This window comes from Microbispora sp. NPDC088329, assembly GCF_040685655.1.
Lineage (GTDB): Bacteria > Actinomycetota > Actinomycetes > Streptosporangiales > Streptosporangiaceae > Microbispora.
Map to the genome: position 1 here is coordinate 1 of NZ_JBFBIP010000018.1, position 55467 is coordinate 55467.

55 protein-coding genes and 2 riboswitches (1 of these 57 only partly in view) are annotated in these 55467 nt (G+C 71.1%); of the genes, 18 read left to right on the forward strand and 37 right to left on the reverse strand.

All coding sequences use genetic code 11. From position 1 onward, the window contains the following. From AB0O28_RS28245 to AB0O28_RS28260, 4 genes are all read right to left on the reverse strand, one after another. Nucleotides 1-248: Clp protease N-terminal domain-containing protein (locus AB0O28_RS28245; RefSeq protein WP_363645304.1), on the reverse strand; the 248-nt coding region annotated here is incomplete at its 3' end. 475 nt (nt 249-723) lie between these two features. Next, a complete protein-coding gene (locus tag AB0O28_RS28250) occupies nt 724-1068 on the reverse strand; it encodes an Lsr2 family protein (protein ID WP_363645306.1) in 345 nt (114 codons plus the stop codon). A 1296-nt stretch (nt 1069-2364) separates the two neighbouring features. Next, nucleotides 2365-3750 (reverse strand): RDD family protein, encoded by a 1386-nt coding sequence (locus tag AB0O28_RS28255; protein WP_363645308.1) that lies wholly within the window; start codon nt 3748-3750, stop codon nt 2365-2367. A 138-nt stretch (nt 3751-3888) separates the two neighbouring features. Further along, a complete protein-coding gene (locus AB0O28_RS28260) occupies nt 3889-4440 on the reverse strand; it encodes an amino-acid N-acetyltransferase (RefSeq protein ID WP_363645310.1) in 552 nt (183 codons plus the stop codon). Nucleotides 4441-4814: 374 nt separating this feature from the next. Next, nucleotides 4815-4984, forward strand: a riboswitch (cyclic di-AMP (ydaO/yuaA leader). 152 nt (nt 4985-5136) lie between these two features. Between AB0O28_RS28260 and AB0O28_RS28265 the strand changes: the two genes are divergently transcribed. After that, nucleotides 5137-6096 carry an NlpC/P60 family protein gene (locus tag AB0O28_RS28265; RefSeq protein WP_363645312.1) on the forward strand — a complete coding sequence of 320 codons (960 nt, stop codon included), beginning with the start codon at nt 5137-5139 and terminating at the stop codon, nt 6094-6096. 80 nt (nt 6097-6176) lie between these two features. On the opposite strand, the gene AB0O28_RS28270 is transcribed toward AB0O28_RS28265, so the two are convergent. Together AB0O28_RS28270 and AB0O28_RS28275 are read right to left on the reverse strand one after the other, a co-directional pair. Then, nucleotides 6177-6425 (reverse strand): LuxR C-terminal-related transcriptional regulator, encoded by a 249-nt coding sequence (locus AB0O28_RS28270; protein WP_363645314.1) that lies wholly within the window; start codon nt 6423-6425, stop codon nt 6177-6179. 73 nt (nt 6426-6498) lie between these two features. After that, a complete protein-coding gene (locus AB0O28_RS28275; RefSeq protein WP_363645316.1) occupies nt 6499-6909 on the reverse strand; it encodes a helix-turn-helix domain-containing protein in 411 nt (136 codons plus the stop codon). Between the two features lie 96 nt (nt 6910-7005). Here AB0O28_RS28275 and AB0O28_RS28280 point away from each other — a divergent pair, with 96 nt between their 5' ends. After that, on the forward strand, nt 7006-7929 hold the full coding sequence (locus AB0O28_RS28280) for an NADP-dependent oxidoreductase (RefSeq protein WP_363645318.1): 924 nt from the start codon (nt 7006-7008) through the stop codon (nt 7927-7929). 112 nt (nt 7930-8041) lie between these two features. Here AB0O28_RS28280 and lysS read toward each other — a convergent pair whose 3' ends face one another. From lysS to AB0O28_RS28300, 4 genes are read right to left on the reverse strand one after another with little or no spacing between them, the layout of a single operon-like run. Continuing rightward, complete coding sequence (gene lysS / locus AB0O28_RS28285) at nt 8042-9727, reverse strand: lysine--tRNA ligase (RefSeq protein WP_363645320.1); 1686 nt, start codon at nt 9725-9727, stop codon at nt 8042-8044. A 59-nt stretch (nt 9728-9786) separates the two neighbouring features. Next, nucleotides 9787-10569, reverse strand: a complete 783-nt coding sequence (locus tag AB0O28_RS28290; RefSeq protein ID WP_363645322.1) for a type III pantothenate kinase — start codon at nt 10567-10569, stop codon at nt 9787-9789. A gap of 7 nt (nt 10570-10576) precedes the next feature. Next, a complete protein-coding gene (locus AB0O28_RS28295; protein ID WP_363645324.1) occupies nt 10577-13099 on the reverse strand; it encodes an L-aspartate oxidase in 2523 nt (840 codons plus the stop codon). A 45-nt stretch (nt 13100-13144) separates the two neighbouring features. Continuing rightward, the gene (locus AB0O28_RS28300) at nt 13145-13807 is read right to left on the reverse strand and encodes a TetR/AcrR family transcriptional regulator (RefSeq protein ID WP_363645326.1); all 663 of its coding nucleotides are present in this window, start codon (nt 13805-13807) and stop codon (nt 13145-13147) included. Nucleotides 13808-13867: 60 nt separating this feature from the next. Here AB0O28_RS28300 and AB0O28_RS28305 point away from each other — a divergent pair, with 60 nt between their 5' ends. Next, nucleotides 13868-14545 carry a class I SAM-dependent methyltransferase gene (locus AB0O28_RS28305; RefSeq protein ID WP_363645328.1) on the forward strand — a complete coding sequence of 226 codons (678 nt, stop codon included), beginning with the start codon at nt 13868-13870 and terminating at the stop codon, nt 14543-14545. Nucleotides 14546-14678: 133 nt separating this feature from the next. On the opposite strand, the gene panC is transcribed toward AB0O28_RS28305, so the two are convergent. Beyond that, the gene (gene panC / locus AB0O28_RS28310) at nt 14679-15533 is read right to left on the reverse strand and encodes a pantoate--beta-alanine ligase (RefSeq protein WP_363645330.1); all 855 of its coding nucleotides are present in this window, start codon (nt 15531-15533) and stop codon (nt 14679-14681) included. Further along, nucleotides 15524-16414 carry a DUF2520 domain-containing protein gene (locus AB0O28_RS28315; RefSeq protein ID WP_363645332.1) on the reverse strand — a complete coding sequence of 297 codons (891 nt, stop codon included), beginning with the start codon at nt 16412-16414 and terminating at the stop codon, nt 15524-15526. Before AB0O28_RS28315 ends, panC begins: the two co-directional genes overlap by 10 nt. Before the next feature lie 160 nt (nt 16415-16574). Between AB0O28_RS28315 and AB0O28_RS28320 the strand changes: the two genes are divergently transcribed. Both AB0O28_RS28320 and AB0O28_RS28325 read left to right on the forward strand, forming a co-directional pair. Next, complete coding sequence (locus tag AB0O28_RS28320) at nt 16575-17555, forward strand: SAM-dependent methyltransferase (protein WP_363645334.1); 981 nt, start codon at nt 16575-16577, stop codon at nt 17553-17555. Beyond that, the gene (locus tag AB0O28_RS28325) at nt 17552-17872 is read left to right on the forward strand and encodes an antibiotic biosynthesis monooxygenase (protein WP_363645336.1); all 321 of its coding nucleotides are present in this window, start codon (nt 17552-17554) and stop codon (nt 17870-17872) included. The genes AB0O28_RS28320 and AB0O28_RS28325 overlap by 4 nt, the downstream gene beginning before the upstream one ends. Here the strand turns inward: AB0O28_RS28325 and AB0O28_RS28330 are convergent. Beyond that, nucleotides 17852-19051 carry a cytochrome P450 gene (locus AB0O28_RS28330; RefSeq protein WP_363645338.1) on the reverse strand — a complete coding sequence of 400 codons (1200 nt, stop codon included), beginning with the start codon at nt 19049-19051 and terminating at the stop codon, nt 17852-17854. The genes AB0O28_RS28325 and AB0O28_RS28330 overlap by 21 nt on opposite strands. 68 nt (nt 19052-19119) lie before the next feature. Here AB0O28_RS28330 and AB0O28_RS28335 point away from each other — a divergent pair, with 68 nt between their 5' ends. The 3 genes from AB0O28_RS28335 to AB0O28_RS28345 all read left to right on the forward strand — a co-directional run bounded on the left by AB0O28_RS28335 (nt 19120) and on the right by AB0O28_RS28345 (nt 22707). Then, nucleotides 19120-19797: a pentapeptide repeat-containing protein gene (locus AB0O28_RS28335; protein WP_363645340.1), complete on the forward strand. Its 678-nt coding sequence runs from the start codon at nt 19120-19122 to the stop codon at nt 19795-19797. 60 nt (nt 19798-19857) lie between these two features. Continuing rightward, a riboswitch (SAM riboswitch) is annotated at nt 19858-19973 on the forward strand. 43 nt (nt 19974-20016) lie between these two features. After that, nucleotides 20017-21321 carry an aminotransferase class V-fold PLP-dependent enzyme gene (locus AB0O28_RS28340; RefSeq protein ID WP_363645342.1) on the forward strand — a complete coding sequence of 435 codons (1305 nt, stop codon included), beginning with the start codon at nt 20017-20019 and terminating at the stop codon, nt 21319-21321. Between the two features lie 201 nt (nt 21322-21522). Next, a complete protein-coding gene (locus tag AB0O28_RS28345; protein ID WP_363645614.1) occupies nt 21523-22707 on the forward strand; it encodes an NADH-quinone oxidoreductase subunit D in 1185 nt (394 codons plus the stop codon). 149 nt (nt 22708-22856) lie between these two features. Here AB0O28_RS28345 and AB0O28_RS28350 read toward each other — a convergent pair whose 3' ends face one another. The 12 genes from AB0O28_RS28350 to dacB form a co-directional block, all read right to left on the reverse strand. Further along, nucleotides 22857-23543 (reverse strand): hypothetical protein, encoded by a 687-nt coding sequence (locus tag AB0O28_RS28350; RefSeq protein ID WP_363645344.1) that lies wholly within the window; start codon nt 23541-23543, stop codon nt 22857-22859. Between the two features lie 214 nt (nt 23544-23757). Next, entirely contained in the window at nt 23758-24207 is a 450-nt protein-coding gene (locus tag AB0O28_RS28355) for a DUF3180 domain-containing protein (RefSeq protein WP_363645346.1), read from the reverse strand. An 18-nt stretch (nt 24208-24225) separates the two neighbouring features. Then, nucleotides 24226-24726, reverse strand: a complete 501-nt coding sequence (folK, locus tag AB0O28_RS28360; protein WP_363645348.1) for a 2-amino-4-hydroxy-6-hydroxymethyldihydropteridine diphosphokinase — start codon at nt 24724-24726, stop codon at nt 24226-24228. Next, nucleotides 24723-25088, reverse strand: a complete 366-nt coding sequence (gene folB / locus AB0O28_RS28365; RefSeq protein ID WP_363645350.1) for a dihydroneopterin aldolase — start codon at nt 25086-25088, stop codon at nt 24723-24725. The genes folK and folB overlap by 4 nt, the downstream gene beginning before the upstream one ends. Next, complete coding sequence (locus AB0O28_RS28370; protein WP_363645352.1) at nt 25085-25531, reverse strand: nuclear transport factor 2 family protein; 447 nt, start codon at nt 25529-25531, stop codon at nt 25085-25087. Before AB0O28_RS28370 ends, folB begins: the two co-directional genes overlap by 4 nt. A gap of 4 nt (nt 25532-25535) precedes the next feature. Next, a complete protein-coding gene (gene folP, locus AB0O28_RS28375; RefSeq protein ID WP_363645354.1) occupies nt 25536-26408 on the reverse strand; it encodes a dihydropteroate synthase in 873 nt (290 codons plus the stop codon). A gap of 123 nt (nt 26409-26531) precedes the next feature. Continuing rightward, nucleotides 26532-27131 (reverse strand): GTP cyclohydrolase I FolE, encoded by a 600-nt coding sequence (gene folE, locus AB0O28_RS28380; protein WP_363645356.1) that lies wholly within the window; start codon nt 27129-27131, stop codon nt 26532-26534. 2 nt (nt 27132-27133) lie between these two features. Further along, entirely contained in the window at nt 27134-29140 is a 2007-nt protein-coding gene (gene ftsH / locus AB0O28_RS28385) for an ATP-dependent zinc metalloprotease FtsH (RefSeq protein ID WP_363645358.1), read from the reverse strand. A 268-nt stretch (nt 29141-29408) separates the two neighbouring features. Further along, nucleotides 29409-29966 (reverse strand): hypoxanthine phosphoribosyltransferase, encoded by a 558-nt coding sequence (hpt, locus tag AB0O28_RS28390; RefSeq protein WP_363645360.1) that lies wholly within the window; start codon nt 29964-29966, stop codon nt 29409-29411. Nucleotides 29967-29977: 11 nt separating this feature from the next. After that, nucleotides 29978-30970, reverse strand: coding sequence for a tRNA lysidine(34) synthetase TilS (gene tilS / locus AB0O28_RS28395; RefSeq protein ID WP_363645362.1), 993 nt, complete (start codon nt 30968-30970; stop codon nt 29978-29980). A gap of 45 nt (nt 30971-31015) precedes the next feature. Further along, on the reverse strand, nt 31016-32065 hold the full coding sequence (locus tag AB0O28_RS28400; RefSeq protein ID WP_363645364.1) for a zinc-dependent metalloprotease: 1050 nt from the start codon (nt 32063-32065) through the stop codon (nt 31016-31018). A 58-nt stretch (nt 32066-32123) separates the two neighbouring features. Next, on the reverse strand, nt 32124-33509 hold the full coding sequence (gene dacB / locus AB0O28_RS28405; RefSeq protein WP_363645366.1) for a D-alanyl-D-alanine carboxypeptidase/D-alanyl-D-alanine-endopeptidase: 1386 nt from the start codon (nt 33507-33509) through the stop codon (nt 32124-32126). Nucleotides 33510-33595: 86 nt separating this feature from the next. Between dacB and AB0O28_RS28410 the strand changes: the two genes are divergently transcribed. After that, the gene (locus AB0O28_RS28410; RefSeq protein WP_363645368.1) at nt 33596-34093 is read left to right on the forward strand and encodes an inorganic diphosphatase; all 498 of its coding nucleotides are present in this window, start codon (nt 33596-33598) and stop codon (nt 34091-34093) included. A gap of 13 nt (nt 34094-34106) precedes the next feature. Here the strand turns inward: AB0O28_RS28410 and AB0O28_RS28415 are convergent, their stop codons facing one another. The 5 genes from AB0O28_RS28415 to AB0O28_RS28435 form a co-directional block, all read right to left on the reverse strand. Further along, complete coding sequence (locus tag AB0O28_RS28415) at nt 34107-35261, reverse strand: NlpC/P60 family protein (protein WP_363645370.1); 1155 nt, start codon at nt 35259-35261, stop codon at nt 34107-34109. 82 nt (nt 35262-35343) lie between these two features. After that, a complete protein-coding gene (locus tag AB0O28_RS28420; protein WP_363645372.1) occupies nt 35344-37356 on the reverse strand; it encodes an RNA polymerase sigma factor in 2013 nt (670 codons plus the stop codon). 152 nt (nt 37357-37508) lie between these two features. After that, nucleotides 37509-38594 carry a saccharopine dehydrogenase gene (locus AB0O28_RS28425; protein ID WP_363645374.1) on the reverse strand — a complete coding sequence of 362 codons (1086 nt, stop codon included), beginning with the start codon at nt 38592-38594 and terminating at the stop codon, nt 37509-37511. 47 nt (nt 38595-38641) lie between these two features. Then, a complete protein-coding gene (locus tag AB0O28_RS28430; protein ID WP_363645376.1) occupies nt 38642-39415 on the reverse strand; it encodes an FxLYD domain-containing protein in 774 nt (257 codons plus the stop codon). A 92-nt stretch (nt 39416-39507) separates the two neighbouring features. Next, nucleotides 39508-41118, reverse strand: a complete 1611-nt coding sequence (locus AB0O28_RS28435; RefSeq protein WP_363645378.1) for an ATP-binding cassette domain-containing protein — start codon at nt 41116-41118, stop codon at nt 39508-39510. A 329-nt stretch (nt 41119-41447) separates the two neighbouring features. On the opposite strand from AB0O28_RS28435, the gene AB0O28_RS28440 reads away from it, so the two are divergent. The 6 genes from AB0O28_RS28440 (at nt 41448) to AB0O28_RS28465 (ending at nt 47404) form a co-directional block, all read left to right on the forward strand. Continuing rightward, the gene (locus tag AB0O28_RS28440) at nt 41448-42023 is read left to right on the forward strand and encodes an RNA polymerase sigma factor (protein WP_363645380.1); all 576 of its coding nucleotides are present in this window, start codon (nt 41448-41450) and stop codon (nt 42021-42023) included. Beyond that, complete coding sequence (locus AB0O28_RS28445; protein ID WP_363645382.1) at nt 42016-43194, forward strand: CU044_5270 family protein; 1179 nt, start codon at nt 42016-42018, stop codon at nt 43192-43194. The genes AB0O28_RS28440 and AB0O28_RS28445 overlap by 8 nt, the downstream gene beginning before the upstream one ends. A gap of 55 nt (nt 43195-43249) precedes the next feature. After that, nucleotides 43250-43540, forward strand: a complete 291-nt coding sequence (locus AB0O28_RS28450) for a hypothetical protein (protein ID WP_363645384.1) — start codon at nt 43250-43252, stop codon at nt 43538-43540. Between the two features lie 242 nt (nt 43541-43782). Continuing rightward, nucleotides 43783-44877 (forward strand): phenazine antibiotic biosynthesis protein, encoded by a 1095-nt coding sequence (locus AB0O28_RS28455; RefSeq protein WP_363645386.1) that lies wholly within the window; start codon nt 43783-43785, stop codon nt 44875-44877. Then, nucleotides 44877-46247, forward strand: a complete 1371-nt coding sequence (locus AB0O28_RS28460; RefSeq protein WP_363645388.1) for an aldehyde dehydrogenase family protein — start codon at nt 44877-44879, stop codon at nt 46245-46247. Before AB0O28_RS28455 ends, AB0O28_RS28460 begins: the two co-directional genes overlap by 1 nt. A gap of 32 nt (nt 46248-46279) precedes the next feature. Next, on the forward strand, nt 46280-47404 hold the full coding sequence (locus AB0O28_RS28465) for a prolyl oligopeptidase family serine peptidase (protein WP_363645390.1): 1125 nt from the start codon (nt 46280-46282) through the stop codon (nt 47402-47404). On the opposite strand, the gene AB0O28_RS28470 is transcribed toward AB0O28_RS28465, so the two are convergent. Continuing rightward, nucleotides 47382-48113: a GNAT family N-acetyltransferase gene (locus AB0O28_RS28470; RefSeq protein WP_363645392.1), complete on the reverse strand. Its 732-nt coding sequence runs from the start codon at nt 48111-48113 to the stop codon at nt 47382-47384. The genes AB0O28_RS28465 and AB0O28_RS28470 overlap by 23 nt on opposite strands. 92 nt (nt 48114-48205) lie before the next feature. On the opposite strand from AB0O28_RS28470, the gene AB0O28_RS28475 reads away from it, so the two are divergent. From AB0O28_RS28475 to AB0O28_RS28485, 3 genes are all read left to right on the forward strand, one after another. After that, nucleotides 48206-48406, forward strand: coding sequence for a hypothetical protein (locus tag AB0O28_RS28475; RefSeq protein WP_363645394.1), 201 nt, complete (start codon nt 48206-48208; stop codon nt 48404-48406). Between the two features lie 355 nt (nt 48407-48761). After that, nucleotides 48762-49418 (forward strand): class I SAM-dependent methyltransferase, encoded by a 657-nt coding sequence (locus AB0O28_RS28480; RefSeq protein ID WP_363645396.1) that lies wholly within the window; start codon nt 48762-48764, stop codon nt 49416-49418. Between the two features lie 272 nt (nt 49419-49690). Next, nucleotides 49691-50749 carry a hypothetical protein gene (locus AB0O28_RS28485; RefSeq protein ID WP_363645398.1) on the forward strand — a complete coding sequence of 353 codons (1059 nt, stop codon included), beginning with the start codon at nt 49691-49693 and terminating at the stop codon, nt 50747-50749. 86 nt (nt 50750-50835) lie between these two features. Here AB0O28_RS28485 and AB0O28_RS28490 read toward each other — a convergent pair whose 3' ends face one another. The 6 genes from AB0O28_RS28490 to AB0O28_RS28515 form a co-directional block, all read right to left on the reverse strand. Further along, entirely contained in the window at nt 50836-51480 is a 645-nt protein-coding gene (locus AB0O28_RS28490; RefSeq protein WP_363645400.1) for a permease-like cell division protein FtsX, read from the reverse strand. Nucleotides 51481-51583: 103 nt separating this feature from the next. Further along, entirely contained in the window at nt 51584-52108 is a 525-nt protein-coding gene (locus tag AB0O28_RS28495) for a sigma-70 family RNA polymerase sigma factor (RefSeq protein ID WP_363645402.1), read from the reverse strand. A 185-nt stretch (nt 52109-52293) separates the two neighbouring features. Further along, the gene (locus AB0O28_RS28500) at nt 52294-52677 is read right to left on the reverse strand and encodes a nuclear transport factor 2 family protein (protein ID WP_363645404.1); all 384 of its coding nucleotides are present in this window, start codon (nt 52675-52677) and stop codon (nt 52294-52296) included. Nucleotides 52678-52800: 123 nt separating this feature from the next. Then, entirely contained in the window at nt 52801-54336 is a 1536-nt protein-coding gene (locus tag AB0O28_RS28505) for a DUF11 domain-containing protein (protein ID WP_363645406.1), read from the reverse strand. A gap of 164 nt (nt 54337-54500) precedes the next feature. Continuing rightward, nucleotides 54501-54890, reverse strand: coding sequence for a hypothetical protein (locus AB0O28_RS28510; RefSeq protein WP_363645408.1), 390 nt, complete (start codon nt 54888-54890; stop codon nt 54501-54503). A 174-nt stretch (nt 54891-55064) separates the two neighbouring features. Continuing rightward, a protein-coding gene (locus AB0O28_RS28515; RefSeq protein WP_363645410.1) for a TIGR03767 family metallophosphoesterase crosses the window boundary here: on the reverse strand, nt 55065-55467 show its 3' end. The gene runs 1256 nt beyond the window's last position; the window shows 403 of its 1659 coding nt (coding positions 1257-1659); its start codon lies off the right edge, out of view — the gene reads right to left on this strand; the stop codon is at nt 55065-55067.

Below are 55467 nucleotides of genomic sequence, written 5' to 3' on the forward strand. Positions count from 1 at the left end.
CGCGGCGTGAAGGGGATGTGTCCCGACGGCGCCGACTGCCCCTGGCCGATGATCTCCTCGACCTGCTGGCGCACCCCCTCGAGACTGATCCCAAGACTCTCCAGAGCCTTGGCCGCCACACCCTCGCCCTCATGAATCAGACCAAGAAGAATGTGCTCAGTACCGATGTAGTTGTGGTTGAGCATCCGAGCCTCTTCCTGGGCCAGGACGACAACCCGCCGCGCACGGTCGGTGAACCTCTCGAACATCTCGTCGCTCCTCACAGAGCGGTCAGGCGAGCACGGGAGATCCGGCCCGTCGTTCCGCATGGTAGCCCCGGCCCAGCGACCCGCTCCTTGGCAGAAGGGTTCCCCAAGCGAAGGGCGTTCATGCTCTATCCAACCCCCTGCCGGGGGCGACATGTTCCCGATACGCCGCAAGCGAACGAGGTTTTAAGGGAGCGCAAACACAATCGCGCGGTTATGCGATCGTCAGGTCCTCCGACGACCGCATAACCGCGCGATCAAGGGTGAAGTCAGGAAGCGTCCAGCAGATCTCGCCGTAGCGGGGATCGTCCAGGTGGATGCGTCTCGCAAGGCTGGAGGAGGAGCCAATAGCGGACCTATTGGCGATCTTCCCGGACCCGCGGAGTTTGCGCGCCCGGGAGTAATCCCCACGGGCAGGCGACAACGCGGCGAGACACCGCCTGGACGACCGATAGGCGGAAGATCTGAGGAACACCGCCTAGTGCGCGTCCTCGTACGCTTGGACGATCGAGGCGGCAATACGACCGCGCTCACTCACGGGGTGTCCGTGAGCCTTCGCCCATGCGCGGATCTCCGCACTCTTCTCGCGGGTCATGGCTCGCTGCCCCCCGCCGCCCGCACCGCGACGGCGCCCACGGGCCTGCCCGCTGTCCGCGCGCCGAGCGCTGCTGACGAAAGGCGACAGGGCGTCGCGAAGCCGCTTCGCGTTGCCGTCGCTCAGGTCAATCTCATATGACGTGCCGTCAATCGCGAAGGTGACCGTCTCATTGGCCTCGCCGCCATCGAGATCGTCGATGAGAATCACCTGCGTGTGCTTGGCCATCCGGCAATCCTTTCGCAGCCCATAGTTTGATTCGTCAGCCAAACATATACCCGGTTTCCCCTGGCTGACAATTCAAGATTGCGGATTCTCAGGAACCTCTGAGTCCGGTGACTTCTCGCGTGGCTCCCGTGTCGTGCCGAGGCCGGCCGCGTCGGAACGTACCAACTTTACGATGCCGTAGACGACCGCACCGGCGACGACCACGGAAGGTATCAAGGCGGACAATACCTCTGTCATTCTGCCTCGCTCGTGCCGGGGGTGCCATTGGGTGCACCCGACGAAATTCCGAGGACGTGGCAAGGCTGCCGGCCTCTTGCGTGGGCCGGGCGCCCCGATACGACCATAGCGCCGGGAGGGACCAGACGTGCCTTCCGGGGTGCCCCTGGAGGGCCGGGGTAATCCTCGTCTCTCCAGCGGCCTTACCGGATGCACTCGAAATCGTACCCAAAATGCCGACCCGGGCGGTCACCGATCCCCGCCGCCCCGCCCTTTCCGCCGACCGCGCACTTCCGGCGCGACGGCGGCAGGCCGGACCGCGCATCCTCGGGTTCACGCAGGCCCATGCCGCAGCCGCAGGTGACCGGCTCGCCGACCAGGACGAACACGTACGGGCGAACGAGCGCGAAGCGGCAAACAGGTCCTCTGGAAAAGGCCGGACGGGGGACGTACGACCGTTGTAGAGCCCGGTGAAACGAGGAGCCCGCGTCACGACAGCCGGATCTTCACAAGGGGCACGAGACCCTTCTCGTACGGCACGCACGCCTTGTGAGGATATACGCGCAAGCAGATCGCCATGGCCCGGAAGCCTCGTAAAAAGAGAGGACCGGCCGGTTCGATCAAGATCGACGAGCGGCGGCCTGAAGATCGAAAAAAGGAGCGGGACACAATCACGCGGACGTCCCCGGCGGCCCGGCGTCCGAGTTTCGCCCGGCCAAACGATGCCCCGCATTCCACGGACGCCGCCTGCGCCGCGTAGAGCGGGCGGGCATCCGGGAGCACCATAAGGGCTCGTGCGGCTCCATACGGCCCCATAAGCGTCCCTGGCGGTTCCTTAAGCCGCCCGTGGGCGGATATGGCCCGGACGGGGACGGGAAGGCGAACCTTAAGGATTGGCGCCGGGGGGCGGTCTCACGGTCATTGGGCACCTCTCGGGGACAGTGAACCCAAGCATGGCATGCCCGGGCGGCCCCGCATGGATTTTCCGTCACAGCCGGATGCCAGCGGCTGGAGGACGCCATAGCGATCGCATACAAAAACGGGGCCGATGGTCCGTTCCATCGGCCCCGTCCGCAGTCGTTACTTGACCTTGACCACCACGGTGCGGGCGACCTTGTCATGCAGCGCCTGGTGCAGCGGCTTGTCCCACAGCAGCCACAGCGCATTCACCAACGCGAAGACGCCCGCCAGATACTCGATGAGAGGAATCCAGCGCACCAACTGCGGCCCCCACATCACGCCGGCGCGCTTGGCGACGACGTCGGTGGGCAGGCCGCCGTCGAGAGTGCCGCCGATCTGGACGACCTTGATCCCCATCGCGATCTTTCCGAGCGTCTGCCCGCGCGAGCGCAGCATGAGGAACTCGTAGCCGACCATCACGAGCCCGCTCAGGATCGAGACGAGCAGTGTGGCGAGGAAAAGGCCGCTGGCCTCGGTGACGGCCCCGGTACTCAGGTTGATGCTGGCCGAGGAGTAGACGACCGCGAAGATCACACCGTTGAGGATCAGGAAGGGGATTCCCACGATGACGCCGTCGATCAGGCGGGCGACCAGGCGCTGCCACCACTCCGCGAGCGGAGCCGGGGCGCCGGGCGGAATCGGCCCCGCGGCCGCGTACGGGTGGCCGAAGCCGGGCTGGCCATAGCCCTGCTGGCCGTACTGCTGCCCGTAACCCTGCTGCGGATCCGGCTGCGCGTACTGCTGCTGGCCGTACCCCTGCTGGGCGTACTGCTGCTGCGCATAGCCCTGCTGCTGACCGTAGCCCTGCTGCTGGCCCTGCTGGGCGCCGTAGCCCTGCTGGCCGTACTGCTGCTGGCTGTAGTCCTGCTGCTGGGCCTGCTGGCCGTAGTCCTGCTGCTGGCCGTAACCGCCCTGGGACGACTGGCCGTACTGCTGCTGGGCCTGCTGGCCGTAGTCCTGCTGCTGGCCGTAGCCACCCTGGGACGACTGGCCGTACTGCTGCTGGCCCTGCTGGGCGCCGTAGCCCTGCTGACCGTAGTCCTGCTGGCCGTAACCGGGCTGCTGGCCGTAGTCCTGCTGGCCGTAGCCCTGCTGCTGGCTCTGCTGGGCGCCGTAGCCCTGCTGGCCGTACTGCTGCTGACCGTAGTCCTGCTGCTGGCCGTAGCCACCCTGGGACGACTGGCCGTACTGCTGCTGGCCCTGCTGGGCGCCGTAGCCCTGCTGACCGTACTGCTGCTGGCCGTAACCGGGCTGCTGACCGTAGTCCTGCTGGCCGTAGCCCTGCTGCTGGCCGTAGCCCTGCTGCTGGCCGTAACCGCCCTGGGCGGGGTCATAGCCGGGCTGCTGCTGCGGGCCCGTCTGCTGCCCGGGCTGGCGATAGCTGACGACCGTGACGTCGGGGTCGTAGTCCTGGGCTGGTCTGTCCGTGCCGTACCCGGGGCTCGATGACGGCGGTGGCGTTCCGTCCGACTCGTCCTGGGGGTACGGCGGCTGTCCGGTGCTCACCGTGTCACCTCGTTTCGAAGACGCATGCGCCGCACGTCTGTAGCACACGCTGATATTGCCAAAAGTAGCGACAGGTGTATCAACAGTCACCTTTGCGGCGGTCGACAATCAGCGTCAAAGATCACAAACCAGCCTTCATCAATGGCGATCGAGGTGCAGCAGCATTCGGGTGTTCCCCAGAGTGTTCGGCTTGACGTGCTCCAAGTCGAGGAACTCGGCGACGCCCTCGTCGTACGACGCGAGCAGTTCCGCGTACACCTCGGGGGAGACCGGGGTGCCCTGAATGGGCCTGAAACCGTGCCGGGCGAAGAACTCGACCGCGAAGGTGAGGCAGAAGACCCTCCGCACACCGAGGTCCCTGGCGGTCTCGATGAGCGCCGCGACGATTTGATGGCCGATTCCCCCGCGGCGCGCCGCGGGATCCACCGCCACGGTCCTGATCTCGGCCAGGTCCTCCCACAGCACGTGCAGCGCGCCGCACCCGACGACCTGACCGCCGATCTCGGCCACCCAGAACTCCTGGACGTCCTCGTACAGCGTCACCGTGCTCTTCTTGAGCAGACGGGGACCGACTCCCGAGTACGCGTCGACAAGGCGCCGGATGGCCCGGACGTCGGGCGTCCTGGCCCGGCGCACCGTCACGGCGGTGGCGCCCTCTCCGGTGGGCGTCTGCGCGGCGACCTGCTCCATGAGCGGCCAGCCTAGCCGGACCACGGGCGATCCCTCACCGTCGGCGTCCAGCGGCATCATGGATAACGGTCATGCCCAAACGCCACACTCGACATAGGGCCTGACTGTGCGTAGCCGCCAGGATACGGGCGAACGACCCGCCCGCCCGGCGGCAGCAGTTCCGGTTCGTCCCATTTTTCCCGAGAGTCCCAGCAGCCAATACAAAGACTCAGATCCGCTCAAACCCAGGTGAACGCGGACATACCAGTGCCGAACTCGTGACCCGGTTGTGATCAATCGGTTGTCAAACGTAGACGGGTTTCGGAGTTCTGGTTGAGCAAGAACTCGCCGTGCACTATCGTCCTGCGACGATGCCGGTCATCGTGCACGCTCACGGCGGCCGGGCGCCGAGTCTTCGAAGCACCGCGTGCGGAGGGGAGCCGGGGACCCAACTGCAGGATCAGGATCGGTTCGATCTCAGATCGTCAAGGGGTGAATCCGTCAAGGTAGGGCTACTCCGGCCCGAACCCGTCAGCTAACCCGGTAGGCGCTCAGTAGCGCCCCGCCGAGCGGTCCCGTCCCGATGACGCGGGCCCGCCCCGGGGCGCATGTGGGAGAGGAGCTCGGTTGCGCATGCGTGGAGGACGGTCGGCGGGCAGGCACGCCCGCGGCCGACAGTCCGGATCCGGCACGGCCGGTCCGGGTGCAATCCGCCGGTTGGCGTTCGTCGGCGTCGCGCTCACCGCGATCACGTTCGGCGCCCCGGTGGTCCGCGCCACCGCCGACCCGAAGCCGAGCCTCAAGGAGCTCACAGAGCAGGTCGAGAGCCTCTACACCGAGATCGAGAGCCTCACCGAGCAGTACAACGGCGAGCGCGTGCGTCTGAAGGCGGCCGAGCGGTCCGCCGAGCTCGCCAAGAAGAACCTCGCCAAGAGCGAGGCCGAGCTGGAGGTCCGCCGGCAGAAGGCGAGCGCTCTCGCACAGCACTCCTACATGACCAACGGGCTCAGCGGCGCGCTCGCGCTCATCGGCGGCGACGGCGACCCCAGGGAGTACCTGGACCAGGCCACCACGACGTACGCCCTGGAGCTGCAGGGAAGCCAGGAGGTCGCGGAGGTCACCAAGGCCATGGACGCCGCCGCGCGGGCCAGGCAGAGCGCCTCCGCCCGGCAGGCCGAGGTCAAGAAACTCCTCACCGGCCTCGACTCCCGGCGCGACAAGATCAATAAGTTGATCAAGAAGACCGAGAGCAGCCTCTACCGGCAGGTCTCCCGGACGGTCGGCAGCGAGACGCGCAGCAGGATGTCGTTCCCCATCGTGGGCGACGGCAAGGCGGCCCAGGCGGCACGCTGGGCGCTCAGGCAGCAGCTCAAGCCGTACGTGTGGGGCGCCGAGGGGCCCGGCTCCTTCGACTGCTCGGGTCTGGTCATGGCGGCCTACCAGGCCGTCGGCGTCAGCCTGCCGCACTACACCGGCGACCAGTGGACGGCGGGCACGCACATCTCCCGTGACCAGCTTCGCCCCGGCGACCTGGTGTTCTTCTACTCCGACCTGCACCACGTGGGCATCTACATCGGCGGCGGCTACATGATCCACGCGCCGCGCACGGGAGACGTCATCCACATCGCGAGGATCGCCGGGCGGCCGTTCGCGGGAGCGGTGCGGGTCGCCGACTGAGTCGTCCGAACCGAAGGCGTGGGGTGGAACCGGGTCGCCGACTGAGTCGTCCCGAACCGAGGGCGTGGGGCGGAACGCGGTCAGATGAGACGACGGCGTGCCGCCCAGGCGACGGCCTCGATCGCGGTCGCGACGCCGATCCGGTCGCAGATGCCCCGCAGCCGGCGCCGCACGGTGCGACCGCTGACATCGAGACTGCGGCCCACGCGATCGGCTGTCACGCCCTTGGCCAGCTCCGCGAGGAGAAGCAGGTCCTCTTCGGTGAGACCGGCACGGTCAAGGTCCGAGGCGGGATTGCCACCTCGGTAGACGACCTCGGGAACACCCATCGTCCGCCCTCCCCCACGACGATGATTCGTCGGCCCACCCTTCAGGGACGGTAAACGCCTGCCACGAAGGTCGTCAAGGTGCGGAGTCGGCCCGCCGGTCGTACGTCTCCCGGGCCGCCTCGACATCCTCCATGTGGACCTCGGCCCAGTTCTTGATCGCTTTCAGCAGCGGCATGAGACTTTCACCCAGGGGCGTGAGCCGGTAGTCGACCCGGACCGGCACCGCGGGAGTGACCGTTCGGGAGACGAGGCCGTCGCGTTCCATCGTCCGCAGCGTCTGCGTGAGCATCTTCTGGCTGACGCCCGCGATCGTCCTCGCCAGTTCGCTGAAGCGCCGCGGGCCGTCGGCGAGCGCGGTGAGCGCCAGGCTCACCCACTTGTCGCTGAGCGCGTCGAGCAGCTGCCGCGACGGGCAGGCCGCGACGTACGCGTTGTACCGCCGGCGCGCCTCTTCCCGCTGCTCGGCCGCCGTCTGCGTGGGCATGTCTTTCCTCCGCGTCACTTACGCACTTTGAGGTGCCTACTTACCAGAAGAGAGTAGGCCTCCCTACGCTCCTTGGCACACCGGAAGGAGGAACTCATGAGAGCACTGGTGGCACGGGACGGAGCCGTGGGGATCGTCGACGCGGCCGAGCCGGAGCCGGGGCCGGGACAGGTGCGGATCAGGGTCGAGGCGGCCGCCGTGAACCCCGTCGACCTGCTCACGGCCGCGGGCACCCTCGCCGACAACGGGCTCATGCCGCATCTGGAGACGTACGCCCTGGGATGGGACGTGGCGGGCGTGGTCGACCGGGTCGGTCCGGAAGTGACGGGCGTGCAGCCCGGCGAGCGGGTCATCGGCTTGTCGGACCGCCTGACGGACCGGTTCAAGGCCCAGGCGGACCTGGTCGTCCTGGACGAGACGGCCGTCGCGCCCGCGCCCGCGGGAGTGGCCGCGCCGGAGGCGTCGACGCTGCCGCTGAACGCGCTGACCGCCGTCCAGGCGCTCGACGCCACCGGGCTCGCCCCGGGCGAGACCCTGGTCGTCACGGGAGCGGCCGGGGGCGTCGGTGGCTATCTCGTGGAGCTGGCGGTCGCACGGGGGATCAGGGTCGCCGGGGTCGCCGCGCCCGGCGACGAGGCACTGGTCCGAGACTTCGGCGCGGAGTGGTTCGTGCCGAGGGGCACCGATCTGGCCGCGGCCGTCAGGGGCGTCGTTCCGGGCGGTGCGCACGGCCTGGTGGACGCGGCGGTCGTCGGCCTGCCCGCGCTGGACGCCGTACGCAACGGGGGCGCGTTCGTCGCCGTGGGCGCCGGGCTGGCCCCCATCCCGTTGCGCGGCATCCGGGTCTCGACGGTGTTCGTCCGCGCCGACGCGGCCCAGCTCGGCCACGTCGCGAAGCTGGCCGAGGCGGGACGGCTGAGCATGCGGGTCGCGGGCACCTATCCGCTGGAGCAGGCCGCCGAGGCGCACGAACGCCTGCGGAAGGGCGGCCTGCGCGGCCGGCTCGTCCTGCTGCCCTGAGTCCTCTGCCCTGACCCGCCTGCCCCGGCTTGTCGCGCTCTGTCGCGACAAGCGGGTCGCGGGCCGGACGGCCATGCCGTCCGGCCCGCTCCCAGGAGGTCAGGCGCCGGGATCAGGCACGGCCGAGCAGCTCGCGCACCCGGTCGCGGCCCACGGCCAGCAGCAGCGTGGGCAGGCGCGGGCCGGTGTCACGCCCGACGAGCAGCCGGTAGAGCAGGGCGAAGAACTCGCGCTGGGCCGCCTTCAGCTCGGGCGTGGCCGCCTTGGCGTCCATGTCGAGCCCGGCCTGCACCTTCGGCACGCCGTACACGAGGGTGGTCAGCCCGTCGAGCGACCAGTGCTCGTCGAGGCCCTCGGCCAGCAGGCGCAGCGACTCCCGCTCCTGCTCGCCGAGCGTGTCGAGCAGTTCCTTGTCGGGCGTCTCGCGCACCTGGGTGCGCTCCTCCGCGGGCACGTAGGTGTTCACCCAGTGCTGGGCGCGGTCGAGCCGCGGCCGCAACTCGTCCAGCCCGGCGATCTCCGGGTCGAACGCGCGCAGGATGCGCAGCGTCTGCTCCTCGTGCCCGGTGGCGATGTCCACGACGGAGGCGAGCGTCCGGTACGGCAGCCGCCGCGGCGTCTCGGGCAAGACCCGGGAGGCCGTGCTCGACGCCCGCCGGTAGGCCGCCTGGTCGGCCGGCAGCGCCGTGCCGTCCTGCACCTTCCTCGTCAGCGTGTCCCACTCGTCGTACATGCGCTGGATCTCCTGGTCGAAGGAGACCTTGAACGACTGGTTGGGACGGCGGCGCGCGTAGAGCCAGCGCAGCAGCGCGGGCTCCATGATCGACAAAGCGTCGGCCGGGGTCGGCACGCCGCCCTTGGAGCTGCTCATCTTGGCCATGCCGCTGATGCCGACGAAGGCGTACATCGGCCCGATCGGCTGCGGGGCGCCGAACACCTCGCGCACGATCTGGCCGCCGACCACGAACGACGAGCCCGGCGAGCTGTGGTCCACGCCCGACGGCTCGAAGACCACGCCCTCGAAGGCCCAGCGCATCGGCCAGTCGACCTTCCACACCAGCTTGCCGCGGGTGTGCTCGGACAGCAGCACGGTCTCACTGTGCCCGCACACGCAGGTGTAGGACATCGCGGTGGTCTCGTCGTCGTACGACGTGACCGTGGTCAGGTCGCGGTCGCAGGCCGAGCAGTAGGGCTTGTAGGGGTAGTAGCCCCCGGCGCCCGAACCGTCGTCCTCGCTCGCGGCACCCGAGCCCTCGAGGGCGGCGGCCTCGTCGGCGTCAGCGACCTCCTTGGCCTTGGCCTTCTTGGTGCGGTACTGGTCGAGGATCGCGTCGATCCGCCGCCGCTCGCGCATGGCGAGCAGCACCTGCTCCCGGTACGCCCCGGAGGTGTACATCTGCGTCTGGCTGATGCCGTGGAACTCCACGCCGAGCTCGTTCAGCGCGGCGATCATCGGCGCCTTGAAGTGTTCGGCCCAGTTCGGGTACTCGCTGCCGGGCGGGGCCGGGACGGTGGTGAGCGGCTTGCCGATGTGCTCGTTCCACGCGGGGTCGATGCCCACCGGAACCTTGCGGAAGCGGTCGAAGTCGTCCCACGAGATGATGTGCACGCACTCGTGGCCACGCCGCCTGATCTCGTCGGCCACCAGGTGCGGGGTCATGACCTCGCGCAGGTTGCCCAGGTGGATCGGGCCGGACGGGCTGAGGCCGGACGCGCAGACGATGGGTTTGCCCGGTGCGCGCCGTTCAGCCTCGGCGATGACCTCATCGGCGAAACGCGCCACCCAGTCGGCGTCCATCACGTCAGTCCTCTCTGAACGGGATCCTGCCTTCTATGGTCCCGTACGCGAGGGAGTCGTCAGGACGCGTTACGGGCGTAGACCAGCCGCAGGCCGATCAGCGTGAGCCAGGGCTCGTGGACGTCGATCGTACGGGCCTCGCCGATGACCAGAGGCGCACCGGTGCCCGTGGCGACCACGGTGACGTCGTCGGGGTCGGAGGCCAGCTCGGCCGTCATGCGGTCCACGATGCCGTCGACCAGGCCCGCGAACCCGTAGATGATGCCCGACTGGAGCGCCTCAACGGTGTTCTTGGCGATCACCGACCGCGGCCGGACCAGCTCGACCTTGTGGAGCTGGGCCCCGGCCGTGGCCAGCGCGTCCACCGAGATCTCCAGGCCGGGGGCGGTCACCGCGCCGACGTACTCGCCCCGGGCCGAGACGGCGTCGAACGACGTGGCCGTGCCGAAGTCCACGATCACGCACGGCCCGCCGTACAGGGTGGTGGCGGCGAGCGCGTTCACGATGCGGTCGCTGCCGACCTCCTTGGGGTTGTCCATCCGGACCGGGACGCCGGTGCGGACGCCGGGCTCGACGACCACCGCGTTGACGTCGCCGTAGTAGCGCCGGGACATCTCCCGCATCTCGTTGAGCACCGACGGGACCGTGGAGCAGATCGCGATGCCGCTGATGTCGGCGTCCTTGAGCAGCGGCGACTGCCCGAGCAGACCCTGGAGCACCACCGCGATCTCGTCCGCCGTGCGGCGGGGATCAGTGGCGATCCTCCAGTGTTCGATCACCTCTTCACCCTCGAACAGGCCCAGCACCGTGTGGGTGTTGCTGACGTCGATGGTGAGCAGCATTCCCTGATTATGCATCACGAAGATCTAGACCAAGGTCGAGTGCCGGGGCCGAGTGCGTGAGCGCGCCGACGGCCAGGTAGTCGACCCCGGTCTCGGCGACCGCGCGGGCCGCGTCCAGGGTCAGCCCGCCGCTCGACTCCAGCCGCGCGCGCCCGGCCACCAGCCGTACGGCCTCGGCGAGCTGGTCCACGGTGAAGTTGTCGAGCAGGATCTCGTCGGCGCCCTCGGCCAGGACCGGCTCGATCTGGTCGATCCTGTCCACCTCGACCTCGATGGGCAGACCGGGGAAGGCCTGCCGTACGGCGCGGAACGCCTCGGCGACGCCTCCGGCGGCGACGACGTGGTTGTCCTTGATCAGCGCGGCGTCGTGCAGGCCCATCCGGTGGTTGACCCCTCCGCCGGCCCGGACGGCGTACTTCTCCAGGGCGCGCAGCCCCGGCAGGGTCTTGCGGCTGTCGCGGACGCGGGCGCCGGTGCCCTCGACGGCGTCCACCCAGCGGCGGGTCTGGGTGGCGACGCCGGACAGGTGGGTGAGGAAGTTGAGCGCGGTGCGCTCCATCGTCAGCAGGTCCCTGGTGGCGCCCCGCACGGTCATCACCACGTCGCCGGGGCGCACCCGGTCGCCGTCGGCCGCGTGCCGCTCGACCTCGACCTCACCGGCGGCCTGGCGGAAGACGGCCTCGGCCACGGCCAGGCCGGCGACCACGCCCTCCTTGCGGGCCACCACGTCGGCGACGGCCCGCTGGCCGGCCGGGATGGTGGCGGCCGAGGTCACGTCCTGTCCCCCGGCCAGGTCCTCCTCGAGCGCGGCGCGGACGAGACCGAGCACGGTGTCCGGGTCGAGTCCGGCCTTGTCCAGTTCCGTCCGGAGCTCCTCGTGAGGCGTGTACGTCAAGGTCAGTCCCTCCGCGGTCAGAGTGATGTCGATGTGCGCCCGCCAGCGTGCGTCGTCGCGGTCGGGGTGGTCCTCCCGCCAGTGCGAGCCGCGGGTCTCCTCGCGTACGGCCGCCGCGGCGACCAGCGCGGAGGCCACCGTGAGGAGGTTGGTCGCCTCCCACGACTCGGTGCAGGGCTCGACCGCGACCGGCGTCCAGCGGGCGTCGGAGAGCGCGCGGGCGACCTCCGCGAGGCTGCGGTCGCTGCGCAGCACCCCGGCGCCCCGGCTCATGTGGCCCTGGATCCTCGGCCGCGTACGCGGGTCCACCAGGCCCTCGGGCCGGTCGTCCCGCGCGGGCTCGCGCGGGGTGGACTTCTTCGCGGCCAGATCGGCGGCGATGCGCTCGCCGTAGACGAGCCCTTCGAGGAGGGAGTTGGAGGCCAGCCGGTTGGCGCCGTGGACGCCCGTGCAGGCCGCCTCTCCGCAGGCGTACAGGCCGGGCACGCTGGTCCTGCCGTATAGGTCGGTGCGCACGCCACCGCTCGCGTAGTGGGCGGCGGGGGCGACGGGGATGGGCTCGGTGACCGGATCGATGCCGTGCTCGCGGCAGACGGCGAGGATCGTGGGGAACCTGGCCCGCCACTTCTCCTCGCCGAAGTGGGTGGCGTCGAGGTGGACGTGGTCGGCGCCGGTCCGCGCCATCTGGCGCATGATCGCCTTGGCGACCACGTCGCGGGGCGCGAGGTCGGCCAGCTCGTGCACGTCCCGCATGAAGCGCTCGCCGTTCGCGTCGATCAGCACCGCGCCCTCGCCGCGTACGGCCTCGGAGACGAGGGGCTGCTGGCCGGTCGAGCCCTCCCCCAACCACAGGACCGTGGGGTGGAACTGCACGAATTCGATGTCCCTGACCACCGCGCCGGCCCGCAGGGCGAGCGCCACGCCGTCTCCGGTGGACACGACGGGGTTCGTGGTGGCCGCGTAGACCTGGCCCATGCCGCCGCTGGCCAGCACCACGGCCCCGGCCCGTACGGCGCCGACGCCGTCGCGGGCGCCCTCGCCCATCACGTGGAGCGTGACCCCGCAGGCGTCGCCCTCGGCGTCGAGGAGGAGGTCGAGGGCGAGGGCGTGCTCGATGACCTCGATGCGGGGCTCGGCCAGTACGGCCTCGGCCAGGGCCCGCTGCACCTCGGCGCCGGTCGCGTCGCCGCCCGCGTGGACGATGCGGTTGCGGCGGTGGCCGCCCTCGCGGGTGAGCTGCAGCTCGCCGTCGGTGCCGCGGTCGAACTCGGCGCCGTGGCTCATCAGGCGCTTCAGCGCGTCGGGCCCCTCGGTGACCAGGACGCGTACGGCCTCCTCGTCGCACAGGCCGACCCCGGCGACGAGCGTGTCCCTCAGGTGCTCGTCGGGGGTGTCCTCGGGGTCGAGGACGGCGGCGATGCCGCCCTGGGCCCAGCGGGTCGACCCGGCCGACAGCACGTCCTTGGTGACCACGAGCACCCGCGCCCGGGGGTCGAGTTCGACGTGGCGCAGCGCCACGGTGAGGCCGGCGATGCCGGACCCGATCACGACCGCGTCGGCCTCGACGGTCCAGCCGGGTGCGGGGGCGGTGAGTCTGCGTGCGAGCGCCACCATGAGGGGATCCCCTTTCGTCATAATGACGATAACGCTCCCCCGGCGATGGTGACGCCCCGCCCCCTCCTACGAGGGGCACGCCGCGGGATCGGCGCAGAGCTGGGCGGCCAAAGTGGCGTAGGCCCATTCCTCCCACCGGTCCGGCGACCAGCCGCGGTCCCGCACGAAGAGCAGGTACAGCTCCGGACTGAGCAGGCAGAACAGCAGGTCCGCCGCCATCTCGACGGAGACGCCGGGGCGTACGCCGGGCTTGCCCACCAGCGCCTGGGCCGCCGCGTGCTGCACGGTGTAGCGCGGGTCGGGACCGTCGGGCCACTGCGCGGCGATCTGCGGGTCGGTGGCCGCGGCGGACGCGATCAGCGGCATGATCGGGGCGACCCGGCCGAGGATCTCGCAGGTGCCGCGAACGTGGGCGCGCAGCTGGCCGGCCGCGGTCGGCGCGGCGCACGCGGCCCGGAACCATTCACGGTCCATGGTGGCCACCGGCTCGGTGTCGCCGGCGATGGATGTGTCGACGACGTCCTTGAACAGCGTGCGCTTGTTGCCGAAGACGAAGTAGACCGTCTGGACGGCCACGCCCGCCCGGTCGGCGACCTCCTGGAGGCTCGTCGCCCCGTAGCCCTGCGCGACGAACAGCTCCCGCGCCGCCTGGATGACCTTCTCCCGGGTGCGGCGCGAGCGCTCCGCCCGTTTGTCAGCCCGTTTTTCCGGCCGCTTGACGGTGTCCATGGCGCGAGTATATCTCTAGAGTCAGTTACTAGAGTTTGACTCTAAAAATCTGGAGGGGTCATGGACAGGCCGATCACGGGCGTGGACGCGGATCAGGAGGAGGCCGTGCGCCGAGCGCTGGAGGAGTACTACCGGTCCGGCAAGCCGCCGTGGGACACCGGTGTGACGCCGCCCGAGCTGGTCGCCCTTATCGAGGGGCACAGTGGGGGACGCGCAGAAGGGGACGGCGAGGGACGCGCGGAGGGGCACGGCGAGGGGCGTGCGCTGCCGCCGGGCCGGGCTCTGGAGCTCGGTTGCGGCACCGGAACCAACGCCGTCTATCTGGCCCGGCACGGCTGGGAGGTCGTGGCCGTCGACCTGGTCGAGCGCGCGATCGAGCAGGCCCGGGAGAAGGCCGAGGCGGCGGGCGTGGCCGTGCGGCTGCTGCACGGAGACGCCACCCGGCTCGACGAGCTGGACGCGCCCGGCCCCTACGACCTGTTCTTCGACCTGAGCTGCTTCTGCGGCATCCCGCCGCACCGCCGCGACGCCTACGCCTCTGGGCTCACCCGCCGCGCCGCTCCCGGCGCACGACTGCTGATGTTCGGATACGGCCCCGGAACGCTCGGCGACACGTTCGCCGGCGTCACCGCCGACGAGCTGCGCGCCAGGTTCGCCGGCTGGGAGCTGGTGGACGTCACACCCGGGACGAACCCGTTCCCCACCTTCTGGTTCACCCTGCGGGCCGGGGGAGCCTGATCCGGGAAGCCTGATCCGGGAAGCCTGAGCCGGGAAGCCTGATCCGGGAAGCCTGAGCCGGGAAGCCTGATCCGGGCCCGGCGGTCCGCGAGGCCCCGGCCGCGCTCTCGCCCGCCGCACCCGGCCCGCGCTCCTACAACGTCAGAACCATGTTGTCGATGAGACGGGTGGTGCCGACCTTCGCGGCCACGGCCAGGATGGCCTCGCCGCGGTGGTCGTCGCCGACCGGCGCGAACGTCGCGGGATCGGCCAGGATCAGATAGTCGAGCAGCAGCGGCGGGTCGAAGCGGGCCGCCTCCTCCAGCACGGCCCTCGCGGCGTCGAGGATCCCGGCCGGTCCCGTTGTCCCGGCCCGCGCGGCGCCCGCCCGCAGCGCCCGCGACAGCGCGAGCGCGGTGCGGCGGTCGGCCTCGGACAGGTACCTGTTGCGGCTCGACAGCGCCAGGCCGTCGGCCTCCCGCACGGTCGGGGCGCCGACGATCGACACCGGGACGTCGAGGTCGGCCACCATGCGCCGGATCAGTGCGAGCTGCTGTGCGTCCTTCTGCCCGAATACCGCGACGTCCGGCTGCACCAGGTTGAACAGCTTGAGGACCACGGTCAGCACGCCGTCGAAGTGGCCGGGCCGGAAGGCGCCCTCGACCACCCCGCCCATGCCGCCCGCCGAGACCTCCACCTGGCGGTCCGGCAGGTACATGTCCTCCGCCGAGGGCGCGAAGACCACGCGCACGCCCTCCTCCTCGCATGCCCGGAGGTCGGCGTCGAACGTACGGGGATAGCGGGAGAAGTCCTCGCCGGGGCCGAACTGCAGGGGATTGACGAACACGCTCACGATCACGTGATCGGCGTGCTCGCGCGCCAGCCGCACCAGCGACCGGTGGCCCTCGTGGAGCGCCCCCATCGTGGGGACCAGGGCGATCCTCCCGGGGCCGAGCGCGTCCTTCGCCTTGACGAGGCCGGCACGGTCGGCGGCGACGGTCAGGTCCATATGTTTCCTCCCAGGGCGTCCAGCAGGCGTTCGGCCGTCTCCGGCTTGAGCAGCCCCGCCGCGAGCGCCCGGTCCGCGGTGAGCCTCGCGAGGGCGACGTACGCGTCCGCGGCCTCGGGGGCGGCCAGGATGAGCGCGTCGACGTGCTTGCGCACGGTGCCCGCGTCGCCGCGTACGACGGGTCCGGTGAGCCCGCTGATGCCGAGGCGCAGCACGTTGTCGAGCGCCGCGCCCAGCAGCGGGCCGAGCATCCGGCCCGGATGCTCCACGCCGATCTTCGCGAGCAGTTCCTGCGACTCGGCCACGAGCGTCACCATGTGGTTCGCGGCGCCGGCCAGAGCGGCGTGGTAGAGCGGCCGGTCCTGGTCGGCGATCCAGACCGGCTCGCCGCCCATCTCGATCACCAGCGCCTCGGCGACCGGCCGCAGCGTGTCCGGCGCGGTGACACCGAACGAGCAGCCGTTGAGCCGGGTCAGGTCGTCGCTCCTGCCGGTGAACGTCATCACCGGGTGCAGCGCGAGCGGCAGCGCCCCCGCCTCGGCCGCGGGGTCGAGCACGCCCAGGCCGTACGCGCCGCTGGCGTGCACGAGCAGCTTGCCGCGCAGGTCGGCGCCGGTGGCGGCGAGCCCGGACACGAGGCCGGGCAGCACGTCGTCCGGCACGGTCAGCAGCACGAGCTCGGACCGGGCGATGACCTCGTCCGGCCTGCTGAGCGTCAGGCCGAGACGGTCGGCGGCCCGCCGCGCCGACGCGTCGGACACGCCGCTGGCGGCCACCACCCGATGACCCGCGAGCATGAGCGCGGCTCCGAGCACGGAACCGACGCGTCCCGCGCCGAGCACTCCCACGGCGAGCCGCGCCGGGCGGTCACTTGTGTCCATGACGCCTCCCTCGGTTCAGCGTAGCGGCGGCGCTCCGGCCGGCCCGGGTGTGGCCCAACGGTCGAATTTTGTCCCGTTTCTCCCGGGCTTATGTTGAGCCATCAGTACGAAAGTGACTACTTTTCGTCACGACCCCGGCGTGTCGGTAACGTGAAGCCTCGTGGAGGTCACCTGGCGGGAGGCCATGCGGCGGGCGCTTTACGGCACCGGCGGTTTCTACCTGCGGGAGCGCCCCGACCGGCATTTCCGCACGTCGGTGCATGCCTCACCGGTCTTCGCCGAGGCGGTGTCGCGCCTGCTGCGGCGGGTCGACGCCGCCCTGAACCGGCCCGATCCCGTCGACTTCGTCGACATGGGCAGCGGCAACGGGCTGCTGGCCGCCCGGGTGCGGGCGGCCGTGCCGCCGGATCTCGCGCAGCGGCTGCGCGTCACGGCCGTCGACCTGTCCCCCAGGCCCGGCGATCTCGACCCTCACGTCGCCTGGGAGCCGGAGGTCCCGCACGGGGTCACCGGCCTGTTGATCGCCAACGAGTGGCTGGACAACGTGCCGCTCGACATCGCCGAGATGACCCCGGACGGCCCGCGCCTGCTGCTCGTGGACACCTCGACCGGCGGCGAACGGCCGGGGCCCGCTCCCGGCCCCGAGGATCTGGCCTGGCTGGAGCGCTGGTGGCCGCTGCGCGCACCGGGGGAACGCGCCGAGATCGGCCGTCCCCGCGACGAGGCGTGGGCCTCGGTGATCACGCGGCTGTCACGCGGCACCGCGGTCGCCGTCGACTACGCTCATCTGGCCGGGAGGCGGCCCCCGCTCGGCACGATCAGCGGATATCGCGACGGCTCGCCGGTGCCTGCCACACCGGACGGGTCGTGCGACGTCACCGCCCATGTCGCGCTGGACGCCTGCGCGGCGGCCGGCGAGCGTGCGGGAGCGCAGGTGTCCGCGCTCACCACGCAGCGGGAGGCGCTGCGGGAGCTTGGTGTCACCGGCGCCCGCCCGCCGATCGCGCAAGCGTCCGCCGATCCCGCCGGGTACGTACGGGCGCTCGGCCGGGCCTCACAGGAGGCCGAGCTCATCGACCCGGCCGGTCTCGGCGGCTTCGGCTGGCTCAGCCAGTCACGACTACGAGAGGAGAAGTTGTGATCGCGAGAATCTGGCGCGCGAGCGCGACCCCGGAGGGCGCGGACGGCTACGAGCGGCATTTCACCGGGGCGGTCCTGCCCTCCCTGCGCGACGTGGACGGGCACCGTGGCGCGTACCTGCTGCGGCGCGACGCCGGCGACGGCCGGGTAGAGCTCCAGGTCATGACGCTGTGGGAGTCGATGGACGCGATCGGCCGCTTCGCCGGGGCCGACCCCGCCACAGCCGTCGTCGAACCCGGGGCCCAGGCCGTCCTGCTCGGGTACGACACCACGGTCACCCATCACGTGGTGGCGGTGTCAGACGGTGACCTTCAGTGACTCCAGGCCGCGCATGATGTAGCTGGGCTTCCACGTGGGCTCCTCGGCGAGCTCCAGCCTGGGCGCCAGCCGCAGCAGGGCGCCGAACGACTCGGTCATCTCGACCCGCGCGAGCGGTGCGCCGAGGCAGAAGTGGATGCCCGCGCCGAACGAGATGTGCGGATTGTCCACCCGGCCGAGGTCGAGACGGTCCGGGTCGGCGAAGACCCCGGGGTCACGGTTGGCCGAGCCGAACAGCAGCGCGACCTCCACCCCCCGGGGGATCGTCACCCCGCCGACCTCGACGTCCTCCAGCACCCATCGCTCGAACATCTGCGCCGGGGTGTCGTAGCGCAGCAGCTCCTCGACCGCCGTCGGCATCAGGCCGGGGTCGGCGCGCAGCCGCTCCAGCTCGCCGGGGTTGCGGAACAGCGCCCACCATCCGCTGCCGGTGGCGTTGACCGTGGCCTCGTGCCCGGCGTTGAGCAGCAGCACGCAGGTGCCGATCAGCTCGTCCTCGGTGAGCCGGTCGCCGTCGTCCACCACCTGCGCGAGTGCCGAGATCATGTCGTCGCCCGGCCGCTGCCTGCGCGCCCTGGCCAGCTCGCGCAGATACTCCGCGAACTCCGTCGCCGCGCGAACGGCCGTGTGCTGGACCTCCAGTGAGGGGTTCAGCTCGTACATCCCGCAGATGTCGGCCGACCAGGGGCGCAGCAGGTGGCGATCGGCCTCGGGCACGCCCAGCATCTCCGCGATCACGGTGACGGGCAGCGGCTCGGCCACCTCCGCCAGCAGGTCGCCGCCGCCGCGCTCGACCAGTCCCTCGGTCAGCTGGGTCGCGATCTTCCGTACGCGGGGACGCAGCGACTCGACCATCCTGGGCGTGAACGCCTTGGACACCAGGCGGCGCAGCCGCGTGTGCACCGGGGGCTCCACGTCGAGCATGCCGGCCCGGATCACCCGCCAGAACGGCTCCTGGAACTCCGGCTCCGGCTCGCGACCGAACGCCTCGTGCGTGCCCACGTGCAGGTAGGACCGGCCGAGGCGCCGGTCGCGCAGCAGCGCGTTCACATCCGCGTGGCGGGCGATCAGCCACTGTCCCGTCGGCTCGAAGAAGCTGACCGGATCGTTGTCGCGCAGGTCGCGATAGACGTCATAGGGGTACGCCACGAACTCGGGATTCCAGGGATCAAACTTCACAATGGACAACAATAGGGATTGAAGACCTGAGCTGGGAGTACGGCCTCGTCATGTCCTAGGTTGAGACGATGCCGAAGCCCCGCGAACAGCACCGCAGAGAGCCCCGCGAACTCACCGAGTTGCCCTACGCCGATCACCTCGAGCCGTTCGAGGGCCGTCTCGCCCAGGGCGGCGACTACGACACGGTCCTGTTCGACGGGCAGGAGTTCGACGACGCCGACGCTTCCAATGCCCGATTCATCGAATCGGCGTTCACCTCGGTCACCTTCACCGGCGGCCGTTATCGGCGCACCCGGTTCTCCGACGTCTGGCTGAGCGGCGTGCGCTGGGTGGGCGGTGACCTGACCGAGTCCACCTGGACGGACGCGGAGATCATCTCGAGCTCCCCGGCCGGTACGGCGCTGCCCGGGGCCGCGATGAACCACGTGGCCTTCCATCGGTGCAAGCTCGACTCGGTCAACCTCCGCGCGGCCGAGCTCCGTGAGGTCTCGTTCGTCGAGTGCACGCTGCGCGACGTGGACTTCATGGGCGCCACGCTGACCGGTGTCTCCTTTCCCGGCTCCACGCTGGAACGGGTGCGGTTCGACAAGGCGCGCATGTCCCGGGTCGACCTGCGCGGCGCCGTGTCCCTGGGCATCTCCGACGGTTACGACGCGCTGCACGGCGCGACCATCAGCGGCGTCCAGCTGATGGAACTCGCGCCGATGTTCGCCCACATCCTCGGTGTCACGGTCGACAACGGCTGACTTCGCCTGAGTCGTCCGCACTTGCGGGCGGGGGGCGGTGCCGGGTTATAGTGCCGTCCAGGTCATGAGTGCCAGCGTCAAGCCCCGGCTTGCTGGCCGGCAACCCTCGCGCTCGCGGCGGGGTGCCCCGGGTGAGGACCGGGCCTGGCACGAGGTGTGCCGGGCAAGCGCGGGCTCCGCCTTCCGATGCCATGGCCGGGGTCCCCGACCCCAGGAGGCATGGCGTTGTCCGCACTCACCTTCGTCCAGCAGCCCGTCGACCGCATCTCCGAGCCCGATGTCGCCTCCGTGCGCCTGCCCGCCGTCGTGGGCGCCGACCTGGAGGTGCCCGTCAGGGGCGGCAGGCTCGTGCCGTACGCGAACCTCGACTACGCGGCGAGCGCGCCCTGTCTCGAGCCGGTGAACGCCGCCGTCGCGGCGGCGCTGCCGGCCTACTCCAGCGTCCACCGGGGTGCGGGCTACGCCTCGCAGCTCACGACGGCCAGGTATGAGCAGGCCAGGCACACCGTGCGGGCCTTCGTCGGCGCCCGCCCCGATGACGCGCTGGTCTTCGTGCGCAACACGACCGACGCCATGAACCTGCTGGCCCGCAGCCTCCCCGAGGGCACCACCGTCGTCGTGTTCGAGACCGAGCACCACGCCTCGCTGCTACCGTGGCCCGACGCCGTACGGCTCGCGCCGCCCGCCTTCCCCGGCGAGGCGATCCGGGCGGCCGACGAGGCGCTGGCCGCGATCGAGGGCCCGGCCCTGCTCGTCGTGACCGCCGCCTCCAACGTCACGGGCGAGCTGTGGCCGATCGCCGGGCTGGCCCACATCGCCCACCGGCACGGTGCGCGGATCGCCGTGGACGCGGCCCAGTTCGTCCCCCACCGCGGGCTCAACCTCGCCGCGCTCGACCTCGACTATGTGGCGTTCTCCGGCCACAAGCTCTACGCCCCGTTCGGCGCCGGGGTGCTCGTGGGCCGCTCCGACTGGCTCGCCGCGGCCGATCCGTATCTGCGCGGCGGCGGAGCCGTACGGGCCGTGGGCGAGACCACCGAGTGGAGCGACGACCCCGAGACACGGCACGAGGCCGGCACCCCCAACGTGCTCGGCGCGATCGCGCTCGCCGCCTCCTGCGACGCGCTGACCGCGACCGGCTGGGCCGCGCTGGTGCGGGAGGAGGAGCGGCTGCTCGCCCGCCTGCGCGCCGGGCTCGCCGCGATCCCCGGCGTACGCGAGCTGTCGCTGTGGGGTCAGGACCACCCGCGCGTCGGCATCGTGTCGTTCGCCGTCGAGGGCCGCACGGCCCGCGAGGTCGCCGAGGCGCTGTCGGCCGAGTGGGGCGTCGGCGTCAGGGACGGCAAGTTCTGCGCCCACCCGTTCGTCCGTCACCTCCTCGGCGGCGGAGAGCACGGTGGCGGGGAGGACGGCGGCTGCGCGGACGGCACGGTGAGCGCCGTACGCGCCTCGATCGGCATCGGCACGACCACGGAACACGTCGACCGCCTCGTCGAGGCGCTACGCGCGATCGCCGCCGCCTGAAGAAGCGAAGTCAGGTCGGGGGTCTCGCCCATGAGATCCCCGATCAAGCGGCATCCGTCGGCTTCTCGCTGACGGGAAGGCGCAGCGGAGGGGCCTGCCCAGCCGAGCAGCAGGCTGCCGTCGACACGAGACGGTGGTCGAGTTCGTCTGATGCCTTCGCCGTCTTCGCTCCCACGTGATGAGCGTGAAAGCATGGACGGCATGACGAGCGAGCAGGAGGGCGCGCACCGGGAACGCATCGTGGGGATCGGCGCGGGAGCCGACGCCGTCGAGCCGAGGGAGCTGGCCACCGAGGACATGATCCTCAACATCGGCCCGCAACACCCCTCCACCCACGGCGTGCTGCGGCTGCGGCTCGTCCTCGACGGCGAGCGCATCACGGCCGCCGAGCCGATCGTCGGCTACATGCACCGCGGCGCGGAGAAGCTGTTCGAGGTGCGCGACTACCGGCAGATCATCGTGCTCGCCAACCGGCACGACTGGCTGTCGGCGTTCGCCAACGAGCTGGGCGTCGTGCTCGCGGTCGAGCGCATGCTGGGCATGCAGCCCCCGCCCAGGGCGGTGTGGGCCAGGACGCTGCTGGCCGAGCTCAACCGCGTGCTCAGCCACCTGATGTTCCTCGGCAGCTATCCCCTGGAGCTCGGTGCGATCACGCCGGTCTTCTACGCCTTCCGCGAGCGGGAGACCCTGCAGCACGTCATGGAGGAGATCTCCGGCGGCCGCATGCATTACATGTTCAACCGGGTGGGCGGGCTGAAGGAGGAGCTGCCCCTGGGCTGGCTCGACCGCGTCACCGCCGCCGTGGCGGCCGTGCGGCGGCGGCTGCCCGACATCGAGGAGCTGATCGCCGGCAACGAGATCTTCCTGGCGCGCACCCGCGGCGTCGGGGTGCTCGACCGCGAGACGATCATGCAGTACGGCGTGAGCGGCCCGATCGCGCGGGCCTCGGGCGTCGACTTCGACCTGCGGCGCGACGAGCCCTACCTCGCGTACGGCGAGCTGCCGGTGAAGGTCGTCACCAGGTCGGCCGGGGACTGTCAGGCCCGGTTCCAGGTGCTGCTCGAACAGGTCAAGGTCTCCCTCGAACTGGCCGACGCCTGCGTCGAGCGCCTGCGGCACCTACCGCCGGGGCCGATCAACCAGCGGCTGCCGAAGGTGCTGAAGGCGCCCGAGGGGCACACGTACGCCTGGACGGAGAACCCGCTCGGCCTGAACGGCTACTACCTCGTGTCGCGGGGCGAGAAGACGCCGTGGCGGCTCAAGCTGCGCAGCGCCTCCTACAACAACATCCAGGTGCTGCGCGAGATGCTGCCGGGCACCCTGGTCGCCGACATGATCGCGATCCTCGGCTCGATGTTCTTCGTGGTCGGCGACATCGACAAGTGACCAGAGCACCGGTCATGCAACCGTCCCTGGCCACCCCCGCACCAGCGCGATCGTGCCGTCGCGCATGAACCACGGGCCTCTTCCTGACCCCGATCAACGCGATCAGGAAGAGGTATCACAAACCAGCCCCGGGTTACCTGACCGGCGCTTCAGTTGGCGGGCGAGACGGTCTGGGTGACGCTGGAGACGCGGGTCGCCGTCAGGTAGTGCCGGTCGAGGATCACCGTGAAGTCGCTGTCCCCGCCCCTGCGCTGCGCCGAGCACTTCAAGGAGACCGTGGTCGGGCTCTTGAGGGTGAACGCCCTGGTGAAGGACATCGGCTCCCGCCGGCCCGCGGTCACCTCGACGAAGACCGGGTGAGGAAGCGTGAGGCCGGAGGCAAGCTCCAGGGCGCATTCGGCATCGAACAAACTCTCCTGCTCCTCGGACGGCAGCTGGCTGACGCTCAGGTCGACATTGAACACGTATGCGCCCGCCGGCAGGTTGAGCACCGCAGCCGTAGCCGGTGCGGGACGCGTGTTACCACTGACGTCGATGCGGAGGGCCGATCGCGGCACGGATTGGTAGGTCTCGCCGGCTCCGGGACCGGGAGGGCCCGCCGGACCCTGCGGCCCGACGGCGTTCCAGGAGACCGGTTTCTCCCCTTCGGCGCAGGTGGCAGAGGGGGAAGGGCTCGGGGCCAGGCGCAGCACGTTGTCCGCGCCCGCACAGGCCATGATCTCCCCGCCGTCCACTGCGGCGGAGACGGCCGCCATCGTTCCACTGCCGACGAGCAGACCGGCCGCCACGCCGACCGACAACAACGCACCGCGCGCTGCTTTGCCGTTCTTCCTCATGTCACTCCAAATCCGTGCTCGTAACCGACGCGGCAATCCTGGCGGCGGCGGCTTACGTTCCTCTTGGAGTGTCTTGGAGCCTCTTGGGACAGGGCGCGATTCCAGCAGCGGTCGGTGCCGTGAAGTCGAACACCATCAAGCGCCCGGCTGTTCGCCCGCCGCGTGAACGGTGGACCACCATCGCCGCCGGCCGCGGCGTGACATGGCCGGTGCTCTAGCTCTCCCCGGACGGTTTGCCGGGCACCCGGCAGCAGTGCTCCAAGACCAGCGCCGCGCAGATCAGGATCACGCAGGCCACGAACGACCCGCCTCCGACCAACGCGTCCTGGCGGGGCTTCTCGAGATCGAGCAGGTCGAGCACGCGCACCACGAACCCGGCGAAGATGCCGCCGAACACCGCTCCGGCGTACGCGGTGGCCTTGGCCAGCGCGGCCAGGCGGGCGACGGCCAGCGGCTCGACGGGCTTGGTGCCCGGGCGGCGCAGGATCCTCGCCCGGGTCAGCCAGCCCGTGTACGCCTCGCCGATCGCCAGCAGCAGCGTGGTGGGGATGGCGGTCCACGGCAGGGTCGGCACCACGGAGTAGAACTGCCGCAGCAGGCCCCAGGTGAGCAGGGCGAACACGACCACCAGACCGACGATCACGCCGGGATTGCTGGGCTTCACGCGGGGACTCCTCGTCGATCAGACCGGGGGTTCGAGCACGAGGTCGGAGCGCAGCCGCACCCCGCTCTGGTCCATGTCGGCCAGCAGGGCCGCCACCGACCCGCGTCCGGGCAACACCGCCGCCGGGTCCGCCTGCGCCCACGGGACCAGGACGAACGCCCGCTCGTGCGCCCGGGGGTGCGGGAGCGTGAGCTCGGGGTTGTCGGACATGAGGGTGCCCACCGCGATGAGGTCCACGTCGAGCGTTCGCGGGCCCCACCGCTCCTTGCGCTCACGGCCGAAGGCGGTCTCGACGCTCTGCGCCCGGTCGAGCAGCGTGCGAGGGTCGAGCATGCTCTCGGCGATCACCACGGCGTTCAGGTACGGCCCCTGCTCCGGGCCGCCGACCGGATCGGTCTCATAGACCGGCGACACCGCCACGAAGGTGAGCCCGGGGGCGTCGAACAGCGAGTCGACGGCTCCCTGGAGGTTCTCGATACGGCGGCCGAGGTTGCTGCCGAGTGCGATCACGACCCTCATGCGCGCCCCCTTCTGATCGTCACCACCACGTCGTCGAACGGCAGCGGGATGGGCGCCGCCGGTTTGTGCACGCTGACCTCCGCCTCCTCGACCAGCCCGTGGGCCAGGCAGGCCTCCGCCAGCCGCTCGGCGAGGGTCTCGATGAGGTTGACCGGCTCGCCCTCCACGATGCGGACGAGTTCGGCCGCCAGGGCGCCGTAGTCCACGGTGAGGGTCAGATCGTCGGCCGCCGCCGCGGGTGCGGTGTCGAACCGCAGGGTCACGTCGACCACGAACTCCTGGCCCAGCTCACGCTCGGCGGGCAGGCAGCCGTGCCTGCCGCGGGCCCGCAGCCCGGTCAGTCGCACCGCGTCCCGGGTCAAGGCTCCTGCTCCTCCTCGTCGTCGTCGTCACTTTGGAGGACCGGTGAGCCGTGGTAGAGCCACAGCCGCCACCCGCTTCCGGTCCGCACGTACGTGCTGGAGGCGACGACCCGGCCGGCCGCGAAGCCCGGCTCGTCGGTGTCGGCCGCCGTGAGGATGTTCTCCGCGCAGGTGACCACGGCGACGTCCCCGAGCACGGTCGTCTGCACGTCGGTCAGCACGAACTGGATGTACGGCGTGTTGGCCATGATGAGCGCCCACGAGCGCAGCACCTCCGACCGCCCGGTCAGCATGGGCCAGCCGGGGTGCACGCACATGGCCGGGCGTCCCGGCACGTCCTCGATCCAGATCTCCGACATCATGTCGAGGTCGCCGCTCTCGATGGCGTTGTAGAACGCCTGATTGAGCTCCTCGATGTCCTTCATCGGCGTTCCCGTCGGCATGTCGTCACCGGCTCTCGTCAGCGTGTCGTACGGCTGCCGCCCTCCACGCGGCGGCCACTCGCACCGCGTCGGCGTTCGGCCCCACGCGGTGCACCCGCACGCACCACGCGCCGGCCCGTGCCGCGAGCGCGGTGACGGCGAGCGTGGCGTCTTCCCTGCCGTCCAACGGCCGGGGCTCGCCGTCCGGCCCCGCCAGCAGGCGGCCGAGGAAGCGCTTCCTCGACGCCGCGATCAGCAAGGGGCGGCCGAGGCGGCTCAGCTCGTCGATGCCGGCCAGCAGGGCCCAGTTGTGCTCGGCGTTCTTGGAGAACCCGAGGCCGGGGTCGAGCACGATCTGCTCCTCCCGCACGCCCTCGGCCAGCACGGAGTCGACCCGCTTGCGCAGTTCCTCCGCCACCTCGGTCACGACGTCGCCGTAGACGGCCCGGCTGTCCATGTCGCGGCTGTGCCCGCGCCAGTGCATCACGACGTACGGCACGCCGGTCGCCGCCACGACCCGCGGCATCGCCGGGTCGGCCAGCCCGCCGCTCACGTCGTTGACGAGCTTCGCCCCGGCCGCGACGGCCGCCTCCGCCACCTCCGCGCGCATGGTGTCGACGCTGACCGTCACGCCCTCCTGGCTGAGCGCGCGGATCACCGGCTCGACGCGGCGGAGCTCTTCCTCCAGCGGGACCCGCGCCGCGCCGGGACGGGTGGACTCGCCGCCCACGTCCACGATGTCGGCGCCCTCGGCCACCATGTCGAGGCCATGCCTGATCGCGACGTCGGCGTCGAACCACTGCCCGCCGTCGGAGAAGGAGTCGGGGGTCACGTTGACCACGCCCATGACCAGGCAGCGCCCAGACTCGGGCATACCGGGCACACTCGCTGCGGTCATGGGGTCAAGACTAGTGCCGTGACCGACAAGGTTCGCCCGCACGTCGCGGTGTCCGGAGCGGTGCATCGCGAGGCGGGAATGCCCTTCGGACAGGAGCGCCGTCCCAACCGCCGTCGCCCGCGCTCAGCCGCGCAGGATCAGCGACATGGCCTCGGCCCTGGTCGCCTCGCTGGTGCGGAAGTCGCCCCGGACGGCCGACGTGATCGTCTTGGCACCGGGCTTGCGCACGCCGCGCATGGTCATGCACATGTGCTCGGCCTCGATGACCACGATCACCCCGCGCGGCTCCAGCACCTGCATCAGGCCGTCGGCGATCTGAGAGGTCATCCGCTCCTGGACCTGCGGCCTGCGCGCGTAGACGTCCACCAGCCTGGCCAGCTTGGACAGGCCGGTGATGCGTCCCTTGTCGTTCGGGGTGTAGCCGATGTGGGCCACGCCGTGGAAGGGAAGCAGATGGTGCTCGCAGGTGGACATCACTTCGATGTCCTTGACGAGCACCATCTCGTCGTGGTCCGCGTCGAACATCGTGGTCAGCGCGTCCTCGGGCCGCTGGCCCAACCCCGCGAACTGCTCCGCGAACGCGCGGGCGACCCGAGCCGGGGTGTCCCGGAGCCCGTCGCGATCGGGGTCCTCCCCGATCGCGTACAGGATCTCCCGGACCGCCTTCTCGATCCGGTCGTGGTCGAAACCGGGATGCGAGGCCGCCACGTGAGGTTCGGCCACGGTCAGGCCTCGTCCCGCTGCGCCGACTGGTCGTTGGCCCAGGGCGTCGAGCCGGCACCGCCGGCGGGCAGCGCCTGGCCGTTGCCGTTGGCGCGCTCCTTGGGAGTGATGACCGGCGGGCGGTCGGACGGCAGGCGCTTGCCGTACCCGGCGTAGGAAGGACGCTTCTCCTTGGGCACGACCGGCGAGAAGATCTCGAGGACCTGCTCCCGCGAGAGCGTCTCCTTCTCCATCAGTTCGAGCACGAGGTTGTCGAGCACGTCGCGGTACTGGACGAGGATCTCCCACGCCTGGTCGTGCGCGCTCTCGATGAGGCGGCGGACCTCCTCGTCGATCGCCGAGGCGATCTGCTCGGAGTAGTCGCGCTCGTGGCCCATCTCACGGCCGAGGAAGACCTCGCCGTTGCCGCTGCCGAACTTGCGGGCGCCGAGCCGCTCGCTCATGCCGTACTCGGTGACCATCCGGCGGGCGATGGAGGTCGCCTTCTCGATGTCGTTGGACGCGCCGGTGGTGGGCTCGTGGAAGACGAGCTCCTCAGCCGTGCGGCCACCGAGCAGCATGGCGAGCTGGTCCATCATCTCGGACCGGGTCGCGAGGAACTTGTCCTCCATCGGCAGCGTCATCGTGTAACCGAGGGCGCGGCCGCGGGACAGAATCGTGATCTTGTGGACCGGGTCGGAGTTGGGCAGCGCGTGGGCCACCAGGGCGTGACCGCCCTCGTGGTAGGCGATGATCTTCTTCTCCTGGTCCGACATGACCCGGGACTTGCGCTCGGGGCCGGCCATCACGCGGTCGATCGACTCCTCCAGGATCGCCATCGTGATGAGCTTCTGGTCCTGCCGGGCGGTCAGCAGGGCCGCCTCGTTGATCACGTTGGCGAGGTCGGCGCCGGTGAAGCCGGGGGTCCTGCGGGCGATCACGTCGAGGTCGACGTCCTGCGCGAACGGCTTGCCGCGGCCGTGGACGCGCAGGATGCCCTTGCGGCCCTCGAGGTCGGGCCGGTCGATGACGACCTGCCGGTCGAAGCGGCCGGGACGCAGCAGGGCGGGGTCGAGGATGTCGGGGCGGTTGGTGGCGGCGATGAGGATCACGCCGCCCTTGACGTCGAAGCCGTCCATCTCGACGAGGAGCTGGTTCAGCGTCTGCTCACGCTCGTCGTGGCCGCCGCCCAGGCCCGCACCGCGGTGCCGGCCGACGGCGTCGATCTCGTCGATGAAGATGATCGCCGGAGCGTTCGCCTTGGCCTGCTCGAACAGGTCGCGGACGCGGGAGGCGCCGACGCCGACGAACATCTCGACGAAGTCGGAACCGGAGATCGAGTAGAACGGCACGCCCGCCTCACCCGCGACGGCGCGGGCGAGCAGGGTCTTGCCGGTGCCGGGCGGGCCGTACAGCAGAACGCCCTTGGGGATCTTGGCGCCGATGGCCTGGAACTTGGCCGGGGCCTGGAGGAACTCCTTGATCTCCTGGAGCTCCTCGATCGCCTCGTCGGCCCCCGCGACGTCGGCGAAGGTCGTCTTCGGGGTGTCCTTGGTGATCAGCTTCGCCCGCGACTTGCCGAAGTTCATGACGCGGGAGCCGCCGCCCTGCATCTGGTTCATGATGAACAGGAAGAACAGGACGACGACGATGATCGGCAGGAAGCTGACCAGCAGGCTGACGAGGAAGTTCTGCTGCGGCACCTCGACGGTCCAGCCCCCGGAGGGCTTGGCCTGCTGAAGCGCCTGGGTGAACTCGACGCCCTGGCCCTCGACCCAGGGGGCCTGTATCCGGGTGACCTGCTTGCCGTTGACGTCGATCGGCTTGTTCAGCGTCAGCTCGACGCGCTGGTCCTTGTCGACGACCACGCCGTTCTTGACATTGCCCTGCTGGATCTGCTGGACGACCGTTGAAGTGTCGGCGGTGGTGTAGTTGCCGTCCCCGCCGAACATCGTGGTGACGAGCAGGAGAAGCAATACGATGCCCAGGATCCACAGCAGTGGGCCACGTGTAAATCGCTTGAGATCCATCCGTTGCGGAACCCCGGCGGGCCCGTCCCTTCCTGACCAAGGCCTGCCCCGGGAAATCCCGGGGTCGCGGCATCCCTTACCGCTCCTTCTGACTACCGCGGGCCCGCCTCAGCGGCCTCCCACGGATATCCGAAGGTACACCCGGCGGCCGCGTCGGGTAACTGCCCGAGCGGCTCCGGCTTTGCCTTTCCAACGTACGTCAGCCAGCCCCGTGTTCCCCGACCTGGCGCCCAATAACGCACGATTCGAGGGTCACTTCGCTAAGGGCTTACTCTCCCCCGTACACATGAGGCGCAAGAGTCCCGATGAACGGCAGGTTGCGATACCTCTCCGCGTAATCGAGACCGAACCCGATGACGAACTCGTTGGGGATGTCGAAACCGACGTAGCGGACGTCCATCTCGACCTTGACCGCGTCCGGCTTGCGCAGCAGGGTGCAGATCTCCACGGACGCCGGGTTGCGCGACTTCAAGTTGTTCAGCAGCCACGAAAGGGTCAGCCCGGAGTCGATGATGTCCTCGACCACGAGCACGTGCCGGCCCGCGATGTCGGTGTCGAGATCTTTCAGCACCCGCACGACGCCGGAGGACTTGGTCCCCGCGCCGTACGAGGAAACGGCCATCCAATCCATCTGCACGGGCACGTGCAGCGCGCGTGCGAGGTCGGCCATGACCATGACCGCCCCCTTGAGCACGCCGACGATCAACAGTTCCTTGCCGGCGTAGTCGGCGTCGATCTGGCCCGCCAGTTCCTTGATCTTCTCCTGTAGCTCCTGCTCCGAGATGAGGACTGCGGAGAGATCCTTGCCCATGTCGGCTGCGTCCACCTGGGGTTTCCTTACGCGAGCGAGAGGTTGTCCACGGCGAAGACAAGGGTGCCACAGCGCCTGACCACCCCTACCCCCCCGGGTAGGCCCACCCCCTTCTGCCCATGCCAGCCGGTCACCAGCCGCTCGACCGCCTCGATGTGCACCGCCGCGAGCGCGGCGGCGTTCGCCCCCGCCTCGACGGCCGCCCGCTGGATGACCCGCCGCCGCACCGCCCCCGGCACGTCCGCCAGCACGGACACGTCCAACTCCCCGGCGGGGCCCCGCGACTTCGCGTGGACGGCGTCCGCCCACACGTCCAGAGCGTCGGCGTCGTCCCGGCACAGCCGCGCCGTACGGGCGAGCGCCTCGGCGATCCCCGGCCCCAGCGCGGCCTCCAGGGCCGGCAGTGCGTCGTGGCGCACCCGGACCCTGGTGTACGCCGGATCGTCGTTGTGCGGGTCGTCCCAGGGCCGCAGGCCGAGGGCCTCGCACGCCTGCCTGGTCCGCGGGCGGCCGAGCCCCAGGAGCGGCCGCCGATAGATCCCGGAGACCTCCGCCATGCCGGACAGGGACCGGGTGCCGCTGCCGCGGGCCAGGCGCAGCAGCACGGTCTCCGCCTGGTCGTCGCGGGTGTGGCCGAGCAGGACCGCCGCCGCGCCCAGCCGGCCGGCCGCGGTGGACAGCGCGGCGTAGCGGGCCTCCCGCGCCGCGGCCTCGGGACCCCCGGCCGTGCCGACCGTGACGGTCAGCGCCTCGGCCGGGTCGAGACCGAGGGCGGGCGCGAGCCGTACGACGTCGCGGGCCCGCTCGGCCGAGCCCTCCTGGAGGCCGTGGTCGACGGTCAGCAGCCCGGCGCGCAGGCCGAGGCGCGGGGCCGCGAAGCCGGTGGCCGCGGCCAGCGCCAGCGAGTCGGCGCCGCCGCTGCAGGCCACGAGGACGAGCGTTCCCTTTTTGGCGGCGAGATCCGCGAGCGACAGCCGTACGGCACGTCGGACGTCGGCGACGGCGGGATGCGGGCCCATGCGGCCATTGTGGCGGTGCCGCTCGTGGGCCGGGTAACGCCCCGGTCAGGTGGAGGTGAGGACGCGGGACATCCAGGCGTGCGGGTTGGTGATCTCCTCGCGGTCGGGCAGGGTTTCCGGCGAGGTCCAGACCTTGTTGAACGACTCCATGCCGGCCTCGTCCACGACGGTGCGCACGAAATGGGAGCCCTCGGCATACTGCTTCATCTTCAGCTCGATGCCGAGCAGGCGGCGGACGAGCTGGTCGAAGCGCGAACCGCCCTCGCGGCGGCGCTGGAACTTGGCCCGGATCTCGGCGACCGACGGCACCACGGACGGGCCCACCGCGTCCATGACGTAGTCGCCGTGTCCCTCCACCAGCGTCATCACGGCGGTCACGCGGTCGAGGACGGCCTTCTGCTCGGGCGTCTGGATGGCCTCGATGAGGTTGCCCTCGCCGCCCCTGAACGCGTCGGCCACGGCGTCGGAGGCGGCGCGCAGGCGCTCAAGCAGGGTCGCCAGGTCCATCTCGGACGCGAGGAGGAACTCGGTCATCTGGCTGCGGACGTACTCCCTGAGCCAGGGGACGCCCGTGAACTGCACCCGGTGCGTCTCCTCGTGCAGGCACACCCACAGGCGGAAGTCACGAGGATCCACGCCCAGCTCGCGCTCGGCGTGCACGATGTTGGGCGCCACCAGCGTCAGGCGGCCCGTCGGGGCGTTGCCCGAGGGGTCGGGCGGGAGGAACAGCTCGTACTGCCCCAGCACCCGGGAGGCGAGGAAGGCCAGCACCGCGCCGACCTCGAGCCCGGTGATACGCGAGCCGACCGCGCCGACGACCGCCGGCATGTTCGACATCTTCTGCGTCAGCGGCTCGAGCACCACACGGAAACCGTCGACGTTGGCGCGGATCCACCCGGGGCGATCGACCACGGTCGCCGCCTCGGGCGTCGCCGAGTCGATGCGGGTGAACTCCCGCACGTGCCCCTCGGCGTCCCGCGACAGCCGCCGCAGTTCGAGGACCGCCTGCCTGGCCTCCTCGCGGCTCACCTGAGGGCCGGGCCGCACGAGGCGCACTCCGGTCGCGACGGCCAGATCCCAGTCGATCACCTGCATACCCACCACCGTACGTTCTTCGCCCTCTCGCCGCGCATGCAGGCGTAATTCAGCACAGTCAGCTCTGGGAGACGATCGTGGCCATCTTGTCGAGGGCGGCGATCGCCTCGGGCGGATTGGCCACCTGGTCGGCCATGAACGCGAAGGTCAGCAACCGGCCGTCGGTCGTGTACGCGATGCCCGCCAGGGTGTTCACCCCGTTCAAAGTGCCCGTCTTCGCGCGTACCAATCCGGCGCCGGCCTTGGAATCGGACTTCGCGTAACGATTGTGCAGAGTTCCCGTGAAACCGGCGACCGGCAGGCCGCTGATCAGCGAGTGCAGCTCCGGGTGGGCGGGGGACGCCGCCACGGCCAGGATGCGGGCGAGGGCCGTCGGCGTGATCCGGTTCTTCGTGGACAGCCCACTGCCGTCGTGAACCTCCACGCCGTCGGCCGCGCCCAGGCGGGTGAGCGCACGCCGGACCGCCGCGGGCACGCCCTCGAAGGTGTGCGGCAGCCCCGCCTTGATGGCGGACTGGCGGGCGAGCGCCTCGGCGAGGTCGTTGTCGCTGTGCGTGAGCATCCGCTCCACGAGCGCGTAGATCGGGCCGGACTCCACCCGGGCCAGCTCCGGTGCGGTGGGCGCCGCCTTGGCCGAGCCGACCTCCTTGCCCACCTTTATTCCGTTCTTTCTGAGCAGCGTGGCGAACGCGTCGGCGGTGGCCCGCGCGGGGTCCGGGTAGCGGGCGCCGTTCCGCGCCCGGCCCTCGTCCATCATGAGCGCGGCCACCGGGGCGACGCTGCCCTCCGGGATGTACGTCGGCTTCCAGCCCGGCGCCGTACGCGGCCCTGTGAACAAAGAGGTGTCGTACGACAGGTCCACCGACGTGATCTTGGCTGCCTTGAGCGCCCCGGCCGTGCTCGACGCGAGCCGGGCGAGCGACGCGGGCCGCGGGTAGATCTCCTTCTGCTCCGCGGCGCTCGTGGCCGGGCCGGCCAGGGTCGGGTCGCCGCCCCCGACCAGGACGATCGATCCGGAGGTGCTCCCCCGTACGACCCGGGTGGCCAGGCGGGCGTCCGGCCCGACGGTGGCCAGCACCGTCATCGCGGTGACGACCTTGGTGGTCGAGGCCGGGGTGATGGGAGTGCCCGACCGGCCGTCGAATATCGGCGTTCCCGTCGAGACGTCGAGCACGATCCCGGCCACGCTGCCGCCGAGAGCCGGGTCACCCATCGCAGCGGTGAGCCGGGTGGCCAAAGTACCCTTGGCGGGAAGAGCCCCGTCCCCCGCCGCGGCCAGAACCGGACCCGCGGTCACCAGGGGGACCGGGGTCGGCTTCGGAGACGCGACCGGAGCCGGGGTCCTGTCGGCGTCATGGGCGATCACATAAGTGCCCGCGAGGACGACGAAGATCTGCAGCAGGGCGAGGGTGGCCACCACCATCCACCGCTCACGTCGCACCACTACGCCCTCATTTCGCGCCGACCTTGAACACGCCTACGAGACATTAACGCCAGCCCGGGAGACCGGGGACTCATGCGGAGGAACGAGTGGAGTTCGACGTTGTCGTTGAGATTCCCAAGGGGCAACGGAACAAGTACGAGGTTGACCACAAGACCGGCCGCATACGTCTGGATCGCCTGCTTTTCACGTCCACCCAGTACCCCGCCGACTACGGGTTCATCGAGAACACCCTCGGCGAGGACGGCGACCCGCTCGACGCGCTCGTACTGCTCCAGGAGCCGACTTTTCCCGGCTGTCTGATCAGCTGCCGTGCGGTCGGGATGTTCCGGATGACCGACGAGAAGGGCGGTGACGACAAGGTCCTGTGCGTCCCGGCGACCGATCCGCGGATGGAGCACATCCGTGACATCCACCACGTCGCGGAGTTCGACCGGCTGGAGATTCAGCACTTCTTCGAGGTCTACAAGGACCTGGAGCCCGGCAAGTCGGTCGAGGGCGCCAACTGGGTCGGGCGCGTCGAGGCCGAGGCCGAGATCGTCGCGAGCATCAAGCGATTCGAGGAGACCGAGCACCAGGAGCACTGATCACGAGCCCTGATCACCCGGGCCGGGTGGCGCCGACCAGATCGTGGCGCCAGATGGGCGAGATGCGCACCACGTCCCCCGTCTGGGGGGCGTGGACCATCATGCCGCGCCCGATGTAGATGCCCACATGATGGATGCTGCCGGGATTGCGGCTCAACTGGCCGTAGAAGATGAGGTCGCCGGTGCGCAGTTCCTTGAGCGGGACGTGCCGTCCCGAGGTCCACTGCGTGCCGGTCCAGTGATCGAGTGACACTCCGGCCCGCTGCCAGGCCCGCATCGTCAGCCCCGAGCAGTCGAACCCCGACGGGCCGGCGGCGGCCCACACGTATGGCTTGCCGATCTGTTTGAGCGCCCACTGGGCGGCCGTCTCACCCGGTCCCGACCCTAGCCGGCCGGTCCAGGCCGGCGCCGCGAGACCTCCGCGGGCGGGGAGGGCCGCCTGCCTGGCCTTGTGCCTCGCCTGTCTCAGCTCGTCGACGCGGTCGCGGGCGGCCTCAAGCCGTTTGGAGATATCCGCTTTCTCCTGCTCGATCCGCTTGGTCTGTTCGAGCTGTTCCTCGACGGCCCGCTGCGCCGCGTCCCTCGCCCCTCGCACCTCGTCGGCGCTGCGTGACTGGTCCGAATAGGCGCGGGCCGCCTGTTCTCGGAGGATTTCGAAGACCTGTTGCGCGTCTTTCAGTCGTTGCAGCGCGGCGGTCTGTTCGTCGCCGAGCTGCGTCAGCACGCTGGCTCTTCGCAGGAAGCCGTGCATGTCGCTTAGACCGCCGAGCATGGCCGCGGTGGACGGTGACAGCCGCAGCCCGCTGTAGCCTTCGGCCACCCTCGCCGCCACCTCTCCGCGCAGCCGGTCGACCTGACCGGCCGCCTGACGCGCCCGCCGCGCCGACTGCTCGTAGGCGGCGCGTGCCTGCTCAAGCTGGACGAGTTGCCCGTTGTAGGCCTCCACGAGCCGCTCCGCCTCGGTGCCGAGCGACTCCCTGCGAGCCTGCGCGGCCGCGAGATCGGCCTCGGCCCTGCCCAGTTCCCGTACGCGCTCCTGCACCTGCTGCCGCGCCTTGGCGACATCCTTGGCCGACGGCTTCGGATCGGCACCCGCCGGGGCTCCGAAGGTCAGGACGAGACTTGACCCGAGCCCGGCGACCAGCCCCGATGCTCTGAGGAGTGGCAATTCCTTCCCCTTCCCTGCTCCACTCCCCTCACTTCCCGCCGACTACTCTCCGTACACATTTAAGCTACGCCCAGTAATCAACCTATGTGGTGGGTCGTCCCGATAAGGCAGGGAAAGAGGCGGGCCGTTGTCCGAAAGGACCGCTATGCAGTCTTTCGGCCGGGGCAGGGCCGCCACCCACGGGGGCGTCTGAGCGGCCTTCCGGCCGGCCGGGGCGTTCGCGATCGACGCCGCCGGGCCGGGCGTACCGGGACCGGCCGCCAGCGGGACCGCCTTGTGCGCGTCGGTCGCTCTCGACGCCTTGCGCGTGCTCGCCGCCCTCGCCATGCCGGGCCTCGTGTCCGCCGCCGAGCCCGCGGCCCTGTCCGCCGCCGTGCTCGCCGCTGAGGCCGCGGCCCTGTCCGCCGCCGTGCTCGCCGCTGAGGCCGCGGCCCTGTCCGCCGCCGCGCCCGCCGCGCCCGGGCGGAACGGCCGAGGGTCCGCCGTGGTCGCGAGAAGGCCTGTGGGACGGCACGGGGAAGGGCCTGTGGGGAGGCACGGGAGCCGGCGGCCACTCCGGGTGGAAACGGGGGTGGTGCTGGTGGTCACGCCAGGGCGGACGGTGTCCCGGCCAGTGGGCCGGCGGCGGCCCGCCCCAGGGCGGCCGGCCCGAGCCGGGGCCGCCGGAACCCGGGCCACCGGAGCCCGGCTCCGTGCCGGGAGTGCCCGGAGTGCCCGGGGTGCCCGGAGTGCCGGGAGTCCCGGGGGTCGTGGTGGGCACGGGCGTCGGTCCTGACGGCGAGGCGCCCGGACCATGCGGGGAAGGGGACGACGCGCCGGTGGGGTGTCCGGACGGCCTGCCGTGCGGCGCGGGACGGTGCGGCCGCCAGGCGGAGGGGGGCACGGGAGCCGGCAGGGGCGCCGGACGCGGCAGGGCCACCGGCCTCGCGGTCAGCACCGGCGCGACCGGCTCGGCCGGCTCGGCCAGGTCCCCGGAGACCGGAGGCGCGGGCGAGCGCCCGGCGGCCGCGCCGGTCTCGTCCTCCGACCCCTCCGGCGACACGCCGCCCTCGGCCGAACCGGACGGACTGGCCGGGGCCTCCGCAGTGGGCAGCCGGAGCGGGGCGATGGTGTCCGCGGCCTGCTCACGCAGGTCCCCGGCGAACTGGGCGAACACGAGCGCGATCGTCGCCACCGCCGCCAGGGCGGCCACGGCGCCCGCCACCGCCTGCGCCAGCCTGCCCTCGCGGCGGCCCGCCCTCGGGAAACCCGCGGCGGTCAACCTGCCCACCCGCTTGGCGACGTACCGCCGGTAGGGGACGAGTTCGGGGTCGATGAAGCTGCTGAGCACCCGCACTCGCAGCGTCTCGGGCATGGCGACCTGGGGAAGCAGGCCGAACACCTTGGCCGGGGAGATCTGCCGGACGCGCTGGCGGCCACAGGTCTCGCACCTCACGATGTGCCGGGTGAGCTGGGCCCGCACCTGCGGCGTGAGCTCTCCGGCGAACCCCGCGAGGATGTGGGACGCCCGCTCGCAGTCGTGGGTGGCACGCCTGGCCATGATCTCGGCGGTCACCGTCTCCCGCAGACGCTCCGTGGCCGCGGCGAGAAGCGCCTCGGCGTACCGCTCGCCGGTGCCGAGCACGGCGGGCAGGTCCTGGCCGGCCATCCCGTGCCGGGCCGCCAGTTCGAGCACCTCCCGGTCCTCGGCCGACAGCGCCCCCACCGCGCTGCTCGCGACGAGGCGCAGGTCGGCCTCGGCGCCGTCGGCCGCGAGACCGGGGAAGGGCACGGTCGCGACGGGAGCCGGCCCGTTGCCGGGCCCGGCGTCGGGCCCGGCGTCGGGCCCGTCCTCCTGTCTGGGCGTACGGCGGCGCATGCACTCGCCCCGGGCCAGGGCGTAGAGCCAGGGGCGGAACCTGCCGGGATCGGCCAGCGAGCCGACGAGGGCCTCCGCGGCGATCAGCGTGTCCCGCAGCGCGACCTGGGCGGCGTCGGGCCCGGCCAGCAACGTGCGGCAGTATCGGTAAAGGCTCTCCGCGTAGGTGTCGTAAAGGGCGGCCAGCGCTCCCGGATCCCGGGCCCGCAACGCCTCGACCAGGACGCCATCATTCATATAACGGAGCGTAAATGCTCGGTAACTCCACGCTCCACCCATTCAGGCGAAGTCGCGTGACTATATGGCCGCCCTATCCAGTCGATTTGCCGGAATTAATCAAGCCATCACATAATTATTCGTGAAAATTCCGGCCCGCCGTACGGACACCGTCATTCCCGCATTCCCGCCTCGGCGCACCCTCGCGTGAGCGCGTCGAGCCCGAAGGCGTCCACAGGACCCAGGGCGCCGGTGCCGTGCACGCCCTCGGCCAGCGCCGTCGTCGCCGCCCAGGCCAGCACGCCCGCCGTGAACTCGTACGGGTCGCCTCCGGCGAGCCGTACGGTGGTCAGGCGGCGGCCTTCCCCGTCGTACGCCTCGGCGACGACGTGCGACGACACGCTCTCCCCCGCGGGCGCGCCGCCCGTACGGAGCACCCGGTCGGCCAGCGCCTCGGTGGCCCGCCGGACGCCGGGCAGCGCGGCGATGACGGGGGTCGCCTTGGCCAGCACGCCCGCGACCCTGGTCAGCGCGCCCAGCCAGCCGAGGTAGACGTTGACCTCGCGCAGGCCGGGGTGCGCGGGCGGCAGCGTGAAGTGCTCGGACGCGCCGATGGACAGGCCGTGCCGCACGTGGCCGTCCACGAGGAACTTGCGGGTGCGGCCGTGCTCGGGGACGATGCGGCCCTCGCGGAAGCCGTACATCGGGTCGAGGACCATGCCCAGCGCCGAGGCGCGGGTCCCTCCGCTGGCGCGCCGCGCCATCGCGCCGTCCACGAAGTAGCCGACGTCCACGCGGACGGCCCCCGGCCCGGCCTTGCCCAGCGCCAGGGCCGCGGCGAGGTTGCCGGGCACGTAGTCGTACCCGAAGGCGGTGATCAGGGCGGCGCCCCGGGCCGCCGCCGCGGGGCCGTACCGCTGGAAGATCCGCTTGATGAACGTGGGCTCTCCGGTGCTGTCGAGATAGACGGCGCCCGCCTCGGTCGCGGCGGCGACCGCGGCCTCCCCCCACCGGACGAACGGGCCGACGGTCGAGATCAGCACGTCGCCCGGCCCCACGATCTTCCGTACGGACTCGGGGCGGCCGACGTCGGCGACCGCGGTGGGCAGGTCACCGCCCAGCGCGTCGGCGAGGGCGGTGAGCCGCGTCTCGTCCCGGCCGGCCAGCAGCGGCCGGGCCCCGCGCGCGGCGAGCGCCTCGGCGGTGAGCCTGCCGGTGAAGCCGGTGGCTCCGAACAGCACGATCCTGGGGGTGGCCATCTCGCTACGGTAACCCGCCCGCCCTGTCAAGATCGGCAGTGGGCCGCTCACTGGCGCCGATCGTTAGGCGGTGGATATCCGCGGTCCTTGGCGAACGGCTCGGTCGTCGGTGCGACCGTGTGCAGCGGAACGGCTCCGGCCCGGGCCAGGTCCTCGTACGTCCTGGCGGTCGAGCCCCAGGTCGTGGCCTGCACGTCGGTCGCGCCGACCGGCTCGCGCACCCCCTCGACGGTGATGACGAACCTGCGCTTGGCGCCCGGCCGTACGTTGTCGACGTACGACGTGGCCCCGCCGACGAGTTTGCCGGCCGCGTCACGCAGCAGGGCCGTGACGGCGAGGCCGCCGACCGGCTTGCGGAACGGGTCCAGCACGTAGCCGGTGACGAGGTAGGACCCGTCCTTCAGCTTGTCGGTGCGGACGTCCGAGATCGGGAACTTGAGGAACGCCGACGGGATTCGCGGAATCGGCCGCCACGAGGCGGGACGGTAGTCGATCTTCACGCGAACCGGCTGTGCGGCGCTCGGAACCTGACCGCCGAAGGCCAGCGGACGTCCGGGCGGCACCGCGTCCAGCGGTTGCTCCAGGTGGACGACCTCCTTGCCGGCCGCGTCGACGGCCGTGACCACGGCGACGGCGTTCTCCCCGAAGTGCCAGCGATTGGGGTTGTTCAGGACCCCCGCCCAGGTCACCGCGTATCCGGCCCCCGAGCGCACGATCGAGGACACCTGCTCCTTGAGGGCCAGCGGCTGCGGTCCCTCCTGCTTGTCTTCCCTCGCGCACGACGCCATCGCCAGCGCGGCGAGGGCGAGTGCGACGGTCATGTGGCAACGTCGCGTCACTTAGCCGTCATAACCGCTGAATGGGACGCCACCTCCGGGACACGCGCGCTCCCGCCGGTATCTTTACCGGCCGTCTATCGCGGGCGGACCACGCGTGTCTCGTCCCAGACCGGCTCCGGCGACTCGTACACCCTGCCGTCGGAGCCGAAGACGAGGTAGCGGTCGAAGTCGGCCGCGAACCAGCGGTCGTGGGTCACCGCCAGCACGGTGCCGTCGAAGGCGTCCAGGCCCTGCTGCAGGGCCTCCGCGCTGGCCAGGTCGAGGTTGTCGGTCGGCTCGTCGAGCAGCAGCAGCGTGGCGCCCGACAGTTCGAGCAGCAGGATCTGCAGGCGGGCCTGCTGACCGCCCGACAGCGTCTCGAACCGTTGCTCGGCCACCCGGCCGGCGAGCTCGTAGCGGGCCAGCGCCTTCATCGCCTCGTTCTTCAGCCGGGCGTGCTCGGTCATGACGATCTCGCACGGCGTACGGCCGAGCAGTTCGGGCCGGGCGTGGGTCTGAGCGAAGTGCCCGGGGACGACCCGCGCGCCGAGCCTGACAAGCCCGGTGTGCCGCACGCCCTCCCCCGCGAGCAGCCGCAGGAAGTGCGACTTGCCGGAGCCGTTCGAGCCGAGCACGGCGACCCGCTCGCCGTACCAGACCTCGAGGTCGAAGGGCTTCATCAGGCCGGTCAGCTCCAGGCCCTCGCAGATCACCGCGCGCTTGCCCGTACGGCCGCCGCGCAGCCGCATGCTGATGACCTGGTCCTTCGCCGCGAGCTCGGGCGGCCCCGCCTCCTCGAACCGGCGCAGCCGGGTCTGCGCCGCGTGGTAGGCCGCGGCCATGCCGTCGTTGTAGGTGGCCTTCTGCCTGAGCATGACCACCAGGCGCTTGAGCTTGACGTGCTCCTCGTCCCAGCGCCTGCGCAGCTCGTCGAGCCGCTCGTTGCGCTCCCGCCGCGCATCGGCGTACGTCGCGAAGCCGCCGCCGTGGATCCAGACGTTGCCCGACTCGACCGTCACGATCCGGTCGGCGGCGTTGGCCAGGAGCTGGCGGTCGTGGGAGACCAGCAGCACCGTCTTGGGCGTCTCGCGCAGCGCCGTCTCCAGCCACACCTTGCCCGGCACGTCGAGGTAGTTGTCCGGCTCGTCGAGCAGCAGCACTTGGTCGGGGCCGCGCAGCAGCGCCTCCAGCACCAGCCTCTTCTGCTCGCCGCCGGACAGCGTGGCGACCTCGCGATACTTCACTGTGTCGTACGGCGCGCCGAGCGCGGCCATCGCGCAGGCGTCCCAGAGCACCTCGATGTCGTAGCCCCCGGCGTCGCCGTAGTCGGTGATCGCCTGGGCGTACCGCATCTGGGTCTTCTCGTCGTCCCGCTCCATCATCGCGAGCTCGGCGGCGTCGAGCCGTTCCGCCGCCGTCCTGACACGTTCCGGCGCGACGCTGAGCAGCAGGTCCTGGACCGTGCGGCCGTCCCTGATGTTGCCGACGAACTGCCGCATCACCCCGAGGCCGCCCGAATGGGCAACCGTGCCCTCGACCGGCTGGAGATCACCCGCGATCATCCGGAGCAGGGTCGTCTTGCCCGCGCCGTTCGGGCCGACCAGGGCCGCTTTGACCCCCTCCCCCACGCGGAACGACACGTCGTTCAGCAGCATCCTGCCGTCCGGCAGCACATGCGTCAGATGCCCGACCTCGACGTGTCCCACCGCGAATCTCCTGCTCGGATATGGTCTTGCGCTTCCCGCGCAGGCTACTCATCACTTTTGCGCACGGCATCTCGTTTTCCGCCGGCCGCCGGTCCCACCGAGGCGAGATCTTCCAGGCCGAGCCCGCAGGTGAGCCGGCCGGCCCCGAAGCGTTCCCATCCCCGAGCCACAGGAACGGTTAGTGGCTAAGTGTTCGTATGGAGCAGTCGCCACCGCCGATCCGGTCGGACGATCCGCGCAGCACCGTGAACCATTCCGGGAGTGGACGGTAATAACGGGCGACCCTACCCGCCGTCGCGAAAGGCGACCGATGAAGAGGCCCACGATCCATGCCCGATTCCGCCACGGCCGTTGACGCCGAAGACACGGCGCTGATCCAGCGGTCGTTGCGGGAGCCCGAGGTCTTCGCCGTGCTCTTCGACCGGCACGCGCCCTCCCTGCACCGGTACGCCGCCCGGCGCCTGGGGCCGGACAACGCCGAGGACGTGGTGTCCGAGACGTTCCTCGCCGCGTTCCAGAGCCGGCGTCGCTACGACGTCCGGCACGCCGACGCCCGTCCGTGGCTGTACGGCATCGCCTCCAACGTCATCGGCAAGCGGCGGCGCAGCGAGCTCACCGTCTACCGGGCGTACGTCCGCAGCGGCGTCCATCCGGCCACCGTCTCCGGCGGCCTGGTGGAGGACGGGGTGACGACGCTGGCGGTGAACCGGCCGCTCGCGGCGGCGCTCGCCGCGCTGAAACCGGGCGACCGACATGTGCTGCTGCTCGTCGCCTGGGCCGACCTGACCTATGAGGAGGTGTCGCGGGCGCTCGGCATCCCCCTCGGCACCGTCCGCTCACGACTCAACAGGGCCCGCAGGAAGATCCGCGAGGCGCTGACGAACAAGGAGGGCCACGATGGATGAGATCACCGCGGTCAGACGACTGTGGGCCGAGGCGCCCGAGGGTTCGCACGAGGACCTGCGCGACGCGCGCGGCGCGCTGCTGGCCGCGGCCCGGGCGCCGCAGCCGCGGGCCCGGCGGCTGCGAGTCCCCCGGGCAGGACTGAAGATCGCGCTTGCGGGCGGCGTGGCCGCCGCGCTCACCGCGGGCGTGCTTGTGGCCGGGATCCGGCCGGACGGTTCCGACTCCCGAGGCGTCGCCGGGCTGCCGGCCGCGCCCCCGGCGAACGCGCGTGAGCTCCTGGAACGCGCCGCACGGACCGCCGCGGCCGAGCCGGAGCTACGGCCTCGCCCCGGGGAGTACGTCCACCTCGAGATGCGCACGATGAGCTACGTGTCCATGGAGGGTGCCGGCATGCAGGTCACCGGCACCGAGGAGCGCTGGATCCCGGCCGGCGGCACCGGACCCTGGCTCAGCCGGGAACGCCAGATCAGTGCGGCTCCGGTTCCGGGCATCGCGCTGCCCAGCCCGCGGCCGCAGTTCGACAGGAAGCCCGCGGACACGCTGACCGAGACTCCCGCCTGCCCGTCGGCCGATCCTGTCACCGCCTCCCGGATGGCCACCTGGCCCCTCGACGAGGCCTATCTGCGGCGGCGGCTCGAGATCGAGGCGGCCAAGGCCATGGCCGTGCCGGATCATCTGCGGCTCTGGGGAGCCGTCGGAACCTTCGTCCGCGAGAGCGTCTTCCGCCCCTCTCTCACGGCGGCGCTGTTCCGGATCGCCGCCGGAGTCGACGGGATCACCTTGGTGCCGGACGCCGTGGACGCGGCGGGCAGGCACGGCGTCGGGGTCACGATGGAGGAGGAGCACACCAGGACCGAGCTCGTCTTCGACAAGAGCACCTACCGCTACCTGGGCGAGCGTACGGTGGCGACCCGCGACAGGACGAGTTCGTTCACGAGCCGGCCCCTGAGCGACGCGGACATCGATCGCCTCGTCCGGGGCGGGGTGTCCAAAGGGATCGACGCCGAGACGCTGCGCCGTGAGCTCGAACGGGACAGGAAGCCGAGAAAGGTGACGATGCGCACCCCGAAGGGGGCGGTGATCGGTTCCAGGGCGGTCCTGAAAGTGGACGTCGCGCGGGCCCTGCCCCCTCTCGCGCCCGGCGTTCCCCGCGTCAAGGTGCCCTGCTGACGATTCGCCCCGGCTCGTACGGGAACCATGCGGCGGAGACGTGAGGAGGCGGGCGATGCCGCGTGGGGAGCCCTCTGTGGCCGCTTCCGGCGAGTGGCGGGACGAGGACGGCGTGCGCAAGCCCGCGGGCGAGGCGCACGCCTGGTGGCCCGGCACCAACCAGACCGTGTGCGGGCTCGCGCTCAGCCGGTCGCGGCTGTACCGCTTCCACCACATCCCCTGGCCGGACTCCTTCCCAGAATCCGGCGGCGCGGCCGACGAGGTGCGGCGGGTGTGCCCGAAGTGCCGGGCGGGGACCGGCAAGGGCCACGGCCGGCTCTGGCAGCGCGCGTCGCCCCGCCCTTGAGACCCCGCCCTTGAGACCCCGCCCTTGAAACCCCGCGCAGTGAAACCCGGCCCTTGAGACCCCGCCCTGGCACCCGGCACTTGAGGCCCGGCCCCTGGGACTTCGCCCTGGCGCCCGCGCCCGGCGGCCCCCGGCCGGGTTCGCGCAACCTTTTCCGCAGTCCCGAAATCTCTTGACCTGGTAGCGAATCACCCGGAAATAGCCTGGCTTTTCAGGGGATTTCCAAGTCAAAGGGGCGGGATATGGCAGCAGATCCGATTCTCGACTGCCCGCTCGACCAGGTTCCGGAGGGCCCGGAGTTCATCGAGGCCGCGATGCGATGGCACTTCAGCCCGGAAACCGGCTCGCCGTTCTGGCTGGAGCGGGCGAAGACGCTTGGCTTCGACCCGCGCGAGGACGTGCGCACCTTCGACGATCTGCGCCGGTTCCCCAATGTGGCCAACGAGCTGCGCGACGTCCGGGTGGAGGACCTCATCCCCCGCGGGTACGGGCCGGACGCCGACGTGGTCGGCGTGTACGAGAGCGGGGGCACGACCGGGCCGCCCAAGCGTGTCGTGCTGCTGCGGGACTGGATGGAACGGCTCATGCACCGCACCGAGCAGGACCTGCGGGCGAGGGGCTATCCCGAGGGCGGTCACTGGCTGTCGCTCGGCCCGACCGGGCCGCACGTCTTCGGCGAGCTGGTCCGCTGGCAGGCCGTGCGACGCGGCGGCATCCGGTTCACCGTCGACATGGACCCGCGATGGGTGAAGAGGTGCATCGCCGAGGGCCGCGGCGAGGAGGCCGAGCGCTACGCCGAGCACCTGATCGACCAGAGCACCTACGTCCTGCGGACCCAGGACGTGCGGGTCCTGGTGACCACACCGCCGCTGCTGACCCGGCTGGCCCGCAGGAACGAGCTCGTCGACCTGATCAATTCGAAGATCGCCGCCATCGGCTGGGGCGGCGCGCACATGGACCCCGACACCCGCTACCTGCTCCGCACCGAGGTGTTCCCCGAGGTCAAGCTGTACGGCACGTACGGCAGCACGATGATCCTCGGCGGGCTGGGCGAGCGGGTCTCGCCACCGGAGGAGGACCTCGTCATCTTCGACACGTTCTCGCCCTACATCACGTTCTCGGTGGTGGACCAGGAGACCGGGGAGGTCGTCGGGTACGGCGACCGCGGTCAGGTGGTGATGCACCACGTCAGCAAGAGCTTCCTGCTGCCCAACAACCTCGAACGCGACCTGGCGACCCGCGTGGCGCCGCCGCCGGGACAGATGGGCGACTCCGTCGCCGACGTCGGCCCGCTCCCGGTCTTCGACAACGAGCAGGTCATCGAGGGGGTGTACTGATGGAAGAGCTCATCCGGCTCGACGCCCTGGGCGCGGGCGGGCCCTACCGCAGCCGCAGCCGGCTGACGATCACCGAGCTGACCGGGCCGCCGGTCGCCGAGCTGAGCCTGGTGCCGCGGCTGTTCGTCCAGCGGACGATGGCGGCCCTGCGCGAGGCGCGGACCCTGCCGACCCGCGAGCGGACGGCGGCCCTCACCCGCGCGGGACGGCTCTTCGCGACGGGCACGGTGAACGGCGTTCCGGCCGAGGAGTACCAGCACATCGTCAGCCGCGTCTCGGGAATGCCGATCACCGTGGTCCGCTCGGCGACCTCGGGCATCGGGCGGCGCGCCGGCGAGGCGTACCGCACCACCCGATACGCCCGGCCCGAGGGCGCGGTGGACGACTGGCGGGACCCGCTCACCTGCAACGGCCAGGCGGTCTGGACGCGGCGTGGCGACGTCTTCGCCGTACACGCGGCGGGCAACCACCCGGGCGTGCACACGCTGTGGCTGGAGGCCCTGGCGCTCGGCTACCGGGTCGCGGTGCGCCCCTCCCGGCGCGAGCCGTTCACCCCGCACCGCCTGATCACGGCGTTACGGGAATCGGGGTTCGGCGAGGACCAGGTGGTGCTCCTGCCGACCGACTACGCGGTGGCCGACGACATCATCCGCGACGCGGACCTCGCCATGGTGTACGGCGGCGAGGAGGTCGTGAACAAGTACGGCAACGACGTCAGGGTGCTGCCGCAGGGCCCGGGACGGTCCAAGATCCTGCTCACCGGGGACGACTGGGAGTCCCACCTCGGCACGATCGTGGAGTCGGTCAGCGCCTTCGGGGGAACGGCCTGCGTGAACACGACCGCCGTCTTCGTGGAGGGCGACCCCGCGCCGGTGGCCGAGGCCGTCGCGGAACGGCTCGCCGCGATCCCGAGCCTGCCGCCGGAGGACGACGGCGCGGTGCTGCCCGTGCAGCCGGTCGCGGACGCGCACGCGATCGAGAAGTACCTGCTCGACCACGTGAACGGCGCGACGCCGGTGCTCGGCGGCGACGGCGTGGTGGACGACCTGGGCGACGGCGCCGCGGTCCTGCGGCCGGCCGTCTTTTGGGTGGACCGGCCGGACGCGCCCCAGACGGGGATCGAGCTGTCGTTCCCCTGCGTGTGGTTCGCGCCCTGGAGCCCCGCGGACGGCATCGAGCCGCTGCGGAACACGCTGGTGCTGACCGCGATCACCGAGGACGACGAGCTGATCGACCGCCTGGTGGAGGACCCCACGATCAGGAACATCTACCTGGGCGACACCCCCACCTATCTGATGCCGGCGTGGGTCCCGCACGACGCCTACCTCGGTGAGTTCCTTATGCGCACGAAAGGCGTCATCCGCACTTAACCAACTGCAAAAGGCCCAGTAGATTCTGGGCCATGCGCAGGACGACACGGTGGCGCCGCCGCCTGCTGTGGACGCTCGCCGTCGTCGTGGTGCTCGCCGTGGCCGCCGTCGGCGGCGCGGGCTGGTACTACTCCGGCCTCGTGATCGACCCCGTCCACACCTCCGGCTATCCCCTTGAGGTGACGGCCGTCAGCGGCGACCAGGTCACGATCAAGGGCGGCGCCGACACGGACGCCCCCGGCACGTACGGTCTGACCTGGGCGGACGGCAACGCACTGGTGGGACAGGTGATCGCGACCGGGGCCGGCACGGTGACCAGGAAGGTCACCGAGGTCGTCCGCGGCGAGCTGCGTCCGGGGGTGCACGCCTACCTCGACCGCTGGCTGTGGGGCCACGCGACCCCGGCCGCCGCCGGCGTGCCGTACCAGGACGTGCGGATCCCCTCGCCGCTCGGCGACTTCCCCGGCTGGCGGACCGAGGGCACCTCGACGACCTGGGTCATCGCCGTGCACGGCCGCAACGGCGGCCCGGCGGAGGCGCTGCGCGTGCTGCCGGTTTTCCACAGCCTGGGGATGCCGGTGCTGGGCATCACCTACCGCAACGACGAGGACGCCCCGGCGAGCCCGGACGGCAGGTTCCACCTCGGCGCCACCGAGTGGCAGGACGTGGCCGCGGCGATCACGTACGCCAGGAGCCGGGGCGCGACCGGGATCGTCCTGTACGGCTGGTCGATGGGCGGGGGCATCGTGCCGATGGCCGTACGCCACCTGCCGGGCGAGCCGATCAAGGCCATGATCCTGGACAGCCCGGTCATCGACTGGCGGGCGCCGATCGCCCTCGGGGCCGAGCAGATGGGCGTGCCCGGCTTCCTCGTGTCGGTCGGCGAATGGGCCGTCGAGCGGCGCACCGGCCTGTCGTTCGACGACGTCGACCACCTGCGGCACGCCCGCGAGTTCCGGATCCCCACGCTGCTCTACGTGGACGACGACGACGCGACCGTGCCGACCGGCCCGGCGCTGCGGTTCGCCGAGGCCCGCCCCGACATCGTCAGGCTCGTACGGACGAGCGGAGGCGGGCACACGGGCTCCTGGAACGCCGATCCCGGGCGTTACGAACGGGAGTTGAAGGAGTTCGTCACATCGATCGGCCTGGGATGACGACCGTCATCGAGCTGGCGACCAGGGTGAACCCGAGCCGTTCGTACACGCGTCTGGCCGGATTGCCCTCGGAAACGACCAGGCCCAGCCGCTCCAGTCCGTCTGCCGCCGCCCTGTCCCGTACGGCGGCCAGCATGCGTGCGCCGAGGCCGGAGGGCGTTCGGGCGGGATGGCGGAAGACCTCGGCCACCCAGGGAAGGCCGTGGAAGAGGGTGACCACGACGCCGCCGGCGACGTCGCCGGCCTCGTCGAGGGCGAGCAGGCTGCAGGGCAGGACCTCGCCCGTCATCTTTCCCGCGAGCAACGGGGTGAGCTGGTCGCGCAGCGCGGCGGCGTCGTCCACGTCCCTGTGGTCCGGGTGGCCCGGCGGATAAGCCGCCCGCCACGCCGCGAACACCTCTTCCGCCGAGCGGTCGCAGGGCGCGAACCGGAAGCCGCCGGGGGCGCCGGTCTCGGCCGGCGGCGCCGTACGCAGCTCGCAGGTCATCTCGTGGGCGTGCCGCATGACGCGGGCGCCGCCCGCGACGAGCGCCTCGCCCAGGTCGACCGGCCCCGCCACCGCCCAGCCCGGCAGCTTCGTCATGATCGCGTCGATCGCCCCCGGGCCCACGACCTCGACCAGGTCGGCACACGGCAGGCCGTACCGCTCGTCCTCGACATAGCTGAAGGCCGGGGCGCCGTCCGCCCCGGCCAGAATCACTCGCTCCACAGGAGGGAGGCTCCCGGAGCACGGGGCGGCAGGGCAACCCCTTTTCAAGTGGTATGTCCACTTACCGACGTCGCGATCTTTGTCCGGACAGGGTGCCCCTGGTCTGTCCGGCGGACGGGGAGTCGGACGTCGTCCCCGGCCTCGCCGCCGCCGGACCCGGGCGTTACCGCGTGCGCGTCTACATGCGGAAACAGGAGGAGGCCGCGAAGTACGACACCGACTACCCGGTCGAGGAGCACCTGGTCGTCGTCTACCCCGGCAGGTCCGGAAAGACCCTCTTCCTCCGCGGTTGAGGACCGGACTCCGAAGATCGGACCGGAAAAAGATGGCGTGGCCCGGGAACAACAGGGGCGGGCACGTGGTTGGATGAAGCGTGGCCGGTGTGCAGGTGTCCCCGGGCCTCACCTAATTTGCCTTCGCGGACTACCGTTCGGCTGGAGCCGCGTTGTGCCTTTCGCCGAGAGGCGACCCGGCACCGGCACCACACGTGCGGGACCCCGGCAGGAGACTCTCCTGCCGGGGTCCTGACGTGTGCGGAGCCTCGTGGAAGTGAACCGTTCACCCCCGTGGGCCGTCTGACCCCTGCGGACATCACACGCGTTACTCTTGGCATCCACTTTTGTCGGCAGCGGGTGACAAGATGCGGTCGTGCCCGATCTGGATCCCCAGTCGATCGCCTCCTACTGGGACGCGGAGGCAGACACCTTCGACGACGAAGCCGACCACGGGCTTCGCGACCTCCGGGTCCGCGCGGCCTGGGCGGGACGGCTGCGGTCCTGGATGCCGCGGCCCCCGGCCGACGTCCTCGACCTGGGCTGTGGCACCGGCTCGCTGACGCTGCTGCTGGCCGAGCAGGGACACCGGCCGGTGGGCGTGGATCTGTCCCCCCGTATGGCCGAGGTGGCGCGGCGCAAACTCGCCGCGGCGGGCTTCACGGGACGCGTCCTCACCGGGGACGCGAGCGCCCCTCCGGCCGCCGCCGGCCTCTCCTTCGACGTCGTCCTGGCCCGGCACCTCCTGTGGACCCTGCCCGCGCCGGAACGCGCGTTGCGCACCTGGCTGAGCCTGCTGCGCCCGCACGGCCGGCTGATCCTCATCGAGGGCAACTGGCGGGCCTCCGGGGACGGCCCGCCGTACGTGCCGGGCGCGGGCTCCCTGCCCTGGCTCGGCGGAGTGAGCGCCGAGCCCCTCGTGGAGGTGCTGCGGCCGTACGCCGCGAGCGTGCGGGCGGAGCCGCTGACCGATCCCGTGCTGTGGGGCAAGCCGATCCACGACGAGCGGTACGCCGTCATCGCCCGTCGCTGACCCGCGGAAGCGAAAGTCCGACGCAGCCAACCGGGAAAATACGCAATGCGTAACAGGTAAACGTGTCGGCAACAAGTGCGACGGTATTACGCCCGGCAGCGGACGGCAAAACGGTTTCCGGTCATCCGGCACATATTCGAGGCACACGCCCATCGGAATACATGAAGTGGCGATGCGAAGGGCCTAGGACGGGTCAACTCGCCTGGACGGGCTCCGGCCCGGGTGCCAACGATTGAGATACACCCGATCGCTGATCGGAGAGGAGTATCTCTATGCACGGCACTCGATTCTCATTACTGCTGGGTCCGGCAGTCCTGTCCGCGATTACGCTCTGGCCGGCCATCGCATCGGCCTCCACCGCCGCCCACCCCTCCGGCCTCGCCGCCGCGCTGAGCGCGCCGCGGGCCGAGGAGCCGGGCGCCAGCCTCGGCGAAGAGTCGGAAGAGGCGGCCGAGCAGAGCGGACGCGCGTACGAGGAGGAGAGCGGGTACGGGCGGGAGAGCGCCCAGGAAGGTTCATCGAGCGAGGAGTCGAGCGGCAACCAGTCCCAGAGCAACCTCGCCTACCACCACTCACGGGCCTCGCTGCGCGAGTCGTCACTGCGCTCGTCGCTGAGCGAGTCGTCGCTGCCCGAGCGGTCGTCGTACAGCCGTCCGATCAGCTACACGCGGACGATCACCTACCAGCGGCCGGTCACGCAGACGCGCATGGTGACCGAGAGCCGCCCGGTCACGTTCACCCGGCAGGTCACCTTCCAGCGCCCGGTCACAGAGACGCGGCTCGTCACCCGGATGCGTCCGGTCACGGAAACGCGCCAGATGACCTACCAGCGCCCCGTGACCTACACGCGCATGGTCACCGAGAGCCGTCCGGTCACCCGCCAGGAGACCTTCCAGCGCCCGGTCACCCAGACGCGGTACGTCACCGAGTCGCGTCCGGTGACGCGGTACGTCACCTACCAGCGTCCGGTGGTGAGCTACGTCACCGAGAGCCGCCCGGTCACCCGCCAGGTGACCTACCAGCGGCCCGTCACCGAGACGCGGTACGTCACGGAGAGCCGGCCGGTCACCCACCAGGAGACCTTCCAGCGCCCGATCACGCAGACGCGGTACGTCACAGAGAGCCGTCCGATCAGCTACACCCGGATGGTGCCGGAGACGCACGCGGTGAAGTCCACGCACTTCGTCAGCGAAAGCCGTCCGGTCAGCTACACGCGCATGATGACCTACCAGCGCCCGATCACCGAGACGCGGTACGTCACCGAAAGCCGGCAGGTCAGTTTGAGCCGGCCCATGATGCACTCCTCCTCCAGCAGCGAGGCATGTGAGTGAGCCGGGCAACGAGGTCCTGACAGCCGGTGAGGGCCATGAGGGGCACGGGCGATCCCGCCCGTGCCCCTTCCGCGTGCCGGGCAGGCTCAGCGTCGCCTGCCGAGGAAGTCGCATCGTCCGGAGAGTTGCGCCGACCGGGCGATCTCCTCTCTCGAGCACTTCTCGTCGATGACGCTGGACACGCCGGGCAGGTCCTTGGCCGCCCTGGCCACGGCCAGGTGGTCGGCGCCGGGCGCGACTTTCAGACGGAAGGACTCGGGCATGTCCTCGGCCCTGACCACCTTCAGCAACGCGGCGTTCCGCTCCTGTCTGCGGAAGTTCTCGAGCGCCGTCCGCTGGTCCTCGAACACGATGGTCCGCACATCGGGGCGGGCCCGGAGAGCCTGCTCGATATGCCCCCTCTCCCTGTCGGTGACCGCGCGGCCCTTACAGCTCGCGAACGCCGGATGCTTCGTACAGAGGTAGACCGAGATGTCGACCATGTCGGACGAGGCCGCGGCGCCGCTCAGCGGAATCGCGGCGAGGCCGGCCTCCCGGGGGTCAGGAGAGGGCTGCGCGAGCCGTGCCACGCCCACGATCGTGCCCGCCACCGCGAGCGCCGCTGCGGCGATCGCGAGGCCGCGCGGCCGGGTGCGGTGTGGCGCGGGCAGCGCGTGGTCGAGGCCGTCGTCCGGCACCGTACGCGCGCGGGCCGCCATGGCGTCGCGGAGCCGATCCTCGATGGCGCTCATGCCCTCTCCTCGCCCTCGGCTCGGAGCCGGGCCGTGCCGGAGGAGCGCGATTCGGCGCCTCGCCGGGCTCGGTGTTCCCTGATTCGCTCGCTACGCTCGCTCATTAGTCCTCTCCCAGTTCGCGAAGGAGCCTGGCCAGGGCTCGTGCGGTCGTGGATCTGACGGTGCTCTGCCCCACCCCCATGACCAGGGCGATCTCGGAGTCCGCCAGGTCGAGGTAGTAACGCAGCACCAGCGCCTCCCGCTGGCGCCGGGGCAGCCGGGCCAGCGCCAGCAGCACCTGCCTGCGGGACTCGCCGATGAGGACGGCGGTCTCCGCCGAGTCGGCGAGGTCGGTGACCCGCTGCGTGCGGCGCAGCATGACCGCGCGGCGGCGCAGCACCGAGCGCGACCCGTTGAGCACGCAGGTCCTCAGGTAGGCGAGCGTCAGGTCCGGAGGCCGCCGCCGGCCGTGCAGCCGGGCGAAGACGTCCTGCACCACGTCCTCCGCCGTCTCCAGGTCGCCGACGAGCAGCACCGCGAGCCGCACCAGGCCGACCCGGTGCTCGCGGTACAGGCCCGCCAGATCGGCCTCGGGAGGCGGCTCGGGCGGCGCGAGCGCCGTCAGCCGTAGGGATTCACGGTCCATGCAGTGTGAACGCGCGCCCCCGCCGATCCGCTGCTCGCGGATTTCCCGCGATTCGCCGGTCTCGTGTTCCCGGCGACCCGTTGCTCGTGTATTTCCGGCGATCCCTTGCTCGCGTGTTTCCGGCCCGGTACGCGCGAAGGCCCCTCCGGGTGGTCCGGAAGGGCCTCGCGATTTCGGGCCTCGCGTCACGCCTCGCTGGCGTGGGCCGCCAGGACGCGCCAGCCGTGCTCGCCGGTGTGCACCCACGTGCGCGTGTAGCGCAGCCGCCCGGCGAACGGCTCGCCCGCGAAGGAGCCTTCGAGGGTGCCGAGGAAACACGTGACTCCGGTCGTCCCCGCGACGACGACGGTGAGGTCCTCCTCGGCCACCTTCGTCATCACCTGCGTACGCGAGCGGTGGTTGTGGAGATCGAGCTGCTTGGCCTCCGGGTGCAGCCGGCCGTCCGGCGGTCCCGTGAAGACGAGCCGCTCGTCGAGCAGCCGGTCGAGCTCCTCGACGTCACCGGTGAGCTGCGCGTTCTGCAACCGCCTCTCGGCCTCGTACAGCTCGTCCACAAGAGTGCCTGCCATGGGGGATCCTCTCCGTCGTAGCGTGTCCTCGGCACGACGGTAGTCCCGGCGGTCGCCACCCCGCCGTGGGACGCGGGCCACGGCGGGGCGGCTCCCGGTCTCAGCCGGTCACTCGCCGGTGCCCTACTTCCCGGGCGTGCAGTACGGGCAGAACGGCTCGCGCTGGACGCAGACCTTGACCGCGTCCCTGTTGTCGGCGGGGTCGAGGTCGAGCTCCTTACCACCGGCGGCCGCGGTGTTGACCGTCTCCCCGACCGCGGTGGCCTTCGCGTGGACGACCAGTGTGGCCGTCGCGCCGGCGGCGAGCGTCCCCACGGTCCACGTGCCCCCGGCGTACGTGCCGGTCGAGGGCGTGGCCGCCAGGAGAGCGAGGGTGGCCGGCAGGGCGTCCTTGACGACGACCCCGGTGGCGTCGCTGGGCCCGGCGTTGGCGACCGTGACGCGATAGGTGACGGTCTCGCCCACGGTGACCTCGGTCTTGTCCGCGGATTTGACCACGCTCAGGTCGACGGCCGGGTTGACCTCGGTGACGGCGTCACCGCTGGTGGAGGTCAGCGGCTCGGGCTCGGGTCCGAGCCGGTTCTCGTAGGCGACCGTGCCGCTGTTGACGACCTGCTTGCCCGCGACCGGCCTGCCTGCCTTGACCCGGAACTCCACGGTGATGCCGTCCGGCAAGGTGGTGTCGTTGGCCACTTTGCCTCCCGTCGTGCCCGTGGCGCCGTCTCCCAGCCTGAAAGTGACGGCACCGGTGGCGGCGTCGAACTCGGCCTGGTCGTCGCCTGCCTGGTCGGTCATGGCGCCGCTGTTGGGGCCGCTCACGACGCGCAGCGAGCCGGGCACGTAGGTGGTCCCGGCCGGGACCTTGTCGGTGAGCCGGACATTCTGCGCGACGTCGCCGCCCTTGTTGACCGCGGTCAGCCGGTAGGTGATCTCGTCGCCGACGTCGACCGGCCCCTGCGGGCTCGCGGACTTGGTGACGACCACGCACGGCGGGGTGCCGAAGAAGACGTCGTCGAGGAAGTTGCCGACCGACGCGTTGCCTCCGGCGGCGGAAATGGAACGGAAGGCGAACCTGGTGGTCGTCTGGCCGGCGGGCACGGTGTAGGTGCCGTAGTAGGTGCCCCACTTCCCGGTGCCGTCGGACATCGTCCCCTGCTGGGTGGGGCCCGAGGGGGCGCCGATGTCCAGCGCCATCTGGTCGGTGCCGAGACGCCCGCGGTGGGACAGCCGCCAGTACAGCTTCTGGCCCGGCGTGGTCGGACGGTCCTGGTAGAGGGTCGAGACCTGGTTGGCGTTCAGCTCCGCGAACTGCGCGCCCTCGACCGCCGGAACGTTCATCCGCGGGCTCCAGACCTCGATCATGTGATCGGTGGCGGTCGTCCGCCAGCCCGGCACCGCGTTCGAGGTGTTCTGCGAGGCGTCAGGGACCGAAGCCCACGTCCCGGTGACAACGGGCTTCTCGAAACCGCCGTTGACCAACGCCACCTGCTCCGGGCACGACGCGGGGTTCGGCGCCGCGGCCCGCTGCGCCGCCGTGGCCGCGACCTCGGGGCGGGTGGGCGCGGCGTCGGCCGGGACCGCTCCGGACAGCGTCAGCGGGACAGCCGCCGCCACCAGGGCGGCGAGGGGGTAACACATCCTGCGGATGTGCCTCATCATGAACGTCCTCTCGTCGTGGCGATTCACCAGACCGTGCGACCGGCGCTGGCACCGCAGGGAAGACTCGTCCGACGGGGACGACAGGCGCGGCATGACACGTGCGGTCGTGCCAACAGTTGGCCGGATCTTGTTGTCTCCCGACCCTGCACAGGGAAGATCTGGATCTAGGTCGAGGCCCCTCGCGGCCAGAACTGGACCAGGAACCGCTCCCGCGGATCCGCTTCGTCGTCCACCCGCGTGTACACCCGTACGTTCCAGGACCGGTCAGGCTCGCCGAGGAGCAGGAACCCGTCCTGCACGTCCGTGTACAGCTCCGCCGCGCATACTTCTCCAGTCTCCGAGCGGAGGACGCGGGTGACGACATCCGCCCACGCCTCGCGCTGATCCCCCGGCTCGTCGCCCCACGCTTCGAGCGTGACGCTCACGAGGTCGTCCTCGGCCGAGAGTCTGAGGCCGCAGTGGCCGGACGGCTCGAAGGGGTCCCAGGAGAACGACACATCGACGACGAAGAACGTCCCGTCGTGGACGTTCACCTCGCAGTGGCTACGGGACATCAGCGCCATGGTGGTCGCCTTCTCGCTCGAACCGCCCGCGTCATGGCCGGTGGGAGACGACGGCCGCGCCCAGCAGCCGATCGTGCGGGACCTGCCCGCCGTCCGGCGCGTGCGGCGTCCGGGGTTCGGCCACCTCGCGATCTTCACTCATCACTGGCCGGGTGGGAAGTCCTGTCATCGCTTCCGCAGCAGGAGCTCGGTGTTGCGGTCGGCGGTCAGGCCCGCCAGCGTGCCCCGCATGCCGGGCGAGTTGAACGACAGCTCCCGGTACAACGCGGCGAGGCCGTTCTGCGACAGGTCGGTGAAGTCGGTGCGGCGCGGCGCGGCCGACTCCACCAGCGTGGTGAACAGGGAGAGCGTCCCATCGTGGTTGTCGGCCAGCTCGACGACCCTCGCCAGCTGCGGGTAGTCGATGTGGGAGGCGGTGGAGATCTCCCAGAAGCCACCATGGGGCACGATCTTGTTGTAGTGGGAGTGGCCGTTGATCCACGCGGCCACGTTGCGGTGCCTTTTCAGCGTCGCGAGCAACTCCTGCCCGCCGTGGCGCTTCTCGTGGGCACGGGCCGGGTTGGGGGTG

What these genes read in the sequence shown, in the direction of transcription:
- AB0O28_RS28250 (WP_363645306.1), bottom strand. Translation starts at nt 1,068, where the DNA reads ATGGCCAAGCACACGCAGGTGATTCTCATCGACGATCTCGATGGCGGC.
- AB0O28_RS28260 (WP_363645310.1), bottom strand. Translation starts at nt 4,440, where the DNA reads ATGGAGCAGGTCGCCGCGCAGACGCCCACCGGAGAGGGCGCCACCGCC.
- AB0O28_RS28270 (WP_363645314.1), bottom strand. Translation starts at nt 6,425, where the DNA reads ATGGGTGTTCCCGAGGTCGTCTACCGAGGTGGCAATCCCGCCTCGGAC.
- AB0O28_RS28275 (WP_363645316.1), bottom strand. Translation starts at nt 6,909, where the DNA reads ATGCCCACGCAGACGGCGGCCGAGCAGCGGGAAGAGGCGCGCCGGCGG.
- AB0O28_RS28280 (WP_363645318.1), top strand. Translation starts at nt 7,006, where the DNA reads ATGAGAGCACTGGTGGCACGGGACGGAGCCGTGGGGATCGTCGACGCG.
- lysS (WP_363645320.1), bottom strand. Translation starts at nt 9,727, where the DNA reads ATGGACGCCGACTGGGTGGCGCGTTTCGCCGATGAGGTCATCGCCGAG.
- AB0O28_RS28290 (WP_363645322.1), bottom strand. Translation starts at nt 10,569, where the DNA reads ATGCTGCTCACCATCGACGTCAGCAACACCCACACGGTGCTGGGCCTG.
- AB0O28_RS28295 (WP_363645324.1), bottom strand. Translation starts at nt 13,099, where the DNA reads ATGACGAAAGGGGATCCCCTCATGGTGGCGCTCGCACGCAGACTCACC.
- AB0O28_RS28300 (WP_363645326.1), bottom strand. Translation starts at nt 13,807, where the DNA reads ATGGACACCGTCAAGCGGCCGGAAAAACGGGCTGACAAACGGGCGGAG.
- AB0O28_RS28305 (WP_363645328.1), top strand. Translation starts at nt 13,868, where the DNA reads ATGGACAGGCCGATCACGGGCGTGGACGCGGATCAGGAGGAGGCCGTG.
- panC (WP_363645330.1), bottom strand. Translation starts at nt 15,533, where the DNA reads ATGGACCTGACCGTCGCCGCCGACCGTGCCGGCCTCGTCAAGGCGAAG.
- AB0O28_RS28315 (WP_363645332.1), bottom strand. Translation starts at nt 16,414, where the DNA reads ATGGACACAAGTGACCGCCCGGCGCGGCTCGCCGTGGGAGTGCTCGGC.
- AB0O28_RS28335 (WP_363645340.1), top strand. Translation starts at nt 19,120, where the DNA reads ATGCCGAAGCCCCGCGAACAGCACCGCAGAGAGCCCCGCGAACTCACC.
- AB0O28_RS28340 (WP_363645342.1), top strand. Translation starts at nt 20,017, where the DNA reads ATGGCGTTGTCCGCACTCACCTTCGTCCAGCAGCCCGTCGACCGCATC.
- AB0O28_RS28345 (WP_363645614.1), top strand. Translation starts at nt 21,523, where the DNA reads ATGACGAGCGAGCAGGAGGGCGCGCACCGGGAACGCATCGTGGGGATC.
- AB0O28_RS28350 (WP_363645344.1), bottom strand. Translation starts at nt 23,543, where the DNA reads ATGAGGAAGAACGGCAAAGCAGCGCGCGGTGCGTTGTTGTCGGTCGGC.
- folK (WP_363645348.1), bottom strand. Translation starts at nt 24,726, where the DNA reads ATGAGGGTCGTGATCGCACTCGGCAGCAACCTCGGCCGCCGTATCGAG.
- AB0O28_RS28370 (WP_363645352.1), bottom strand. Translation starts at nt 25,531, where the DNA reads ATGCCGACGGGAACGCCGATGAAGGACATCGAGGAGCTCAATCAGGCG.
- folP (WP_363645354.1), bottom strand. Translation starts at nt 26,408, where the DNA reads ATGACCGCAGCGAGTGTGCCCGGTATGCCCGAGTCTGGGCGCTGCCTG.
- ftsH (WP_363645358.1), bottom strand. Translation starts at nt 29,140, where the DNA reads ATGGATCTCAAGCGATTTACACGTGGCCCACTGCTGTGGATCCTGGGC.
- tilS (WP_363645362.1), bottom strand. Translation starts at nt 30,970, where the DNA reads ATGGGCCCGCATCCCGCCGTCGCCGACGTCCGACGTGCCGTACGGCTG.
- AB0O28_RS28400 (WP_363645364.1), bottom strand. Translation starts at nt 32,065, where the DNA reads ATGCAGGTGATCGACTGGGATCTGGCCGTCGCGACCGGAGTGCGCCTC.
- AB0O28_RS28420 (WP_363645372.1), bottom strand. Translation starts at nt 37,356, where the DNA reads ATGAATGATGGCGTCCTGGTCGAGGCGTTGCGGGCCCGGGATCCGGGA.
- AB0O28_RS28425 (WP_363645374.1), bottom strand. Translation starts at nt 38,594, where the DNA reads ATGGCCACCCCCAGGATCGTGCTGTTCGGAGCCACCGGCTTCACCGGC.
- AB0O28_RS28430 (WP_363645376.1), bottom strand. Translation starts at nt 39,415, where the DNA reads ATGACCGTCGCACTCGCCCTCGCCGCGCTGGCGATGGCGTCGTGCGCG.
- AB0O28_RS28440 (WP_363645380.1), top strand. Translation starts at nt 41,448, where the DNA reads ATGCCCGATTCCGCCACGGCCGTTGACGCCGAAGACACGGCGCTGATC.
- AB0O28_RS28445 (WP_363645382.1), top strand. Translation starts at nt 42,016, where the DNA reads ATGGATGAGATCACCGCGGTCAGACGACTGTGGGCCGAGGCGCCCGAG.
- AB0O28_RS28450 (WP_363645384.1), top strand. Translation starts at nt 43,250, where the DNA reads ATGCCGCGTGGGGAGCCCTCTGTGGCCGCTTCCGGCGAGTGGCGGGAC.
- AB0O28_RS28455 (WP_363645386.1), top strand. Translation starts at nt 43,783, where the DNA reads ATGGCAGCAGATCCGATTCTCGACTGCCCGCTCGACCAGGTTCCGGAG.
- AB0O28_RS28460 (WP_363645388.1), top strand. Translation starts at nt 44,877, where the DNA reads ATGGAAGAGCTCATCCGGCTCGACGCCCTGGGCGCGGGCGGGCCCTAC.
- AB0O28_RS28465 (WP_363645390.1), top strand. Translation starts at nt 46,280, where the DNA reads ATGCGCAGGACGACACGGTGGCGCCGCCGCCTGCTGTGGACGCTCGCC.
- AB0O28_RS28485 (WP_363645398.1), top strand. Translation starts at nt 49,691, where the DNA reads ATGCACGGCACTCGATTCTCATTACTGCTGGGTCCGGCAGTCCTGTCC.
- AB0O28_RS28490 (WP_363645400.1), bottom strand. Translation starts at nt 51,480, where the DNA reads ATGAGCGCCATCGAGGATCGGCTCCGCGACGCCATGGCGGCCCGCGCG.
- AB0O28_RS28495 (WP_363645402.1), bottom strand. Translation starts at nt 52,108, where the DNA reads ATGGACCGTGAATCCCTACGGCTGACGGCGCTCGCGCCGCCCGAGCCG.
- AB0O28_RS28500 (WP_363645404.1), bottom strand. Translation starts at nt 52,677, where the DNA reads ATGGCAGGCACTCTTGTGGACGAGCTGTACGAGGCCGAGAGGCGGTTG.
- AB0O28_RS28505 (WP_363645406.1), bottom strand. Translation starts at nt 54,336, where the DNA reads ATGATGAGGCACATCCGCAGGATGTGTTACCCCCTCGCCGCCCTGGTG.
- AB0O28_RS28510 (WP_363645408.1), bottom strand. Translation starts at nt 54,890, where the DNA reads ATGTCCCGTAGCCACTGCGAGGTGAACGTCCACGACGGGACGTTCTTC.